Origin of the sequence: Scytonema hofmannii PCC 7110 (assembly GCF_000346485.2) — a bacterium.
Lineage (GTDB): Bacteria > Cyanobacteriota > Cyanobacteriia > Cyanobacteriales > Nostocaceae > Scytonema > Scytonema hofmannii.
In genome coordinates, this window is sequence record NZ_KQ976354.1 from 9,506,341 (window position 1) to 9,564,011 (window position 57,671).

Sequence of the window (57,671 nt, forward strand, 5' to 3'; positions counted from 1 at the left end):
GTCACTGGTCACTGGTCACTGGTCACTGGTCACTGGTCACTGGTCACTGGTCACTGGTCACTGGTCACTGGTCACTGGTCACTGGTCACTGGTCACTGGTCACTGGTCACTGCCAAATAAACTGCCCAAATCGCCATAGCCCGTAAATAGACGCAAGCGCGGAAGGTTCCGACAGCCGTAATAGCTTCAGGAGTGCGGAATTGTAGCCCATTGTTGTAAATTTGGCTAACTACAGCTTGTGTTAGTTGAAATGCTTCATCTTTCATGCCCATTTGTACGAGAAATGCGGCTAGCCCAAAATTGATTCCCGTCCAAACCTCCAGGGGATGAGTGGCTTTAGGATTCTCAGGCGAACCATCAGGACGAAGACCATTGGCAGCACCAAATTGACCATCATGAAACTTGAGGAAGCAGGCTTCGTAAACAATTTTTAAGGCAGATGCAGCACAATCAGGTGGTACGATATCTGGTAAGCCCAACAGGCGAGCATAAAATTGTCCACACAGTTGGTCTGCCATGACGACATCAGAACCACTCTGACTATCTAGCCGATAATATTGCCCGTTCCAAAGTTTTTCTTGGTAAACAGGGCGAGCTTGTTCTAACCAAGCTTCATAGATGGATTTTTGAATCGCAGCGTTGTTTTGACTATCTGCTAAAATTTCACAAATAGCGATCGCCGCTTCTAGTGCTGCCAACCACAATCCACCACAGTAAGCGCTAACTCCTTGCAACCGCCAGTCATCAAAAGTTTGGTCGGGTGCGCCGGAATTCTCAGGAATACCATCTCCATCTTTATCAAAACTCTTAAGATAGTCCAAGGTTTGGACGATAGCATTCCAACACTCCGCTAAGAATTCCACATCATTAGCACCTGTAAGGAGAAAGTCGCGGTATACTTGTACAACAAAATCGCTACCTAAATCCTTCCACAAATTACAATCTTGATAACTTGTGTAATTGGTCTTTTCCCAAACGTGCTCGTTTGGTGCGCCCAAATCGTGAGGTGTTGCACCTTGAACTTTACGGACTGCCATTGGACTTTCTGCTCCAATGGTGTAATAGTATCCAATAACACGGGGAGTACTGTCACTTTTGGGAATTGCTCGTGCAAAAGCCCGCATCACTGCTTTTTCCAGTTCTGGAAACAGTATTAGTAGGGCAAAAGAGCCGTAAAGCCGGACATCTAAACTTTCATACCAGCGATAGTCCAAGCACTCTAGCACGGCAAACTGGCCGATGGGATCGCTTTTTGATGCTGCACTCCAGAGAGTTCCGCCACTTGTGAGATCGTAAAGCTCGTTGAAAAGAGCCATCTTGAACCAATCGGGTAAGTCTTGACGCTCAATAATAGGCGTTTGCCATGCGTGAATTTGAGCTTGCCAGGTTTCATATTCTACTAAGGCTGCTGTTGCGATCGCCCAAGCATTCTCACCGTTGACACCAAAAAAATCCGTATATCTGCGGTAATAGGTAATTCCTTCTGCAAATTCTGTTACAGGGAAATCCCAAGCTAAGACAAAAGGAAGTTTTATAGTTTCCCCTGGTTGAAGAGTGAACCGAAGGGCAAGTGCAACTCCAAGCTGTTCGCCCTCTGTCACTGGGGTTTCATCTGTGTAGTTAGACAAGGAACCATTTTGGGCGAAGCTTTGCCATATTTCCTCACCCGTCCCCGTTGGATTCCATCGAGTGTTGTAATGTGCTTCAACCAACGGATGTTTTTGAGTGGCAATACACCACTGTCCATCACCTTCGGTTAAAGGTTTATCACTTTTCACCCGACTCATCAAACAACCAATATATTCGCCCTTTTCTACAAGCTGGTTAAAGTTACCTTGGCTTTCATTCAAACGCGATCGATACTCGTAAACTGGGCTGCCATCATCCCGCACCCTGACTTCAGGAGATTTGAGGGCATTGGTAAACCAACCTACCATATTTTGCCAAGTCAGCATTATGCTGAGCGTTATAGGTGCATTTGTGGTATTTTGTGCAGTCCAGACGAACACTGCTACCGGATAACTTGTTTCCTTGTAGTTATTAGCCCAAATTGGGGAGAATTGCTCGCTCTTTAGCTGTGCTTGAAATACCCCTTCATAAACAAACCAACTGCGGGGATATAACGCGTGATAGCTTCCCGTTGAGGGTATTTTGGATTTTGGATTTTGGATTTTGGATTTTGGATTATCCCCCTCTCCGCTTTCTCCTTCTTCTCTCCCTCCTCCACTTGCTGGATACCACTGCCAATCTGATAGGGTACCATCCTCTGGTGCTTTTGTACATAGCGCATAAGCTTTTGAGGAAGAATTATCTGACTCAAACAAGCTGAATTGACAGGCGGGAATGTTTTTGAATACGTGTTCGCCACCATCAATGTGCCAGAGATTGAAGTCTCCTCGTGAGGAGCGACCAATACACCCTGCACCAAAGCCGCCAAGAGGCATTCCGTGCCATGGACCATCGTCAATATTACTTGCATAGCGGACTGTATATGGAGTATCCCAGCCTAAACCAATGGGACGGCTCCAAACGCAGGAAGGCATGACGGAGAAAGGCTTGTTACTCATTGCTCAATTATACGGCGGTTGGTGCATAGGAGTGAAACAAAGATTTTTTTGATAGGCAGTAGGGAGTAGGGAGTAGGGAGTAGGGGGTAGGAGTTAGGACATAATGACCAAAATCCAAAATCCAAAATCCAAAATCGAATTAGTCTCATTCCATATCAAAAATTACTTGTAATTCAGCATCTGGCATAAGCCGACGCAAGACTGCTAAGTGACCATCAGCATCACTGCGGCTGCGGAATCGACCTATAATAGTTTGTTGTGTAGGTGAAAGCACGCGGATAACGATCCAAGGTGCTAGTGCTGTGCGGTAACCTTTAGTTTGTCGATTCAACACGTCTAAACCTCCCTTTAATTGCATAAATAAAAACGGTAATTGTTACAACCACGTTGAAAAAAGAATGCGATAGCATAGTTGAGTGAGATTAAGCCCAGGTAAGGTTTTCTCAATCCAAAATCTAAAACTTACTCATTCAAAATGGTATGTTTTTGCCAGAAAATCGCTCTTTATCTCATGTACCAGACACAAAATTATTCCCCATGCCTTGCTTGGTGGAGTTTTTACACACCACAGGTACTAAAGAGTGTTAACACATCTATACGCACACTCTGTTACCAGTAAGACGAAAGCATTTCGTGTCTCTACACTCGAAAAAAGCGATCGCCTGACGTGCAGAGATTCCAGTTTATGTAATTGGAATAACTAGTTCGAGTTGCAGAACATTAGTTCACGGTGAGATGCAATTCGCTGAAATCAAAACTGAAAAAAAGGCAGATATCGACTACAGGCGTGACCTTTTGGTTACTACCTTGTTGTTATTTTGCTTACACTTTACTTGTAAGTGGTTAAGTTCTCGTGAAACACTATAGTTGAATTGCTAAAGTGTTAAGAAAAATGAACTAACTGAAGAACTGAAACTTACCAGGACAAGTTTGAAGTAAAAGCTTGCATTAACTTAAGAAGAGTTACGCTAGAAATTAACTTCAATTTTGCCGACAGCTTTTAAATTCTCCTGCGGTCAACACCACTCATTCAAAGTCCAAAATTCAAAAATGCGATATTTGAATGAATTGTCTTGAATTTTGAGATTTTCCAAGGTGAGTGACGAGTCACTACCCATCAAATCTAAAGGTCTAATCAACCAAAAAATTAAGTATTGGTTGACGATATGCAAACATGAAATACATATAGCAATCTGCAAACTCAGTCGCTCCAGCTAACTTATTAACATCATTCTAGACCGAGATGTTTGCAAAAGGCAGAGGGGTCTCAACCCACATTTGCAAAATATCTGTCGATGATGTCAAATAAGCCAATTGATTCAGAAAGCCAGTAAATCTAGTATTTAGAGCCTGTTGAACAGTCCCAGTTGCAGATATTACAGCCTCAATCTTATTTGTGAAGTCTTGTGTTGCTGATTCCAAGATTTCGCAGTGGAGCCTGCCACTGCCACGTTCATCACTCATATTCATACGATGCTACCCGAGGATTTAAATTTCTCACTTACATTTACATTCGTTAAAAACGAGAACAGGAAAGAAGGAACATTTATAACAAAAAGTTGTGATTGTTGCTAGTGAATTTCCACAAAGTGATAGATGTGGAAAGAAAAACCCCAGGTTCATCACCTGGGGTACGAACAACACAAAGGCGTAGCGGTTGGCACTGGAGTAGTATTAAAACCGATCGCAAACCAAAAAGAGGAGCTTCTAGCCTTGTGTAATGCGTTTGTTGGTGCAAGAACGTATTAACACTCACAATACTAATGCAAAAATTAGTCTGGTTGCCAAAATGCCAAATGAAAATTTACTGAATCAAAGAATAAAATATTGAGTTAGAAATAAAATAAAGGGGAGAAACCCCACACCCCTATATCGGATGGAAGGCTTATAAAATAAGAGAAAGGGTCACGAGTTTTAGCGAGGGAGTGAGGGGATAAACCCCACACTTTCATATCTAATTCCAACTCATTTAATAATAAAAATAAATAGTTTTAGATAGGGTATGGGGGGAGAAACCCCACACTTTTACATTTAAAACAAACTTATTTCAAATCCAGCAAACCATCTTCTTTTAATTTAGGATTAAAACGAATTTGTGCTTGCAAACCACGTGCTTCTAGAAGGGTTGAGATTTCAGCCTCTACTCGCCGTGCCACATTTTTGATAATTTTCGTTTGCGTCAACTCATCATTTACAGGGTTTTCATAATGAGTTTTCTCTTCAGGTGTCATGACTGCTCTTACATCGATTGGCTGTGTCCATTTATCTTTGTTGTCTGTATTGCCCAAGGGGATACTGCCATTTTCCGCAATCCAAGCCTTCTCGATATTTTCCAGCAGAGTTCGGCTCGGACGTTCGATGGTTTGGGCTTTCACCCAATAGCAGTGATGCGGTTGTCTGACCAAATGCTGCCTCAGACTAAGATAAACGTCACGGGAATATCCTACGAATTGCAGCGCATGTTCTTGGTCATAAATCGCATACACTCCGATTTTACTCTGCAACTGTTCGGGTAGTTGACCGCGATCGTCGATATAGGGAAGATATTCCAAGCTCTTTAAAGAAGGAATATTTGTTTCATCTACCATAAGTCAATTTACACAAGGTTGATTCCTAATGCTATTATCTGACACCCCGTTAACCTCTTGAAAATCCTTCTTCCTCACTCCCTACTCCCCACTCCCTACTCCCCACTCCCTATCAAAAAAATTTAGCTACCATGTGGATATATATTTGCATTAATAGCTAATGAACTTTTGTAGTGATAATGTTGTCGGGGTATCTCCAGAAATTATGGCAGCGCTCGTGGAATGCAATCATGGAGTTGCGATGCCTTACGGTAACGACGATCGCACTCTATACTTAAACCATCTGTTTTCCGAATTATTTGAGACAGAGGTATTAGTATTTCCTGTAGCCACTGGTACCGCTGCTAATGCACTTGCTCTATCAGTGATGTCAACTCCTTATGGAGCAATCTACTGCCACCATCAATCTCATATTAACTGTGATGAATGCGGTGCTCCTGAATTTTTTACAGGCGGAGCAAAATTGGTAACCCTGCAAGGAGAGCATGGCAAGATAAACGCCAAAGATTTAGCAGGTGCGATCGCTCGTGCTGGTACTGGTATAGTACATCACGTTCAACCCACTGCTGTCAGCTTGTCTCAAGCGAGTGAAGCCGGTACAGTATACAGTATTCGTGAAGTTGCTCAAATTGCTGAAGTGGCACACTCTCACGGGCTACCACTGCATATGGACGGTGCGCGTTTTGCTAACGCCGTTGTTACCTTGGAATGCACTCCTGCAGACATAACCTGGCGTGCTGGAGTTGATGTGTTGTCCTTTGGTGCAACCAAAAATGGAGCAATGGCAGCAGAAGCCGTTGTATTTTTCAATCCCGATTTAGCACAGACCTTCATCTACCGTCGCAAGCGTAGCGGACATCTATTTTCTAAAATGCAGTTTTTGTCCGTGCAGTTAGAAGCTTACATAAGAAATAATTTGTGGTTGAAGAATGCTACCCATGCTAATCAGATGGCAAAGGATTTAGCCGAAAAGTTAACAAGACTGCCCGGAATTACCCTGTGTCATCCTGTGGAAGCTAACGAGATATTTGTTCAAATGCCAGAACAAGTCATTGTCAATCTTTTCGCTGATGGCTTTAGGTTTTACCGTTGGGATGGCGAAGATTCTACAACAGTAAGGTTGGTCACTGCTTTTAGCACAAAAGAAGACGATATTGCAGCGCTGGTTGATGCGACTCGGAAGTACTGCTTTCAGCATTTATCAGTAACAGATAATTGAACATCAGTTCGATGTTATCTTTTCCTACTTTCTCAGCAAGCCCTACTTAAAAATCATTCAAATGTATCGATAAAAGGTTTTGGTCAGTATGTGACAGTTGTGAGTGCGAAATAAGGATTAGATCCCAGCCTTCACGCTCTCTCAAATGTTTCTACTTAATTAAAAGTATAATTTTATTCTTAAAAAAAAATTGGGTAATTACCGCTTGTGACACTTAGGGTGCGGAATAGGGGATGAATAGCCCTTAGGGAGAGGAAAATGAATTTGATCTCCCTTCTCCCTGGGGGAGAAGGGTTGGGGATGAGGGCTACAACACTTGCAAAAGTTGCTTAACCTTAAGGCTTTGCCGTTGCTCAAATTCCAAGGGGAAATTTAACTCCAGGACGATTCTACCGTTGTCTTCTTGAACTGCAGAAACTTCAACAACAAACTTGCTTGGTGGAAGGTTTCCCATCTGTTGACTCAATAACAAACCAACCATTGGTTTGGTAGCTCTTATCCTGTTCAAGTCTTCGTCTCTAAGTATGCGATCGCCAGTTGTCGCTCGTCTACCTTCTAATTCCAATCGCAAATCCGTGACTCCCAGTTCCGTGGCAACTCCAGGGAAGAAATGACCATCCCAGTAAACCTCGCCAACAGCACTCACTTGCTTGCGGACTTTGTCACGAGTACTGTGTTTGATATCCCGCAAAGAGCGAGTCAAACTCGTTGTCAAGAAACCAAGAGAAACAAATGGCTGGTCTATATTTTGTCGAGTTTGGGAATACCACTCGCGCACATCTGAATACAGCACCAAAATTAAATTATCCATTTGGGCGCGACTTGGGTTAACAAAATCAATTGCCAAATGTGTTTCTGTCGCATTTACAGGAGAAGCTCGAACAACCCTTGCTGTTAGCAAGACACGGGCTGTAAAATCTCCGACAACCTCAACTTCTATTTCATCTGGTAAGTTTGCCCAAGATGCTATGGAAATTAATGCCCCAGTTTCTGAGATGTTAACAGTCTCGCCAACAATTTGTTGATTGTTAGAAGAAATGATAACGGGGAGACGCCGCCCCAAACGGTGAGCAGAACGAACTTGTGGTTGTTCTAGACCAACCAGCAATGCTGCTATCAGTAGGATGAGGTTAAAGCCACACCATAAAGTATTCACAAAAACTGCTTGCCAATCTTCTGGACGAAGTAAAAACCAATAAGGAACGGCAAGTAAAGAGGCAATCACCATGACCATCACCACTACCAAACCCCGCATAGACCGCCAGTCAAAATTGCGTTTGCGGACATTAACTCCTTTGTCAGTCACGTTAAATGAACCTAGTTTGGGATTGATTAGCGCCAGCATCGTCACCCATCCAGCTTGGAAAGACATCACAAATTCAAAAATTTCATTCCAAAAGGAAAACCTGACAGTTTTGTAGATGATGTGGTTGGTAAATAGGGCTAGCAGAACATGTGGGAGAGCATAGGCTACAGTTTCCAAACCCAAACCTTGAATGGGGTTAATCCCAAATAACAAAAACAATGTGGGCACAACTGCGTAAGTAATTCGGGGGTATCCATACAAGAAGTGCGAGGTCGCACTAAAATAACAAATTCTTTGAGGAAGTGTTAGCTTGAGCTTTGGGTTAAACAGGGGATTTTCCAGTCGTAAAATTTGCGCCATACCTCTCGCCCAGCGCACTTGTTGACCCACATAGGACGCATAAGTTTCTGGCGCTAAGCCAGCCACCATAATTTTGTCATAGTAGACAGACTTGTAACCCCGCGAGTGCAACCGCAGTGCCGTGTGACAATCCTCCGTCACGGTTTCAACAGCAATTCCCCCAACTTCTAAAGCATGGGATTTACGAATTACAGCTGCAGAACCGCAGAAAAAGGAAGCGTTCCAAAAATCGTTACCTTTTTGCAGTACCTTATAAAATAGTTCATTAGCAACTGGAATTCTTCCACCCGTTAATAAATTGCGCTCGAAGGGGTCGGGATTATAAAACCAGTGAGGAGTTTGGACAAAGGATACTTTTGGATCGTAGAAAAACCCTACTGTATTGAGTAGAAATTGACGCGATGGAATATGGTCGCAATCGAGAACTAACACCAAATCGCCATCAGTTTGACGAAAAGCATTGTTGATATTACCTGCCTTAGCGTGTTCGTTAGTGTCTCGTGTCATGTGCGTGCAGCCAATTTCGTCGCACATTCTGCGGATTTGTTCCCGTCTGGAACGGAACTTTTCGCGGCGTGGATCGTCCTCTTTATATCTTTCCGGGCGACCATCATCCAAGACATAAATACTTTTTTTCCCTGATGCGTAGTCGCAAGCCATTGCTGCTAATACAGTTTTGCGAACAATTTCAACATCTTCATTAAAAGTAGGGATATAAATATCAACAGTAAACCATTGTTCTTGCGGAATGCTTGAGAGATCGATTGGCTGGCGGTCTTTTAATTTTAAAGTTTGAAAGTATGCGAGTACCAATGTTAAAACAGCGTAAAGTTCTGCACTGTATAGCAGTAGACAAGTAATGCTATTTAGCCAGCCATCAAAATTGAGAGTATAGCTTGTGCGGTAATAAAAATAGCGGAAAGTAGTTACTAAACTTAGCCATACCATGAATAGGTGGTAGTATTGGCTAATTTCTGGGGAAGACTCTTGTTCTTCTGCTTGTACAATTAATTGACCCAGTACAACTAAAAAGATAGCTATAACTGATTGTTGCCATACTTTAAGTTGGGTAACAATCAATGGAATTGAGATGACAAGCAGCAGTAAGACAAGCCATTTAAAATATTTGATGCCTACTCTGTCTAAGGCGCGATCGAAGAATCGAGGTGTACGGTCAATCAGCCATTGACTTAATTGAGGTCGTCTTTGTGGTTGGGGTGAATTGAAGGAAGACATTTGGATTTTGGATTTTGGATTTTGGATTTTGGATTTTGGATTTTAACCGCAGATGAACGCAGACGGACGCAGATATTGGTCTTTATATCCGCGTGTATCCGCGTTCATCTGCGGTTCTAATTAGTTCCTATCGGCAACAGTTAAACGTTTTAAATACAATTGGACAATTCCATAAAGTAGGAACGATATACCTAAAATACCAAGAGGAATTAAGAGCCAGTTTTCTTGTAAAACTCTTGATATTTTGCTTAGTAAAGAGGTGTTTTCTACGCGAGTGTTCTCGTTGGCAGTTTGAAGAAATTTGAGTTGGTAAGCGTTTGAATCATAGGGAGTTAGGTCTTTGCGATCGCTACCTACAAGTGCTGTATCCTGTTGCAGTTGATAGAACCAAGAGTCATTCTTGATAACTTGTCGAACTCTTTCTAAACCATCTTCTGTTTGTGCTGTTAAAGCTAAGATGATTCGCTCTTGACTCCATGGAGAAACGATTTCCTTAATCATTCCTTGAGTATCTTGTGGAGTTTGAATCGCACCTTGTGCTGATACACGAGAAAACGCATTATTTAAGTTTAAACCTGTAGATTTAAAGACTTCAGGTAAAGGAAATTTTTCGCGAGTGCCTATACCTATTAAATGCTCATTTTTGCGAATAGTATCAGGTAATGTTTCTAAGGTAAACACTTTTAATTTCACGGAGTTTGCTTGGCTCAAGCGTCCCAATCTTTCACTTAGAGATAGTAGAGTGAGGATATCTGTATCCGATGGATTTTGCGGCATCACAATTGCCGTTTTAGATAAATCTTGAGGTGCGACAAACGGGAAACCAAATTGTAAGAGTTTTAAATCTGGGAGTTTCACAGAAACTTCTCGCTTCAAATCGAAGCTTGTGTCAGAATGCACTGTGCCTAACAGTTGTTGATCGGCTGCAGTCGTACAATTTTGTTTGTCGAATGCATCTTTAGGATTCATCTGGAAGAATATCTGAATCTTAGAGTTGGAGTGCAGTAAGTTTGCGGGTAAATCGACTTTTAGCTGTTTGCGAGTTTCTCCAGCATCTGAAGATAGACGTGCGCCACCAACGTATTTGTCATCAATTAAAACTTCCACTGCAGAAGTTCTAGGGTTCATTTGAGGACTGTAGCTATAAACTAGGTTCATAGAACTGCCACGCAAAAATCTGTCATCTGGTAAAGCGCGGAAATCGATTTCAATTGGCGGTGCTGCTGAACCACGCACGCTGATATCACTCAATGGATCTCCACTGAGTTGAGATGTCAGGTCACTGAGTTTAAAAGAGTTTGCTTCTGGAAGGTAACGAGACCATTCACGCGGATCTGGTGATGCTAAATCTTTCACTTGGTTAACTAAGATGACCGAACCCGTACCTATCTTTCGCAAGTCTGGCTGTACTAAAAACTGTACTGCCTTCATCACACCTTTCAACCCATTACCAGTGGCAATCAAAACTGGAGCACCACCACCCTTTTCTTTAGCTGTGGTTACAATTAATACTCCAGTATCCTCTGGTATGGGATTTTTATTGCGATCGAGAATTTGACCATTAACAACAGGAACAGTTAATTTCAAAGAAGCTAGAACGGGTTGTTCGCTAGGAGTCCCAATAATCGCTAAACGTTGTTCGGGCTTGACATCAGTGACATCAGTCACCATGCTCGTCTCTAGGGGACGAAAGTCCGCAAGTCTCCCAAAAGTTGCTTGCAAACGCGCAGCCGCCGTTAACCAATACTGACTTGTCTGAGTAGGTTGCAGGTAAACAATATGATTAGTCTCTAAACCAAGCTCATCAAAAAAAGGATAAGGATAGCGGCTGAAGTTAAGAGGAAGTGGTTGCCGTTGAAAATTGAAAATCAATTTAGAATCAGGTAAAACCTCCGTCCATAAATTAGGGTCTTTAGGGTCAGTACATTGAGCAGAAGTATTTTGCTCTGCCACTAACTTCAGTTCGTTGTAATTCTGAAGAAGTTTGGGTGGAATATTGACCAGCATTTGACTAACTTGGGATTGTTTTCGATTCAGAGGAATACTACCCACAGCCGTGTCATTAACCATGACCGTCAAATTAGAACGGTTGCCATATAACGCAGGCGAATGTTGGAACCTTATTAGAGCTTTTACATTATCAATTTTCCAACCACGAGGACGAGTAAAGCCAAGACGACTTTGGGCATAAATCCCTCGCAAACGCAACCGATTACCAACAATTGGACTGCGATTAAACTCAAGGTTATACGTAATCAGTTTTTTTTCTTGACCAGATACAACCTTCTTACCCTGAGCTTCTACTCTAGGTATAGAATTAGGAAATAGTAAAAAGCAAACAGTCAAAAGAATGGCTTTTTTGTTGATTTGAAAATGACGAAACAAGAACTTCATACGATTTTAGATTTTAGATTTTGGATTTTAGATTTAACTTCATTCTGTTTTTTAAGATTACCGCTCTTCTTTTCCTCTTTCTTAGCGGTCTTCGCGTCTTTGCGGTTTATTTAAATAAGTCATCATCAAGCGAGGAAAAAATACTTAAAAAAGACTAAAACATTTACCAAAGTGATTTGTAAAACTCCCTTCTTCCCTCAGCGCCCTCAGCGCCTCTGCGGTTCATTAAAATTTTCATAATTCAAATAAGATTACTTACTCACTTGACCCCTCAACAACTGCTGAGAAATAATCGACGGAGGAAACAATCCCAACCAAGCAAGATTTTGAGTATAGTAAGCAGATTTATCATCCCAAATTCCCTGCTTGTATTGAGGTAGCAATTTCTTCACAAGCAACTCTTTAGCCAGTCGCGGTTCTACTATTTGCCAAGCAGCATAAAGCATGGCATACTGCGCCGTTGCTTCATAATTCACCAATCCTTTTCCTTGTAAATCTATACGTGCTGGTAAACGCGATCGCTCCCGCCAAAGCTTTTGTAAGTATTTAGTAGATGTTTGAAGATAACGCCGTGCTTGCGGAGAATTAAACCACGCAGCATCTAATGACACGCGCCACCAAACTCGATAAGCATCAAAGCCATATATAGTTTGCAGTTCTCCCGACAGTGGTAAAGTTTGGTATTTGCCTGTTGTCGTATCTAAAGCAACCCAGTCACTCGGCAAACCAACTGTAGAAAGTTGTGTTGATTGTTCCAGAACCTCATAACTCGTATCTATCAAACTCAACCAATCTCGTTTGGGATCGACTTGAGCAAACATCCGAAAAGCATAGGGTGCAAGATAAGAAGGATTGAGGTAAAGAGTCGATTGATTACTGACAAATGCACTCGCAGGACCAGGTAACAAATACCACTTTTCTTTTGGCGCAGATGTTACCCCTAAATTCCACAAATCTTGTAATTTGGCTTTTGCTAATTCCAGGTACTCAGGACGATTCCAACGCCGGGAAGCAAAAATCAAGGCAGTAATAGCATCAATATCACCATCACTGGCAAAATTATTATCGATAGTACCCCAGTTACCATCGGTATTTCGCCCCCACTTCCAAGCCCACAAGTTATCCGCACGCTTGCCATTGACTTGTCGTTGAAGATTATTTTCCCCCCACTTTAAAGTGAGAGCAAAAGTCTCAAAGTCATTCATCAGAACTGCTCGCAGCATGGCATAAGCTTGACCTTCACTGGTTGAGCGATCGCCCGCTTCATAATCAATCACCCGTCCATCACCCTGGATAAATCTTTGGCGATAGCTTTCCCAACTTGCAACCAATAACTCTCGATTGGGAGTAGACTGCGGTAAACTCGCCAATAATATTGAGTTATTTTTGTCACTTTTAAACAACGTAGTTGTCGTCATTGGGGTATTCCTATTTGGGGTTTCCGTGACTGGATAACTTGAGACACAAGCATTTAAAACAATTAAGCTCGCAATAGCCATAACTCTTGGAAAAGACTGCATTTTTAGGGAGTAGGGAGTAGGGAGTAGGGAGTAGGGAATCAAGAATAAGAATTTAATTAATACCAACTAATCTCTAACCCCTGGTCACTGGTCACTGGTCACTGGTCACTGGTCACTGGTCACTGGTCACTTCTCCCAGGAAGGTTGGAAACCACGCCGTTGCAGAAAGTCCTGTTGAATTTGCTGTCTTTGACGCAACAGTTCCATATCCGTTGTGCCTTGAGACATTTGTTCGAGTTCTAATTGCTCTAACTGTGCAAGTGCTGACAGGGGTTGGTCTGAAATCACACTCAGTCCAACAAGAGCGCGACGTGCTTCGTTATCTTGGGGTTTTTGTGCTACCACTTGGGAATAAATTTCTCGTGCTGACTCATACCGTCTTTGTTCAAAACGAATTCCTCCCAACGCCGCCAGGGCATCTATATTATTGGGTTGCTGTGCCAGAATATTCTCATAAGCTTTGCTTGCTAAATTTAGATCGCCAGCGGCTCTGGCTAACTCTCCTTGCAATTGGTATGTGGATGGATTGTTGGGAAGGTTGGCAACTAATTGTTTGGCTCGTATTTGTGCTTCGGTTGGATTGCGTTTGGCGATCGCTTGAATTAAGCGCACTTGCACTGGTAGATAACTGGGGTCAACTTGAGCCAAGTAATTATATAGAGGTTCTCTCTGTGCAACAGTCGGTAGCGCACCCACTAAACTAAAAAGTTCTGGGGGTGCATTTGTTGCTGGTTGTGTTGTCAGCCAGTTGTTAAGAACGGCTTCTGCTTCTTGTTGGGAAATTCGTTTCCCCTGATATCCGATACTTGTACGTCCTAACTGTGCAGCTAAATTCTGTGGTTGACGTGCTATCAATTGGTCGTAAATTGTTAAGGCTTCATCAAATCGCCTTTGTTGTACTCGCACGCCTGCGAGTCCGCGCAAAGCACCTGTAACAACTTCTTCATTATTTGGTTGAGTCGCAAGCACAGCTTGAAAGCGTTGAACGCTGGCTTCTAAATTGCCTTCTTGCCGCTCAATTTCTGCAGCTAGCAATTGAGGTAACAAGCTTTTTGTCCCTTCTGGAGTTGCTGCATAAGCTGACAGCGCTTGCTTGGCTGCATTTTTGTCATTTAGTTGTAGGTAAATTTGAGCTAACCGAAAGTATAAAAACGGAACTTGTACTCCCCCAGTATCGGTTTGTGATTCTATAAGTTTTTGATACACGGGTAGAAGTTCTGGATCTGGACTATCGATGTCCGCTACTGCTAACCCTAACTGTTGCAACTCTACAGAATTGGTGGGTAAGGTTTGCAGTTCACTCATCAGACGCTGTTGTAAATTATTTTTAGTTAGCATTCCCAGCCTGTTTTCTAGAGCTAATTGCCGCACGACCAAGCTTTTATCGTTGGGCAATTGGGAAGCTGCTTGTTGATAGAGTTGCAGTGCGGTTTGCTCTCCTTGAGGTAAGCCGGTATAAACATCAGCAATTTCTCGCAGCAGTGCGGGGGTTGGATTGGGAGTATTAGCGAGTGCTTGACGGTAAAGAGTGGCTACTTGCTGTGCTATATTAGGGTCATTGGTTGAAATGCGAATTTCGTTAAGCGATCGCGCTAACGGTAAAACTGCATCCGGACGACCTTGTAATGGTTCTAATACTGATAGGGCTTGTGTAGTTTGTTGATTGGCAACATATGCTTTAGCAAGTTCGGCGCGGGTTTCTATTGCCAGTTTCAGCCCTTTGGTGCGTTGTAACTGTGCTTCTAAAACTGGTATCGCTTCTCTGAGATTGCCAGTTTCTCTTAAAGTGTTAGCGTAAGCGATCGCCGCATAGTCTGTCACGGGTTTACCAGTGGCTCGGTAGCGATTGAACAGATCCAAAGCTTTGCGATAATCCCGGCTGTAACTGTATGCTTGAGCTGCACCGAGAACAACTTCTGGTGTAGGATTGTTCGCCAGAACTATTTGATAATCTGTCAAAGACTCGCTCAATCTTCCTTGATAGGAATAGAGAAGCGCTCGATAAGAACGGGCTTGTGCATCGTTGGGATTCAAATTTAACAAAGTACTGAGACTTTCTATACCCCTTACCTGCCAATTCGGGCGGTATGTACCCATTATCCCCACAATTTTCAGTGTACCTTGATTGTTGGGGTCTTGTGCCAGGACTTGTTGATAGGTATTCCATGCTTCATCAATGCGCCCAGCCCGGTTGTATGAAATTGCTAGCCCTAGTTTTGCATCAAGCGATCGAGGATTGCGCCTGACAGCTTGTTGAAAAGATTTGATAGCATCATTAACCCATCCTTTCTTTAAGAGGTTATATCCTCTTTGAACGGCTGACGAAGATTTTTGAGCCTGCGCTGGAATCATCTCAAAGGTGAGCGCTGCGATTGAACCAGCAACGAGAAAGAATGAAAAACAAAAAGCAGCAGTCAGGCTTTGTATTCTTTTCAAAGAGCTTATATTCATTCGGTATTCCTCCTTCTGGGAGCAACAAGATCTAATTCCGAACGTACCCTGACACCAAGAACAGCTTCTTCAAAATTATCTCGTTCTTGCAAGGTGAATCCCAACCAAAGATTGGGAAGCACGCGAAAATCATAAAACAGTTCCAACACATCTGGTGTATCTCCACGACGAAGGCGATCGTTGGATAAACCACGCCCATAACCCAAGCCCAAGCGATCGTCTGGCGTAAACAAATCCAAAAACGTCACGCCAAAAGAGTAAGTATCAGCACCTTCTCCCAAATCGCGATTTTCGTAACGACCGTAACGTCCGAAAACACCCATCTTTAAGTTAGGTATATAAACTTCAGCATTCAGACCATAAGCTTCTTCGCGATCGTCTTCTTGGGTTCCAAATAGGGTATTTGCTTGATTTCTGGCAATGCCAAAGCTTTCCGGAAAAGTATCGCGGTTACCTGCATCGCGGTCACTGGCATAAGTCCCTCGAATAATTGCATTTCCGTAACGGATGGCAACTTCTCCAGCAAATCCATCCAAGGAAAAGTCACTTATTTTATTTGATGAAGAAAACACGGCGGCTTTTGCTTCAATATTGTCAGTGACACTCCAATTGACTAAAAAACCTGTTCGAGAAGCAATACCTGTTGCTGACAGCGCTGGGTTGGTTTGAAACACGGGGTTAAAAAACTGACTTGCGCCATCCTTAGCAAAGCTATTGCGGTCAAAATAAGATGTTAAATCTATCTGACCCAGAACAACACGTAGATTGGGGACTCCCCCAAATGAAGTAGCAACATAAAGCTCGTTGATATTCAAACCATCTCCACGAGAATCAACAAGCAGGTCTTCACCAGTCACCAAATCCAATGTTGCTCCAATCAAAGCCTGTGAAGAGAGTGGATAAGTCCCACTCAGACGTGCGCGTGCAGCAGAATCATCTCCTTCAGTTATATAGACTCCTTGTAACTTTAAAGAGGAGGCGTTGAAAGCTGCACTGTCAATGGGCGAACGAGGTTGATTCAACGATTGTGAAGTGACTGGTGGCGTGGCTGTTGGCGGCTGACTGGGAACGGGAGTTATGGGGAGTTCTTGCTTTTGGGTTTGCGTGCTGATAGGATAACCAGGTAGTTGCTGTATTCCACCTTGATAGTTAGGGACTGGATAAATACTTGAAGTAGAGGCACCTGTGATTGATTGTGGCGAGACAGGTTGACAATTCAGTAGTATGTTGAAACTTGAACTAGGAGTGTTAGCAACGGATGGCGATGGTACAGCTTGGCAGTTTAGCAGTATGTTGAATGTCGATACAGGAGTTGAGGGACTAGAGGGCGAAGTCAGTTGTACCTGTTGTGCGTTAAAACTTGGTGCAGGAGTTGCTCTAATTGGTGGTAGAGGAACAGATTGTGCTTGGGAGTTAAGTAACTGATGGAAAGTAGGAGTTGATGGTGCAGTAAATTCTTGTGTTGAGGTTGTTGTTGTGTTTGTGCTGGGGAGTGGTAGAAGCGGAGGAGATTGAGCGTGCAGTTGTCCTGTATTTCTCTCCGCATTTTTTCTGATTGTCCGTGTTTGTGCTTGTGGGGCTTTTCCTGTCATTTCCCGATGGAGAAAGCCATTCTCCAACTGCTTAATATCACGCTCTGGTATTTGCTGCGCTTCCAAAGAAATCATGTCTTTGGAAGTTGCCATGTTCGGAATCAAGGATGTGGTACTAGCACGACTATCTTCTGGTGGTGGAGGTAACGTTTGTAAACCCGACTTTGACTGTTCTCGAGATTTCGGAGACTGGGGTACTGGTAATAAATCCCCCAGTTGCAAATCTCCAGACTTTTGGTTTGGGTGTTGTTGAGCAAAACAGATTTCATTGACTGCTAGAAACCAAATTATGGAAGCTTTGGCAAACAACAGCAGACAATCAGACCAATGAAACCGTTTTGGCAACGTAACTTTAAGGCAATCCAATACTGTGAACTTCATCAGTCTACATTTTAGATAACTAATTTTTTTTCGTTGCTAGATGTCGTCACTTTATCAAAAAAATGTGAGTTTTATGAACAAAAAATTGTAAATTTTGCAATCACTAATCAATTTGTTAAAAACCTATGAAGCTTTCTCTTGGATTGTTCATGTATTAGAAAATAGGTAAGAATATAATTTACCTTGTTTTCATTTGGAGTAAATCCTTAATTTTTTTATGCTCAGTCTCTCCTTTCGCTCAATTCGGCAAAAAATGAAAGATTTCGCGGCAAACCATTACCTAGCAGCCATTTCTTTATCTCTAGTTACTATTAGTTATGGTTGCGTTCAAAAGGCACAAGAAAATGTGCAGCTAGAGGTAACAAGCGTGCAACCAATGGGAAATAATAGTATGTACAATGTAGAAGGCAGAAGCAATTTACCTGATTCAAGTTTGGTGTCAGTAGCAGCAGTTCGTTATTTAGTCTCAACAGAAGGACAACAACAGAAATCTTTGGAAGAAGCAACCATCAACCGCTCAATTCTTGCTCGCGAAATTGTGCAGGTTAAACAAGGACAATGGGAAGCAGACTTGAACTTATGGCAAGTAGCACCTGATGGTAAATATCAAGAAGCTTGGCAAGCCAATCAATCGCAAATGAAACTGCGACCCGATAGTAGTAGCGTTAGATTTATCGCTACATTTGAACCAACTGCTCAATTAAAGAAATCAAACAAACAGCTTGAAAGCAAGCAGCTTCGCTTCACAAATGAAGGAGAAGCCTACTTACAAGCAGACCAAACTCTTCAAGTACCATTACCGACTGGTAAAACAGTACCTCCTTTACAAAAAGACTCGAACGATGACTTGGGAAACCAAACCCAACCACCAACACTGATTGCTAATGCACCCCTACTTACATCTGCTAAGTTCAAACAAACTAACGCACCCTTAAAACCTTTAGAATTTATGCGTTGAAACTCAGTGTTCCATTTTTATACACCAAAACAGAAAACGTAGCAACCCACGAACAACAACTTAACTTTACGCGTTAGGCTTTCAGTAAAACTAACTTCATCAGTGTTGGCAAAATAATACCATACATCAAAAAGTTGTGTATTCTAGTGGCTAGAATACACAACTTTTATATTAAAATTTCAAAAAATTAATACGTCCTACTGCCTACTCTCCACTCCCTATTCCCTATTTTCAAGTTAGAGCCTGAAAACGAGAGTACAAGGGTGAATTTAGGGCAAATCCCAAGCGAAATTCCTTAAAAAGCCCCTCTTCCAATGGGAGGAGGGGGTTGGATGTAATTTTATTGTAACTTTTAATACCAAATACTTACACCAATTTCATGATTGCCAATCACTATAAAACTTTGCAAGAATCTATATATATGCCCTCCTTAACCAGAAAGCTGCACACTGCTTTGGTGAAACGAGCGCCCCAAGCAAGAGCTATTTGCCGTACCTTGCAACAAATATTCTCCACTTCAAGCCTAAAGTGCTCAAGCTTACGGTTTACCGAACAATATTTAGTAGTACTAGAGCACTACTTGTTGATATATTGTTATATATAGATGTCCCCTATGCAGCGTGGAGCTACTCTTCCTTAAACCTTTATTGCCAAATTAGAGTAGGTATTTTGCTCTAGCTCGACTGAACTTTGCCATAATGTTGATGGCTTACAAAATTTAGCTCTCCCATTAGGGTTTCTAGTAGAGCCACAACTCTTGCAAAAATGGCAAGAATTGAGAGTCTACAAGATCGGAGAATTTTAAATGAAAAGTTTTTTTAAAAAATTTTTCATTTAGTTCTCAATATTGGCAAAGGAGATGCTATATTAGTAAGCCTAGTAGTGTGTGTAATTATTTAGATATTCTTTCTGGAACTGACTGTGGCGAATACAAAGTCTGCTCTCAAGCGTGCCCAAATCGCAGAACGCAACCGACTGCGTAATAAATCATACAAATCAGCAGTGAAGACGCTGATGAAGAAATATTTTGCTGCTGTTGAAACCTATGCAGCTAATCCGAGTCCGGAACAGAAGCAACTAGTTCTCAAGGAAATGTCGGAAGCCTACAGCAAAATAGATAAAGCTGTAAAGCGTGGTGTTCTCCATCCTAACAATGGAGCTAGAAAAAAATCCAAACTAGCGCAAAGGCTGAAAGCTCATTCACAAAGAGCAGTTGCTGCTGCACAATAGTCATTGGTCATTAGTCATAGGTCATTAGTTATTGGTCTTTACAAAGGACAAATGACAAAGAACAAACGACAAAGGACAAACAATGCAGCTGATTGACACCCACGTTCACATTAACTTTGACATTTTCCAGTCCGATCTAGAAGCAGTGCGCGAACGATGGCAAGCAGCTGGTGTAGTACATCTGATACATTCGTGTGTAGAGCCATCAGAGTTTTCTGGCATTCAAGCCCTAGCTCATCGCTTTCCCGAAGTCAGTTATGCTGTGGGCTTACATCCTCTAGATGCAGAACAATGGAATGACAAAACAGCTGAGGAGATTTTCTCTCTAGCTCGTTCTGATTCCAAAGTGGTAGCGATTGGGGAAACGGGGCTGGATTTTTACAAGGCAACTAACTACGAGAAACAGCTGATAGCTTTCGAGACTCAGTTGGAAATTGCTGCTGAACTCAAATTGCCAGTGATTATCCACTGTCGGGATGCAGTCGGTGAACTCAAAGACGTGCTGCAAAAATGGAAAAACATCAAAGGAGATAGTGTTCGGGGAGTTATGCACTGTTGGGGTGGAAACCCAGAAGAAACACAATGGTTTCTCGATTTGGGTTTCTACATTAGCTTTAGTGGAACTGTGACGTTCAAAAACGCCAAACAGATTCAGGAATCTGCCACAATGGTGAGGAGCGATCGCCTGCTAGTGGAAACAGATTGTCCCTTCCTTGCTCCCGTTCCCAAACGGGGCGAGCGGCGCAATGAGCCAGCTTACGTCCGTTATGTAGCAGAGCAAGTCGCCAAATTACGAGGGGAAACACTTTCAGATATCGCCTCCCTAACCACCCGCAATGCCTGTGAATTATTTGGCTTAACGCTATAAAGGTTACCTTGGCTTTGAATAACTATCGAAAAATGGAAACACAAAAAATGGCGGAAGGAAAAAAATGTGTTAGTATTAATTCCTCCAAAATCACTTTGTGTGCGTCATAATGGTTAAGGAAGTAACAAATCAATTACAATCGCACAAGTTGCTTCATGATTCACTCTTACCATCCTTATATCTCTACAAGCGGATGCTCCGATTCAATGAAAAACCCTTTCTGATAAGACTAACCTAACTTTTTCTGAATAAGCGGCTATAGAAATACCTATTGTTAAATGAAAATTGCATTCTTCGATCGCGCACCCGCCAAAACAACGCCATCCCAATAGCAAGCAGGCTCAGTAGATTCTTATCTTCTGAGCACTAAATGCCATTGTCCCACTGTTGTTGAAGACATTTTGTTTCAGAAAAACATGGAGTGTAAAAACTTGGCATTAGTGAAAACACGCGCTTTTTGGAGGGGGAAGTGAGAAAAGCCAAACAGCTTAAAAAAAATTAGCCATTGGTCAAAAGGTTATTGGTGACTCATCTTTTTACAAATGACCAATGACCAATGTGCTTTTATTGCTCCGTTTGCCCGCATCTACAAGAGTTGCAGGTGGTATAAGGAGAAGTTCCCACACACGTTATTTGAGTAAAACGATTGTTGACAAAGGTAGAGGCATGATTAACGAATCAATGATGGAACCAGCCTTTATGCTACCCGATTTGATAGAAATTCAGCGATCCAGTTTTCGCTGGTTTCTAGAAGAAGGGTTGATAGAAGAACTTAACTCTTTTAGTCCTATTACAGACTATACAGGCAAACTAGAACTGCATTTTTTAGGTCATAACTACAAGCTTAAAGAGCCAAAGTACAGTGTAGAAGAAGCAAAACGGCGGGACAGTACCTACGCAGTACAAATGTACGTACCCACCCGTCTGATTAACAAAGAAACAGGAGAAATCAAAGAGCAAGAGGTCTTTATTGGAGATTTGCCTTTGATGACAGACCGAGGTACGTTCATCATCAACGGTGCTGAGAGGGTGATTGTCAACCAGATCGTGCGAAGCCCAGGGGTTTACTACAAATCAGAAATTGATAAAAACGGAAGACGTACCTACTCAGCTAGCTTAATTCCCAACAGAGGGGCGTGGCTGAAATTTGAAACAGACCGTAACGATCTTGTGTGGGTCAGAATCGACAAAACCCGCAAATTGTCAGCACAAGTCCTTCTCAAAGCTTTGGGATTATCAGACAACGAAATTTTTGACGCCTTGCGTCACCCAGAATATTTCCAAAAAACCATTGAAAAAGAAGGCCAATTCTCAGAAGAAGAAGCCTTGATGGAGTTGTATCGCAAACTGCGACCGGGTGAACCACCCACAGTATTGGGAGGACAACAACTCTTAGATTCGCGCTTCTTCGATGCCAAACGCTATGACCTGGGTCGAGTGGGACGCTATAAGCTCAACAAAAAACTGGGTCTGCAAGTCCCAGAACCCATACGTGTTCTGACACCGCCAGATATTTTGGCCGCAGTGGATTACCTGATTAACCTGGAGTTTGACATTGGTAGTACCGATGATATCGACCACCTGGGTAACCGTCGGGTCAGAAGCGTTGGCGAATTGCTGCAAAACCAAGTGCGGGTGGGTCTGAACCGATTAGAGAGGATTATTCGGGAAAGAATGACCGTATCGGATTCAGAATCGTTGACCCCAGCTTCGTTGGTGAACCCCAAACCCTTGGTGGCGGCGATTAAAGAATTCTTTGGCTCCTCGCAATTGTCGCAGTTCATGGATCAAACCAATCCGCTAGCGGAATTGACCCACAAGCGGCGTTTGTCAGCCCTGGGTCCTGGCGGTTTGACTCGCGAACGGGCGGGCTTTGCGGTGCGAGACATTCACCCAAGTCACTACGGACGGATTTGTCCGGTGGAAACTCCTGAAGGTCCAAACGCTGGTTTGATTGGTTCTTTGGCAACTCATGCTCGCGTAAACTTGTACGGGTTCCTAGAAACTCCCTTCCGTCCTGTGGAGAACGGAAAAGTCCGGTTTGATATGAGCGCTGTATACATGACGGCGGATGAAGAAGATGATTTAAGGGTGGCTGCAGGTGACCTCCCGCTTGACGACGAAGGCAATATTCTAGGACCCACTGTGACAGTGCGCTATCGTCAAGAATTTTCTTCAACTACCCCAGAACAAGTAGACTACGTAGCTGTTTCTCCCGTGCAAATTGTATCGGTTGCTACTAGCATGATTCCGTTCCTAGAGCATGATGACGCGAACCGCGCCCTCATGGGATCGAACATGCAACGCCAAGCAGTACCTTTGCTGAAACCGGAACGTCCTTTGGTGGGAACGGGTTTGGAAGCTCAGGGCGCGAGAGACTCGGGTATGGTGATCGTCTCCCGTACTGATGGCGAAGTGGTTTATGTTGATGCCAATAAAATTCGCGTTCGGGTGAGCGATCCCTCGCAATTGGCAGCTCTTGGTCATCGCCCAAGTAGTAATAACCCTAACAAACCGGTAGAAATTGAGTACACCATTTCTAAGTACCAGCGTTCCAACCAGGATACTTGTCTCAATCAGAAACCCCTAATTTATATGGGGGAACGAGTGGTTGCAGGTCAGGTGTTGGCGGATGGTTCTTCGACTGAAGGTGGTGAATTGGCTCTGGGACAAAATATTGTAGTTGCATATATGCCTTGGGAAGGCTACAACTACGAAGACGCAATTTTGATTTCCGAGCGACTGGTACAGGATGATATTTATACCTCAATTCACATTGAAAAGTACGAAATTGAGGCCAGACAAACCAAACTGGGTCCGGAGGAAATCACTAGAGAAATTCCGAACGTCGGTGAAGATGCCTTGCGTCAGTTGGACGAACAGGGGATCATTCGCATTGGGGCTTGGGTGGAATCTGGAGATATTTTGGTTGGGAAGGTGACTCCGAAAGGGGAATCAGACCAGCCTCCGGAAGAAAAACTCTTGCGGGCGATTTTCGGTGAAAAAGCACGGGATGTGAGAGACAACTCCCTGCGAGTTCCTAACGGTGAAAAGGGACGGGTTGTGGATGTGCGCTTGTTCACTCGCGAACAAGGTGATGAGTTACCACCAGGAGCAAATATGGTAGTCCGGGTGTATGTGGCTCAAAAGCGGAAAATTCAAGTGGGTGACAAGATGGCGGGGCGTCACGGAAATAAAGGGATTATTTCCAAAATTCTGCCAGCAGAAGATATGCCCTACTTGCCAGATGGTTCTCCTGTTGATATTGTTCTCAACCCTCTGGGGGTACCGAGCCGGATGAACGTCGGACAAGTGTTTGAGTGTTTGTTGGGTTGGGCGGGTCACAATTTGGGTGTCCGGTTTAAGCTGACTCCGTTTGATGAAATGTATGGGGAAGAGTCTTCCCGGAGCATCGTTCATGGCAAGTTGCTTGAAGCACGGGATGAAACAGGGAAAACTTGGGTTTATAATCCCTCGGAACCGGGCAAAATTACCGTGTACGATGGTCGGACCGGCGAACCTTTTGACAGACCGATTACCGTGGGTGTGGCTTATATGCTGAAGCTGGTTCACTTGGTAGATGACAAGATTCACGCCCGTTCTACTGGTCCCTACTCCTTGGTGACACAACAGCCTTTGGGTGGTAAAGCACAGCAAGGCGGTCAGCGATTTGGAGAAATGGAGGTGTGGGCATTGGAAGCTTTTGGTGCGGCTTACACCTTGCAAGAATTGCTGACTGTGAAGTCAGATGATATGCAAGGGCGGAATGAAGCCCTCAATGCGATCGTTAAAGGGAAAGCAATTCCCCGACCCGGTACGCCAGAGTCTTTCAAAGTTTTGATGCGAGAACTGCAATCCTTGGGATTGGATATTGCCGTCCATAAGGTAGAAACACAAACAGATGGCAGTTCCTTGGATGTAGAAGTTGACTTAATGGCAGACACTGGAAACCGTCGTACACCCCCACGTCCAACCTACGAATCTCTATCGCGCGATTCAATGGATGATGAAGAGTAAGAGAATTTTGGATTTTAGATGCGTGGATTTTGGATTAACAATCTGAAATCTAAGATCTAATTTCCCGGATTTTGCTAGCAATATTTCAATCTAAAATCTAAAATCCAAAATCTAAAATTGATGAGAGCAGCACAAAACAATCAGTTTGACTATGTCAAAATTGGGTTGGCTTCCCCCGAACGGATTCGAGCTTGGGGTGAAAGAACCCTACCTAACGGTCAAGTCGTAGGTGAAGTGACCAAGCCAGAGACAATCAATTACCGGACTTTAAAGCCAGAGATGGATGGCTTGTTCTGCGAGCGAATTTTTGGTCCGGCAAAAGATTGGGAATGTCACTGCGGAAAATATAAGAGAGTTCGTCACCGTGGAATTGTGTGCGAACGTTGTGGTGTTGAAGTCACCGAATCTCGTGTCCGCCGCCACCGCATGGGCTATATTAAGTTGGCTGCACCAGTGGCTCACGTTTGGTATCTCAAAGGGATTCCCAGTTATATCGCCATCCTGCTCGATATGCCTTTGCGGGATGTGGAACAAATTGTCTATTTCAACTCCTATGTTGTTCTCAATCAAGGGAATGCAGAAACCTTAAGTTACAAACAACTTCTGAGTGAAGACCAGTGGTTGGAAATAGAAGACCAAATTTATGCTGAAGATTCTATCCTTTCTGGGGTAGAGGTGGGAATTGGTGCGGAAGCGCTTTTGCGGTTGCTTGCGGATATTCACTTAGAACAAGAAGCTGAATCTTTGCGAGAAGACATTACTACCGCCAAAGGACAAAAGCGAGCAAAGTTAATTAAGCGCTTAAGGGTGATTGATAACTTTATTGCCACTGGTTCTAAACCAGAGTGGATGGTGATGACAGTGATCCCCGTGATCCCTCCAGACTTACGTCCAATGGTACAGCTTGATGGCGGACGATTTGCAACTAGCGACTTGAATGACCTTTATCGCCGAGTGATTAACCGCAACAACCGTTTGGCTCGTTTGCAAGAAATTTTAGCTCCGGAAATTATTGTTCGGAACGAAAAGCGGATGCTGCAAGAAGCAGTTGATGCTTTGATTGATAACGGTCGTCGGGGACGGACTGTTGTAGGAGCAAATAACAGACCGCTAAAATCTTTATCCGACATTATTGAAGGTAAGCAAGGTCGTTTCCGTCAAAACTTGTTGGGTAAACGGGTTGACTACTCTGGACGTTCGGTGATTGTGGTCGGTCCAAAACTTCATATTCACCAGTGCGGTTTGCCAAGAGAAATGGCAATTGAGTTATTCCAACCGTTTGTGATCCATCGACTGATTAAGAGCGGTATGGTGAATAACATCAAAGCGGCGAAAAAGTTGATTTCTCGTTCCGATCCCAGTGTTTGGGATGTTTTGGAAGAGGTGATTGAAGGACACCCCGTCATGCTCAACCGTGCGCCCACACTCCACCGTTTGGGGATCCAAGCTTTTGAACCCATTTTGGTGGAAGGAAGAGCGATTCAATTGCACCCACTTGTGTGTCCGGCGTTTAACGCTGACTTTGACGGTGACCAAATGGCGGTACACGTACCGTTATCTTTGGAATCTCAAGCGGAAGCGCGGTTACTGATGTTGGCATCCAATAACGTTTTGTCACCCGCGACTGGTAAGCCAATTATTACACCCAGCCAAGATATGGTGTTGGGAGCGTATTACCTAACTGCAGAAAATCCCAATGCCAAAAAAGGTGCAGGACGTTTCTTTGCTTCTTTAGATGATGTCATTATGGCTTACGAGCAAAAAGTAGTAGAACTGCACGCTTATATTTATGTCCGGTTTGATGGCGAAATAGAGTCTGGTGAACCAGATACAGAACCGGTAGAAGTTACAACTAACGAAGATGGGACTCGGACATTGCTGTACAAGTTCCGTCGAGTCAGAGAAGATGCTCAAGGTCAGATGATGTCTCAGTATATTCGCACAACACCAGGTCGCGTTATTTACAATAAAGCGATTCAAGAAGCATTAGCTAGTTAGGGAATTTTAGATTTTAGATTTTGGATTTTGGATTATAAATCTAGAACCCACACATCTAAAATCCCAGGATTATAAATCTAGAATCCACGTATCTAACATCTAAAATCTAGAATCCACGTATCTAAAATCTAAAATCTAAAATCCAAAATCCAAAATCCAAAATCCAAAATTTCTATGACAATGACAGAAAAAATGATTTTCCGGAACCGGGTAGTTGACAAGGGTCAACTGAGAAACCTGATTTCTTGGGCGTTCATACATTACGGTACGGCACGCACGGCAATGATGGCGGACAAATTAAAGGATTTGGGTTTCCGCTACGCGACGAAAGCAGGGGTTTCTATTAGTGTTGATGATTTGATGGTTCCACCTTCTAAAAAAGCGCTTTTGGAAGCTGCGGAAGAGGAAATTCGAGCAACTGAAGAACGCTATCAACGGGGTGAAATTACTGAAGTAGAGCGGTTCCAAAAAGTTATTGATACTTGGAACGGTACGAGTGAAGCTCTCAAAGATGAGGTTGTGACTCACTTTAAGAAAACGAATCCCCTCAACTCTGTATATATGATGGCATTCTCTGGAGCACGGGGTAATATCTCCCAGGTGCGCCAGTTGGTGGGGATGCGGGGACTGATGGCAGATCCGCAAGGGGAAATTATTGACCAGCCTATCAAAACAAATTTCCGTGAAGGGCTGACCGTAACAGAATACATTATTTCTTCTTACGGTGCAAGAAAAGGATTGGTGGATACAGCACTACGGACGGCTGACTCCGGTTATCTTACCCGCCGTCTGGTGGACGTATCTCAGGATGTGATTATTCGGGAAATTGATTGCGGTACTACTAGAGGAATTCCTGTAGTGGCAATGACAGAAGGTGGTAAAACCTTGATTCCCCTGTCAACACGCTTGTTTGGACGAGTTCTCAACGAGGATGTCGTTCATCCCGTGACTGGTGAAGTTATTGCTAAGCGGAATACTTCTATTGCCGATGAATTGGGGCGCAAGATCGAAAAATCTGGCATTAACCAAGTTATGGTGCGATCGCCTCTCACCTGTGAAGCGGCAAGATCTGTTTGCCAACACTGCTATGGTTGGAGTTTGGCTCATGGGGAATGGGTTGATTTGGGTGAAGCGGTAGGTATTATTGCGGCGCAAAGTATCGGTGAACCAGGTACTCAGCTGACAATGCGTACATTCCACACAGGTGGTGTATTCTCAGGCGAAGTCGCAAAACAAGTTCGTGCTGCGAGTGCTGGTACTGTTCGCTACTCCAAAAAATTGCGTCTGCGATCCTACCGCACCCGCCACGGGGAAGACGCCCAGTATGTGGAAATGAATGGCAACATTTCTTTAGACGTAGGGAATGGGGAATCGGGAGTAGGGAATAGAGAAAACTCCTCCACTCCCAACTCCCCACTCCCCACTCCCTCCTCCATAGACATTGCCGTTACCCAAGGTTCAACCTTATACGTTGTTGATGGACAGAAAGTTAAGAAAGGTCAATTGCTAGCAGAAGTTGCACTTGGTGGACGCACAACTCGTGCGAATACTGAAAAAGCTGTGAAAGATGTGGCTTCTGACTTAGCAGGGGAAGTTAAGTTTGCGGATGTTGTCCCAGAACAAAAAACTGACCGTCAAGGTAATACCACCACAACAGCCGCAAGAGGTGGTCTAGTTTGGATTCTGTCAGGGGAAGTTTATAACCTACCACCTGGTGCTGAGTTGGTTGTCAACAACGGCGACACTATAGAAAGCAATGGAGTTTTGGGAGAAACCAAGTTAACCACATTGCATGGAGGTGTGGTACGTTTGCCCGAAGCAACTCCTGGTAAAGGGACGCGGGAAATTGAAATTATCACTGCTTCTGTGGTGTTAGATAACGCAATAGTGACCTCCCAAACGAGCCAAGGTCGCAATAACTATTTAGTGAAAACTGCCAATAACCAGGAATTTCACCTGCGAGCCACCCCAGGGACTAAAGTTCAAAACGGTCAAGTGGTAGCGGAGTTAATTGACGATCGCTATCATACAAAGACTGGTGGATTGCTGAAGTACGCAGGTGTGGAAGTTCAGAAAAAGGGCAAGGCGAAGCTGGGTTACGAAGTGGTACAGGGCGGAACTTTGCTGTGGATTCCGGAAGAAACCCACGAGGTGAACAAAGATATTTCCTTGTTGATGGTAGAAGACGGTCAGTTTGTAGAAGCGGGTACCGAAGTTGTGAAAGACATCTTTTGCCAAAACAGCGGTGTCATTGAAGTGACCCAGAAAAATGACATCTTGAGGGAAGTCGTCATCAAACCAGGAGAATTCCTCATGGTAGACGACCCGGAAGCAGTTATGGGCAAAGACGGCACTTTTGTTCAACCTGGTGAGGAATTGCTAGGACAAGTGAAGACCGAGTTGCGGTACATTGAGTACGTAGAATCACCAGAAGGACCAGCACTTTTAAGCCGCCCTGTGGTAGAATTCCCCGTACCAGACAACCCTGATGTGCCAGCTACGACATCAGTGAGCCAGCAAACAGGACGTTCGATTCAACTGCGGGCAGTGCAGCGTTTGCCTTACAAAGATTCCGAACGTGTCAAGACGGTTGAAGGTGTAGAATTACTCCGAACTCAACTGGTGTTGGAAATCGAGACCGAAGCAGAACAAGACCACAACGCTTCTCCGTTAGCCGCTGACATTGAATTACTGAACGATCCCTCTGACCCAGAAATTCAGCACTTGCAACTGGTGATTCTGGAATCCTTAGTCATCCGTCGCGACATCACGGCGGATGCTACCCAAGGTAGTACCACGACGTCACTTGAGGTGGAAGATGGACAAACCATCGCTCAGGGATCTGTTGTTGCACGTACCCAAATCTTGTGTAAAGAAGGTGGTATGGTGCGGGGCGTACAAAAAGGAACGGAAACAGTTCGTCGTTGTTTGATTCTGCGAACAAGCGACTTGATGAAAATAAATAACATCACGAGTGTGCCAACAGTTAAACCGGGCGACTTAATCGTCGAAGGCACAGAAGTTGCTCCTGGAGTGTTTGCTGAAGAGTCCGGACAAGTTGTACAGGTGAAAAAAGTAGGAAATGGGGAATCGGGAGTCGGGAATCGGGAAAACTCCGGAACCACTCCCCACTCACTACTCCCTACTCCCTCATACACAGTGACTATCCGTATTGGTCGTCCTTACCGAGTCAGTGCTGGTGCAGTGTTGCAGGTGGATGACGGCGGATTGGTACAGCGCGGTGATAACTTGGTGTTATTGGTGTTTGAAAGAGCTAAAACTGGAGACATCATCCAAGGTTTGCCGAGGATTGAGGAACTTCTGGAAGCTCGTAAACCAAAAGAGGCGTGTGTTTTAGCACGTCGTTCTGGAGAACTCAAGGTAGTTTACGGTGATGGCGATGAAGCGATCGCTGTGAAAATTATTGAATCCAATGGTGTTGTGACAGATTATCCCATTGGACCCGGACAAAACCTGATTCTCTCAGATGGACAAACACTGACTGCGGGACAACCAATCACTGACGGTCCGTCAAATCCTCACGAAATTCTGGAAATTTTCTTTAATCTCGGTTCTGAGGATGGAATTTATGCTTGTGCAAGTCTGGCTTTGCAGAAAGTGCAAACGTTCTTGGTGAACGAGGTTCAATCGGTTTATCAATCCCAAGGTATTGACATTGCGGACAAGCACATTGAAGTGATTGTTCGCCAGATGACATCGAAAGTGCGGGTGGATGATGGTGGTGACACCACAATGCTTCCTGGGGAATTGGTGGAATTGCGCCAAATCGAACAGGTCAACGAAGCTATGGCTATCACTGGTGGTGCAAGAGCACAGTATACTCCTGTATTGCTAGGTATTACCAAAGCATCTTTGAACACCGACAGCTTTATCTCCGCCGCGTCCTTCCAAGAAACCACAAGAGTCTTGACTGAGGCTGCTATTGAAGGTAAATCGGACTGGTTGCGCGGTTTGAAGGAAAACGTCATTATCGGACGACTGATTCCAGCCGGTACTGGGTTCAATGCTTATGAGGAAACAGGTACCATTGAAGATTACTCTACTGACATGAGCAGCAGTGTCTTGGATGAAGTTGACGATCCACTTGACATGGTTCTTGACGATCGCACAGCCCGTGCTTATCAATTAGAAACACCATCCACTTTAGCAGGGGATGGATTCCGACGGACTCCAGAGAAGAACATTTTGGATGACGAGGATTTGTTGCTGACAGATGTGACTGCGATCGATCCTGAAGACGACCTTGTGGAAGAGGACGATTACGACGACGGCGATGATGACGAAGAAGATGATGAGGATCTGTATTAGATCCCGTAGGTTGGGTTGAGGAACGAAACCCAACATTCCATGGAATCATCGAATGTCTAGTGTCAATGACAACCAACATTTAATCAAATCATTGGGTGTCTAATGCTGTAGACAACCGCCCAGAATCTAGAGTTACAAAAATAAAGTCCGCGCAAGCGGGCTTTTTTTGTCATCTAGCTGTTTCTACTGATGTAAGTTACAATTGCCTTATAGGTCAAGCATCCTTGCTTATACTAACTTGACTTAATTAAGGTATGTAGGGCTTGCTGAAAAAGTTGAGCCTAGCGACTCTAGAAGCCACACAGCTGACAAAGTGGTAGTTTTATCCCTTAGTTTCTCAATTTACCCAGCGATCGCTGACGAAAATGCAAGGTTTTTGAGACTATAGATATTATAAACTTGCACTTGTTTAGCAAAAAAAGGTCTGAAACCCTTATCTGTTCTAGCCTCCAATTGTGTTCAGCAAGCCCTATGTAAGCAAGACTGTAGTGAATTTTCGGGAATTAGATGATCCTGGATACGATCTTGGCGATCGCGTTGAATATTCTACTATCCTAAAAGGAGAAATTGAATAAGATTTCGTCAGGATTAGTAAGAAATTAATATTTTAAATTCTGACTGACTAATTGTCTTTTGATTGTAAACCCCAACCTTGCTCTTGAATAACTTGTGCAATCTCAACTTCTAAAGCTTGAAAAGCAGGTAAAGTTCTTAATAGAGAAAAATCATTTATAAGTTCTGCTAATCTGTGAACGCGTTCATGAACTGAAAATTGCTTTAGTCTCCGACCTGTTAATCCACTGGCTTCGCATAGAAGTTTATGAAGAATGTCTTTTGGATTGGGTATTTGTTCAAGTGTTGCAATCAATGGTAATTGTAATGACTGATGACCGCGAGGATTTCCTGCAGCGTTCCGTATTGCGGTTTCATCAAATAATAGCCACGCTTCTTGCATACGAACTGGAATAACGCAAACAGTGGGGGGTACTACCACTGATTCTTTCATTGCTTCTTCTATTGCTTCTCGGATCTCAGCCACACGTTTTTCGCGTGGTTCCTTTTCTGCATCACGATGGATAAATAAGAGGTCACAGGGATAGAGATCTAAAGCGTTAATAATTCGTGGCAAGAGAGTTTTGGGTGGTTTGGGTAAGCGTCGTAAATCTGCCCAAGTAGATTGGATAGCACATTCAACTTGATGCTCTCGTAATAACCAGGTCAAGATTGACATTAGTGCTTTGTCCGAACTACCATCTGACAGCAACGTGTAAGAAAGTTCTTTCATACAAGTTTAAAGAGAGGGAAAACCAGGGATTAATGGTTGAAGATCCTCTCTATCAACAACTCGGCGTTTCTTAGAATGCTTTGCTTGCGATTGCTGAAAATTTTCTGTCTTGCCATGACCATCAGCTTCTGTTTCATTAAGTATGACTGGATTCAAGTAGGCAAGTAATTTGTTTTTGGGAACAACATTGACTCCTTCCGGTGCTTTTTGTCGCCAAGTATCAGGCAAACAACCAAAAGATACTCGTTGAAAGCGCTGTTCTGAACGTACCATTTCCTTTAATTCAGCAACTAATAAGCTGTCATCAGGTACTTGCATCACTACAGATGGCGAGTGAGTATTCACAATTACTTGACGCAGTGGATTATCTATACCAATGGGTTCATCAACATCAGTCGCAATATCTTGAAGTAGCTTGAGTATTTTTGGAATCCGTTCTGGGTGAATGCCGTTTTCTGGCTCCTCTAAACATAAAAGCCCTTGTGCTTGGGGGTCTAACTCCAAAACCGCTAATGCCAAAAAGCGCAGAGTTCCATCAGATAAAGCCCTTGCTGGATGAGATGTGCCGTCTGAACCCGTTACTATTAATGTTAAGAGTTCGCGGCGTTCGTCCCGATCTATACCTACTTCACCCACATCATCTATGAGTTCTGCTAAACGATTGGCTACTTGGCTGTAAACCCGTGCTTCTGCTTCATTGTCTGATACTCCATTTGCTAAATGGTTTTTGCTGAACTTTGCCAGATAATAGAGTGTTGCAGCCAAGTGAGAGCCATCCATGTCTAATTTTGTTGGAGATGTAAATGCGTCTGGTTGACGTAATGCTGAAGGTTCTAGTTGAAGTAGACGCCAGGATTGCATTTCTCTTCGTGCTAGCAGCACTGTTGGGCTTTCGGCAGCATTAGCAACAGAAAGTACAGTTCGGGGAAGATTCATTGCTAGTCGATGTAAGGGTTTTCCTTTGATACCATCTTGATGTAGCTTAATGACTGTCTTACCTTTGTCATCCTCAGTTGAAATAAATGACGAAGTTCGTCTTCCCTTAATAGCAGATTTGCGCCATTCAACATTATGAGGAAACAGTAAGTTTTTTTTGGCATCACCAAGGTTTATATGAACTAACTCTTCTCTAAGAATTTCTAGTGATCCAAAAGAACGAAGACTATCATCTGTTCGGTAGGCAAGGATTATGGTGTAGCGAAGAAAAGTAATACTAGCTTCTGCCTTTTGCCCCAAATCGTCGATCCCTTCATAAGGCACAATCATTTCTGCCTCAAAGGACATTTCATTCACATACTCATCGCCAACACGATGAAATAAGCTACGTACATCAGCTGTTCTACCTCCTTCATCGCGTACTGATAAAGCCGCTTCAATCAAAGGACAATCAGCGATCGCACTCAAAAACCGGATAGCATCAAATAAATTAGATTTGCCAACACCATTAGCACCTGCTACACAAGTAAATGGTCCAAAACGAACATCGACATCAACTAAATTCTTAAATCCAGAAACTTTTAATCGAGTTAACATAATTTCCTTCTCTTGAAACTGAAACTGTTGCAAGAGTTAACCTAAATATATATCCGCGAGTTGCTTCAGCACTCTTCATTTGTCGGTTCATTTTGGTGTACGGCATATCCAAAGTAGCACTATTTCTTTTTGGGAGGGAGAGAATTGCGACTTTTTGAGTTGTCTGGATACAGTTGTTGGCGTCCGTTGCGAATGATTCGTAACATTTCTTGAAGTTGCTGCTCGATATTTTCCAAAACATTGTCAGCGTATTCGTCAGCACCTTGTTCAATCGCTTCAGCTTCTGCAACTGCAGCCCGTCGCATTTCCTCAATTTCTTGCTGACAAGCGCGTCGTTTGCGATCGATTTCCTCAAGAGTCTCTTGCATCATCGCCTCACACTCTTGTTGCACTTGTTGCCGCAGTTGTTCAGATTCTCGTTCTGCTTGCCTCAAGATGTCGCTTTCATCCAAAATTTGCGCTCTTTTGGCTTGGGCGGCATCAACAATTTGTTGTCCGTATTCTTCTGCCTGTAGGAGGATTTCCTCCTTTTCTTGGAGGACTCCAGCTGCTTCCTGAAAAGCTTCAGGCAAAGAAAGCCTAATGAAATCGAGCTGATCGAGCAACTTATCTTCATCCACCAACGTGCATCGCGTTAGCGGAATATTGAAACCTGAAAGAATCATTTCTTCCAAGCGGTTAAGTTCCTGCCCAAGATCTACGCTTCCTGTTGGCGTAGTGTCTCCGTCGTAGGAGATTCCATTGGGGTACTCTTCCGAGAGGGGATTGCCTCCGTTGTGATTTGGTTCGATACTTGGTTGTTTTGGGCGTAGCATTGGTAAATATCAAGGGCAACGTGCGGGGGAACAAGATGATTTATAGAGCCGCCAAACCTAGCAATCTCTTTTACAACACTACTACTTAAAAAACTATACTCGTTGGATGTTGCTAGAAAAACTGTCTCTATGTGATGAGAAAGGGTTTTATTAGTATGAGCCATCTGAAGCTCTACCTCAAAGTCAGAAATGGCTCGCAAACCCCGAAGGAGGACTTGAGCTTCTCGCATTTGGGCATATTTGACGGTGAGACCATCAAAAGCATCTACTTCGACGTTAGTTAAATGTTGTGTTGCAAGACGAATCTGTTCCAAGCGTTTTTGGACGGTGAACAAAGGCATTTTGTTAGGATTCCGCAATACAGCTACAACAACCCGTTCAAACAACCGACAACCGCGTTGGATAATGTCAAGATGTCCTAGAGTGACAGGGTCGAAGCTTCCGGGATAGATGGCAATCACGATGACAGCTGCCTCAAAGTTGATGAGGTGATTATATCTGACCTGTTTTGAATTTTGAATTTTTAATTGCTTATGTACCTTTATGAACCCACAGCAATTTAAAATCTACGCTGTAGCTTGCCCAGCAGTTTTCTATGCTCGCATTTTAAATTAAATATAAAATCAAAAAGCATTTCTGTTTTGCGGGTTTCAACAAACGCACTTTTCAACTCACACTTTTATTCTCTTGCCTTTTATGTACTTTTGCATGATACCGGACTTTTTCACTTTACCATTGGCGTTTCAATTTACTTCACCAGGCCCTATTCTGGTGAGGATAGGACCATTGGTTATCCGTTGGTATGGCTTTTTGATTGCTTCAGCCGTTTTGATTGGCGTTAGCCTTTCTCAATACCTGGCAAAGCGCCGCGATGTAAATCCCGATTTACTCAGCGATTTATCAATATGGTTGGTACTTGGGGCTATTCCTGCGGCAAGATTATATTACGTTTTGTTTGAGTGGTCAGAGTATGCCCAGCATCCAGAACGCATCATTGCCATTTGGCAAGGAGGTATCGCCATTCATGGCGCAATTATTGGTGGCGTCATAGCAGCATTAATCTTTGCCAAACTCAAACGAGTTTCTTTTTGGCAACTGGCAGATTTAGTTGCTCCTTCATTGATTCTTGGTCAGGCAATTGGACGCTGGGGAAATTTCTTTAACTCAGAAGCTTTTGGCAGCCCTACTAATTTACCTTGGAAACTGTACATTCCAGAGGGTCGGCGTCCTCCAGAACTAGCCGAATTTAAATACTTCCATCCTACCTTCTTATATGAATCTTTATGGGATTTAGCGGTATTTGCCTTACTGATAACGTTGTTTTTTCGGAGTTTATCAGGCAAACCTTCTCTAAAAATCGGTACGCTATCTTTGATTTATTTAGCAGGATATAGTTTGGGACGTCTTTGGATAGAAGGTCTTCGGACTGATAGTCTGATGTTCGGTCCATTGCGAATAGCACAAATCGTCAGTCTACTCGGAATTATTGTGGGGCTAGCTGGGTTAGCTTGGCTCTATGTAGCTAAACGACATCTACCAGATATCAGTGACCAGTGACCAGTGACCAGTGACCAGTGACCCAAAATAAAAAATGCCCCAGAGTATTCTCTAGGGCTTAACCAGGGTGCATCTACCAATACATTCTTCTGAGCTAGAGGGGTATATCCGGAAAGCTACGGAAAAATGCCAAGATTTTTTTAAGAAGCTCGATCGTGTGCTTGTTTATGCGTGAATCTACTGTCCTTTTAGGCGACGACAAAAAACTTATGCCCGTAGAACCAGCAGTGTATATTGTAGGAGCCGGTCCTGGAGATCCTGAATTACTCACAGTTAAAGCACAAAAATTGCTTGCAGCGGCTGATGTGGTTTTATTTGCTGATTCTTTAGTGCCGCCACAGATGTTGCAGCTTTGCCGAGATGATGCTGAGATTGTTCGTACTGCAAATAAAACTTTAGAAGAAATTTTACCAATCATGGTAGAACGGGTGCGATCGCAAAAATCTGTTGTGCGCCTTCATTCAGGCGATCCCAGTCTCTACAGCGCGATCCACGAACAAATGAACCTTTTGGCAGAAGCGAACATTCCTTTTGAAGTTATACCGGGTATCAGTGCTTTTCAAGCTGCCGCCGCCAAACTCAAATTGGAACTGACTGTTCCCGGTTTAGTTCAAACAATTATACTGACGCGTATCAGTGGACGTACAGAAGTCCCTGCGACAGAAGAACTTGCAACCCTCGCCGCCCATCAAGCTAGCCTTTGCCTGTACCTAAGTGCGCGTCATGTTGAAGAAGCCCAGGCCAAGCTACTGGAACACTATTCAGTAGAAACACCCGTGGCAATTTGCTATCGTTTGGGATGGTCTGATGAGAGAATTTTAGTTGTACCCCTCAATCAAATGGCAGAGTATACTCACAAAGAAAAATTAATCCGCACGACTCTTTATGTCATCAGTCCCGCATTATCACAAACAAAAGGACGTTCTCGTTTATATCATCCCGAACACACTCATTTATTTCGACACTAATGAAATTGGGCAATCTCCAATCCAAAATCTAAAATCCAAAATCCACGCATCCAAAATTTACCTATGCCGCTTATCAAAGTTCAAACTTCTGTATCAACTCCTGCAAAAACTGAAATTGAAACTCTGCTCAAAAATTTATCAGCCAAGTTAGCTAAACACACAGGCAAACCAGAATCCTATGTCATGACAGCTTTTGAAACCGAAATTCCCATGACATTTGGTGGTACAGCAGATCCCGTTTGTTACATAGAAATAAAGAATATTGGAACAATGCTGCCACAGCAAACTAAGGATATGAGTCAAGATTTTTGCCAGGAAATTAATCAAGCATTAGCTGTGCCTCAAAATCGAATATATATAGAGTTTGCTGATTCTAGGGCTACAATGTGGGGTTGGAATGGCATGACCTTTGGTTAAGGAATTTCAATATTACCTAAACACGTAGGGTGGGTACCGCCCACTATTCACTATTGGTGGGTACCGCCCACTATTCACTATTGGTGGGTACCGCCCACTATTCACTATTGGTGGGCAGTGCCCACCCTACAAAAATCGGTAATTTTAGAGCGGAAAGGGAGTAGGAAACTCCTAGTGATGGCAATTTTCAATTGAAGGTAAACAATCGTTCTCTATGCCAAATCTAAAATCCAAAATCCAAAATCCAAAATCTAATCAGTTCTTCCAGACTTCTTCCATAAACTCTGACATCTGTACAGCAATCTCTCGAACTCCTTCAAGAATCCAACTCTTAATCTGTTGCTTATCTTCCAAACCCGTGTAGTAGTGAAGAGCTTGGTTAGCAGATAGTATTCCAGCATCAAAATGCTCAGCTTCTGCAACAATATGGCGACTGAACCAGTAGTAAGCCGGAATCACTTTGCCATCAATCTCCACTTCTGTCTCTTGTAAATATCTTACGATCTCAGGATGCTTAGTACGAAAAAACTCTTCTAAAACACGGTTTTCATCCTCTCCCAAGACTTCAGTTCCCAAATGAAAGCCAATCGCACGGAAAAGATGTGCTTCATCTACAACCATGTTAATACCGCCACTACGGTGAACCTTACGAATAGCATCATTGGTAGGTCTATGTTGAAGTATGAGTTTGCTAAGAGCCAACATATCATAGCCAAAAAATTGTGCCATACCTTTGAGTGTTGCTAGAGCTAAAGCTCGATGTGTATGCGGTTCAGGTGCTTCGCGATCGCCAAACTCATCGATTGCACCAAAAAACATACCTGCTCCTATTTCAACACTTCTATCAGCAAACAATCCTACTTCATTAGAAGTGTTGAACAAATCTTTGCGAACAGCAATATATCCAGCCAAACAAGTTTGACAAGGTGCAAAAGCGGAGGAGTATTGGAAAAAACGACCCATGAGCCGTAGAAGAGCTTCACCACTTGTTGCTTCTTCAAGGAGTTGTTTAAAAGTCAGCGATGTATATTCTTCAGCAATAGTTTTACAAACTTCAGCCCTTTCAATAATGACAGTTGTTGTGGGTTGATTCAGTGTGTTAATCACGATGTTTAAACTCCTTTGATTGACAAAAAACTATGGATGTATTATTTAGATGGTCTTAAGCTTTTGTAACAGATAGAGACAAGGCACCTGTTTCAGCCCTAAAAGTATCTATTGTTTCAACAATGACGTCTTTCTTAAACACTTTTGCTTCTAAGCAACTCAAAGCCTTATGGCGGATGTGGCGATTGATAAATTGCAAGCTTAAAATATCCAAAGAAAGATATCTGGCTCCAGCAACAATTCGCACGCACTGTGGTGAACCGCACATACAGACAAAAGGTTTATCCATCTCCCACTCCGTACTGGGGTAGAAAAAGCTGAGTTCCTCATGAGGTTCAATGTCCCGTGCTGCAACACATTCTAAAGCTGTAGTATTTATAATCAGATTAGGATTGCACGAGTGATTGAGTTTGCCAAGTATTGACTCTTCAATGTGTGTGTCCAAATCAATTTGAACACTTGTATAAGTAGGTTGGTTAACTCTTTTATACTTTGTTATCCTGTGAAAGACTTCACCCTTTCTCACTGCTGAGGTTGTAATTAGTCCAGTTCCTTTAGCAGTAGTATTGACTTCAATTTTTACCATGGTGTACTTGTTTTCTTGTCCTTTCGTTCATTGGAATTTAGTACATCACCTTAATTGATTAAACTGATGCATAAATCATTAGAATTGGAGTAAAACTTGACCACTGTCAAGTCAATTTCTGCTAACTGTTTAGAGTCAACAATTGCAAAATCGTTTTCAACCAATTCGATTAATCTGCAATTCAAAATCTTGATGACTCAGTGTTATCCGATCCAAGTGAAATTACAGTTACATAGTGAATATAAAAAAAATCTAAAATATAAAATCCGTAATGTCAATAGTAATTCAACGTATTCTAGTCTTGAGTAAAAATAGTCATAAATACTGTCTAAAATAGAAAAAAATATGAAGTTAAAGTAAAGCATATGTAATTTTACAGAGAAACTCGAACGTGAAATTTCTACAGACATTAGCTGGTAAGACTTTCATTAAAATTACGCAATAGCACTGAGAAAATTATTGAATTTAGTCAGAAATTTTGGCTTTCAGCATTTTTACTGATAAAAATTATTGAGCAATAAGAAAAAGTCATAGTTTCAGCATTTTTACGGTTATTTAAAAATAGAAAAATAGGTTATTTCAATGATTTAGCTATCACAACAAAGTTATTTACAATGCATATTCAGCCAATTTTGGGTGCGAATAACAATAAATTGTCATACCAACTTCAGCGAAGTTTGAGTGTCTTTGAAACTTGGGGCTTTGGTGTGACTTCTCATATTGGATGGATTACTGTAGCACCAGTTTTGTGTACAGCACTCGGAGCAAATGCTATCTTGCTCTGTTTACCTGGTGTAATTGTAGGTATTCTGCTGAACTTGCAAGTGCAATGCTTGGGTAAGCATTGGACGGATATGTCAGGAGGAACACCCAACTACGCAGCCCGGTTACTTAAGAACTATTCAGGGTTGGGTCGATATGTAGCAATTGGATACTTTGTCGGATGGGCATCAGTTCCAGTGGTGTACGCGATCGCCCTAACCGACTTGATAAAGGCAAATCTCGAACCATTTGGGATCGCTTGTCCAGAGATGGCACTTAAAATTGGTTTCACCTGCATTGTTTTTGTAGTTGCCTTCAGTGGTACACGTGCTTTAGCAATATTGCATTTATTTTTGGTTGTGCCGGCGATCGCGTCTATACTTGCTTTTTGCTTGCAAGGCTTGTGGTGGCTGACTCTCTCAAATACCAGTTCCAGTTTTTTTCATGCTATGGAGACGAGAGAGAGCACGTCTCTACAATTTGTTGATTGGGCAAAGTGGTATTTTATTGCAACTTGGAATATCTACAGCTGTGAAACTACTTCCTCGTTTGTTGCTGAAAGTCAATGCCCCAAAGACACGTTACAGTTTTTGACGGTTGCTTCTTGGCTAATGCCACTCATCTTTTTAGGATGCACTTGGGTACTAGCCCAGCCAGCAACAGCAACAGGGCAGGGCAATACCTATTTGAGCCTTTTAGCAGTATCCCAGGCATTTTGGGGTCAGTCTGCCTCTATATTAGTAACGCTGCTAATGGCTTTTTCGAGCCTTCTCGCTTCTGCTAGCGCTGTTTGCATCCTTCCTCGCATTTTGTATCAACTCTCTCTTGATGGACGGATGTCACCCGTGTTTGCCGTTGTTTCAAAACGAGGCGTTTTGGCACCTGCATTGGTATTTACCTTTTTATGCAGTGTCTTGAATTTAGTTTGGGGAGATTTGACCAGAATTGTCATGATTACAAATACTGGTTATTTAGCATCAATCACATCATTTCATCTGGGATTGTGGCTGTGCCGAGGTAGACCAGAAGTGCGATGGGCTTGGTTATCGCTGTTGTTTTTTATTGTAGAGGTGGTTGTCCTAGTGGTCGGGGGCTTGGCTTGGAGTTGGCAAGATTTTCTCATTGGATTGTTCTTGCCCATCATCATTTTGATTGTTGATGCAGCCATTCGTCACATTCAATTTGCCCCTTTCCATCCGCGCTGGTGGATTGAACGTTGTAATACTCAACCCATTGGGTTATTTCAGGATTTTATTGCCATTCAAGTGATTGTTCTGGTACTGCTGACTTGTACTGCTACTATTATTAGCTGGTGGTTCAGTGCCAGAGTAAACAGCTCCACTGGGGAGATTAAAGCTGATTTATTAATTGTTTTACTCGCTACAGTTGCCTTTGTGGCTGTGGCAATAGCTTGCTGGACAACACTACCACAAATTGCATCCATTGCCGAAGCTCGTCAACTGGCAGAAAGCCGCTTTATCACTGCCCTCGATACCGTTCCCGATACCGTTCTCGTTTTAGATAAAAATGGTGCGATTACTCAAGCTAACCCATCTGCTGAAAATCTCTTAGGAATGAGTATCAACCAACTCACAGGGCATTATCTCAGTGAATTTCTCTCTGATTTGGATGCTCTCCCTACGTATTGGCAAAGCACTAGCGAACATAGCCTACAAAATTTCCCCAATCAAATCGTGGAAACCACTGTTTCGCAACGCACCAATCACCAGAATCAAGAGTATATTGTTTTTTTGCGGGATATTAGCGAGCGCAAACTCTCTGAAGAAACCTTGCGACATTCAGAAGCCACCTTAAGACAGCAAGCCACTGAATTAGAACAAACCCTCCAAGAATTAAAAAGCGCTCAATCGCAATTAATTCAATCTGAAAAAATGTCCAGTCTCGGTCAACTTGTTGCTGGCGTTGCTCACGAAATTAATAACCCTGTGAACTTTATTTATGGTAATTTAATTCATCTAGATAACTATACTCAAGATTTATTAGCTTTAGTCCAACTCTATCAGCAGGAATACCCCAAGAGCACTCCCAATATTCTTAACTTTATCGCCCATATTGATTTAGATTTTCTACAAGAAGATGTACCGAAAAGTCTCAATTCTATGAAAGTTGGAGCACAACGTATTCGTGAGATTGTTCTGACTTTACGCAATTTCTCTCGTTTAGATGAAGCCGATATGAAACCTGTTGATATTCATGAAGGGCTTGAGAGTACTTTGCTCATTTTAAAAAGTTTTTTGAGAAAAAAATCAGAGCAAACAGAAATTGAAGTGATCAAAGAATATGGAAATTTACCACAAGTCGAATGCTATGCAGGACAGTTAAATCAAGTTTTTATGAATATCCTGACAAATGCCATTGATGCTTTACACCAGCAGGAATCAGAATGGCTAAAACAGAAAAGAGAAAAACATCCCAGTCGCATTACTATCCAGACAAAAATAGAACATAATTCCCATGTCGCGATCCTTATCAAAGACAATGGACCGGGAATGTCGCCGGAGGTTAAAGCCCGATTGTTCGATCCCTTTTTCACAACAAAACCAGTTGGTAAAGGAACTGGTTTGGGGTTATCAATTTGCTATCAAATTGTTGTGGAAAAGCATGGCGGTAGATTAGAGTGCATATCTCAACTAGGACAAGGTACAGAATTTTTGATTGAAATTCCCATCAAACAGTGACCAGTGACCAGTAATCAGTGACCAGTGACCAGTGACCAGTGACCAGTGACCAGTGACCAGTTAATAAGATACCGCTTTTCCTCTACTATTGTTTAATATCCAGACACCTAACTTGGATATACTACGTGGTACTAGGTCATCATGGCAAAATCTAAGAAGACCGCTCATCAAATCAATCTCAGAGACCCCCAATACTACCTTAACCGTGAGTTAAGCTGGCTGGAGTTTAATAAAAGGGTGTTACATGAAGCCTGCGACTCACGCACCCCTCTTATAGAACGTCTAAAGTTTTTGGCAATCTTTAGCTCTAATTTGGATGAGTTCTTTATGGTGCGCGTTGCTGCACTAAAGGAACAAGTAGAAGCAAAAATCAGCTTGGTCACTTTTGATGGTCGTACACCTGAGCAGCAGCTTGAAGAGATTAGTGTCGCTTTACGTCCATTGATTGCTCAGCAACACGAACATTTTGAGAAAAGCTTGCGACCCCAACTCGCTGAGCACGGAATTCATATTTTAGATTACATAAATTTATCGGAAAGGCAAAAAAATTATTTAGCCCAGTATTACAAAGAACGAATTTTTCCCGTCATCACTCCCCTGGCTGTCGATCCCAGTCATCCTTTCCCTTATATCTCCAATCTCAGCCTTAATCTGGCTGTTACGCTCAAAAATCCGGAAACAGAAGAGGAGTTGTTCGCTAGAGTTAAAGTCCCTACTGTTTTCCCGCGATTTTTGCCTTTACCACTAGATTTGGGAGTTCAGGATTCAGAAAAACCTGCTATTTGGACTGGTGTACCGTTAGAACAGGCAATTGCCCACAATCTAGAGTCCTTGTTTCATGGGATGAACATTCAGGGATACCATGTGTTCCGCATCACTCGTGATGCAGATTTGGAATTGGAAGAAGATGAAGCTGACGATCTGTTACTAGCAATTGAAAACGAACTGAGAAAGCGGCGTGTTGGTGGTTCTCCTTTAAGGTTAGAAATACATTCTCAGACTCCTGAATCAGTCAGAAAACGACTGCTAGAGGATCTGGAATTAACGGAAAGCGATGTATATCAAGTTGATGGTTTGATGGGGCTAAAGGATTTGATGTATTTTATGTCAATGCCAGTCCCAGAACTAAAAGATGAACCATGGAAGTCTGTAGTCCCTATCCGCTTGCAACGGCTGAAGGAATTTAGTATAAATTCAATAAATTCAAACCTACAGGAGGTAGAGGAAGGAAAAGACTTTTTTTCAGTTATTCAAGAAAAGGATTTGCTCGTACATCATCCATATCAATCCTTTTCATCAACTGTTGTGCGCTTTATTACTAGTGCTGCCTATGACCCTAATGTGCTGGCAATTAAGATGACTCTCTACCGGACATCTTTTGACTCGCCAATCCTGAATGCCTTAAGTGTTGCTGCTGAAAATGGCAAGCAGGTTTCTGTACTGGTAGAACTTAAGGCGCGATTTGATGAAGAGAACAATATTAAGTGGGCAAAGCATCTGGAAAGTGTTGGAGTTCACGTTGTCTATGGTTTGGTAGGTTTGAAGACCCACTGCAAAACGGTTATGGTAGTGCGGCGCGAACACGAGCGCATTCGTCGCTACGTACATATTGGAACTGGTAACTATAATCCAAAAACAGCACGGCTGTATACGGACTTGGGATTATTTAGCTGTCATGAGGATTTGGGCGCTGATGTTACAGATGTTTTCAATTTCTTGACAGGATATTCTCGGCAAAAGTCTTACCGACAGCTGTTGGTAGCTCCCGTGAATATGCGCGATCGCTTTATTTCTTTGATCCATCGAGAAATTGAAAATGTTCAGAATGGTCTGAGCGGGCGCATTGTTGCTAAGATGAACTCTTTGGTCGATCCAGAAATCATTTCGACATTCTACCAAGCTTCTCGTGCAGGCGTACAAATTGACTTGATTGTACGAGGTATATGCTGTTTGCGCCCTGGTTTGAAAGATATTAGTGAAAATATTCGCGTTATCAGTATTGTTGGTCGCTTTCTAGAGCACTCTCGTATGTATTATTTCTACAACAATGGACAGGAAGAGATTTATATTGGTAGTGCCGACTGGATGCCTCGTAACTTAGATCGACGAGTAGAAGTCATTACTCCCATCTTAGATCCAGATATTGCTAAAGATTTGCAGGAAATTTTGGGAATTATGCTCGCAGATAACCGTCAAGCTTGGGAGTTACAGCAAGATGGTAGTTATATTCAAAGACGTCCTGCTGAAGATTCTCCAGAAGCTAGTTCGCAAAAAATTCTCATGTCTATGGCTTCAAGCATAAATGCAAGTACTCCAAATACTGTCAGTACAAATACGAAGAAAAGTTCATCACAACTTGACAGTTAGCTCACAATATTTTGATAATTCACTGCTTATTGTTACTGGTAGAGCTCTCTTTTTTGACATATCACTTTATAGGTCATTGGAACGTAGAAATTATTCAACCATTGGATAGAGTGAGTTCAGCTGTCTGTTCTCATAAACTATAAAAGTTATCCTATATTGTTTCTCGTTCCCTAGGATGTTGATGTTGTTCTGTGAGTCTTCTACCTTAAGAGTTCTCGTGGTCGATGACCACGAATTAACTCGTTTAACCTTGAAATTAGCGTTTTCTTGCCAAGAAAATATACAAGTGGTGGGTTTAGCTAGCAATGGTCAAGAAGCCATAGAATTGGTTGAACGCACTCACCCGGATGTGATCGTTCTAGATTTACAAATGCCAATTATGGATGGTTGGAGTGCATCTAGCCACATTAAAGCCATTTCTCCAAATACCCAGATCATTGCTTATTCCTCCGTCGAGGATGTTAAGTATCAAGATACCAAAGAAGTTGGTAGTCTTGATGCTTTTTGTAAAAAAGATGTACCCACAACGGAATTGATCGCTTTAGTAAGGCAATTAGGCAAGAAATCCGAAAATCGCTCCTTTGCCGATTAAATGATGCTGTATGTGTAACTTGGGAAATCAGCAACTCAATTGGAATTTGGTGTGTCAAAAAATGTTATTGATTGAGTACGTCAGTAGAATTGCAATCTGACAATTTCTACTGACGCTAGTTTTACTTTTAGAATCTATCGTACTCAAATTATTTCGGTTTCGGGAAAAGTGCGTCTAAATTCATCAATTAAGTCATCCATTTCTTCTAACGCTTGATTTACATCTACTCTTAAAGTTCCCAAATTAGGTTTTTCCAAAAGATTCAGCAGGTACTCACGTTTAGCTCTGACTAGGGTTACTCTTTCTTTGAGTGTTTGTGCATCCATTGTTGTGTTTTTATCTTCAAATACTATTCTTACTTTTAAAGTTAGCGCAAAAATCTGTAAATAGGGAGTAGGGAGTGGGGAGTAGGGAGTAGGGGTTCTCCCCGTTGAAGCGCTTGCTCATGGGCATAGAGCTTGTGAATAGGCACTAAATAGTAGTACAAAAGAAATACTGGGAATTTGTACTATACACAAATCATGTTACGCCAATTTTCTTTGGGAACGCTTGGGTTAACTGTCGGTGGGATTTTAACGATAATCGGCTTTGTGGCTTATGCTACAGAGAATGCTACACTCAATCTTGTCGGATTTTTTTATGGGATTCCTCTTCTTTTGGGAGGACTCGCTCTCAAAGCTAACGAAATGCCACCTCTGCCTTTTAGTCAACCGACAACGCCACAAGTCTTGGCATTACGAGAGAAACAGGCAACTCCTACTCTAACTAAAATTCGCAAAGACTTGACGCGATATTGGTACGGTCAAGATGCTCATTTCGATAAATCTCTGGAATTTTTGGGTCTTGGTTCTTCAGATGGAGATAGACCGGAAATATCAGGACTGAGAGAAACGGAAATTAATGGAGCTTACGCCCTCATTTTGGAATTTGATTCGCCTTCCGTACCAATTGATTTATGGCAAAAAAAACAGGAAAAAATGACAAATTATTTTGGCCCCGGTATCGAGGTTGCAGTCACACAAACCGATTCAACTCAAATTGAGTTAGCTTTGGTTGTGAATTCAAAGGGTTAGTAGTTAGTTGTTAGTTGTTAGTTGTTAGTTGTAAATAATCATTAACCACAGGAGCATCCCATTTTGGCACTCTTACCATTCTGCCCTCACCCCCAACCCCTCTCCCAGTTTGGGAGAGGGGAGTAAGCCATACTCTTATTCCCCTTCTCCCGTGGGGAGAAGGGGTTAGGGGATGAGGGTAAGTAAGGTTTTTGCACATTTGGGATGCTCTCACTAACCACTAACCACTAACAAAATTTATTTTTCTAATCGAACTGCATACCATTGTAAATATTGACCAGGTCCAATATCTAATTCACAGCTTGTATCTATCAAATATTTTGCTTGTTCTTCGGGTAAATTGAACGCTCGCAAATCGGGCATTAGCTCTTCAGGTTCAATGTTTTGTAAAATACCTTGTAGCTTTTCAAGTAATTCTAACGCTGTCAAAAACTGCTCTGGTTGATTAGTTTCTAAAACCACAAAATAATCTTGACTATACATTAATGGGTCTGGCATATAAACTAATATTGTAGGGCTTATTATAATTTTACATTCTATCAACACGCTCTTGCGGTTCGCATAACATGTGAAGCGATCATCTTTACAATTCCATTATAAAAAATAAAAGCACGATACCTTAGTAATTGGACATCCGTGGTTGGGAACTATAAAAGAAACCGCTTTTAACTTCAGTTTGTCAGTCAAGGCATGGTGTAGCGGTAGAGTGTAATTACCACTGTGTTACAGCGTGTTATCTATTTTACAGAACGCTTTATGGAATGTAACTCATGTCCGGCATAAGCCAATTTTCTATCTCCAACGACCCTCCTTTGATTCTTGTTGCTGACGATGATAAGACCATTCGGATGCTGTTGCGTGAAGTGATGGAAAAAGAAGGTTATCGTGTGGTGGATGTCTCTAATGGCAAACAGTGTCTGGAGACATTCACAACCGTCAAGCCAGACCTCATTTTGTTAGATGCTGTTATGCCAGTTATGGATGGCTTTACTTGTTGCAAGCAACTGACTCAGTTGTCCAGAACTCTTTTTGCTTCAAGTCTTGTTCACTCTATGCCCGGTTTCTCTTTTGGTAATAGTACGATTTCAAGACTGTGCGATCGCATTCCTATTTTAATGATTACAGGTTTAGAAGATTCTGAATCAGTAGACCGGGCTTTTGAGGCAGGAGCAAGCGATTATGTAACCAAACCAATTAATTGGGCAGTGTTACGCCAACGGGTTAAAAGACTGCTACAGCAAGCACAACTTTACAAACAGTTAGAGGCAGTGACCCAAGCTTTACAAGAACTCGCTAATGTTGATGGCTTAACTGGGGTTGCAAATCGCCGTCGTTTCGACCAATATTTAAACGCTCAGTGGTTGAACTCGGTAGAGGAACAATTGCCGTTATCTTTAATATTATGCGATATAGATTATTTTAAACTTTACAATGATAGGTACGGTCACATAACAGGAGACTCCTGTTTGCGAAAAGTTGCAACCGTCCTCAGTCGTACATCTGAGAAAAATCAGGATTTGGTAGCGCGTTACGGTGGTGAAGAATTTGCTGTGATTATGCCTAACACCCATGTAACTCGCGCAGTTCACGTTGCAGCTGCCATGCAAGCGGGCGTTAGGGAGCTTGAAATTGAGCATACTGAATCTACTGTCAGCCACTTCATTACCCTAAGTATAGGAGTGGCAATGACGGTTCCCAAGTTTGAATCTTCTCCAACCACTTTAATTATGGCGGCAGATAAGGCTCTTTACCAAGCGAAAGCAGAGGGGCGCAATCGGATTATTCTCAAGCAATTGAATTGTTGAGGGATTTTCAACCAAACAGTATCTCAAAATATTTTGTGGTGCGGGCATCCTGCCCGCCATTGAAACAGAACAGGCAGGATGCCCGTTCCACATTCCGGTAGATTAATTTAGGATTTGCAGGAGTAGGTAAAGCTCAAGTCCACCAACTTAAACACGTTCAGCCCCTGGTTGCCTGTTTTGAACAACAAAGGTCGCTAAAGTGCTAATGGCTGCGTTTTGTTCCCGAATTGTGGAAACGACTCGGTAGTCCGCCAGCCAAGTATCTTGTGTGAGAGAACAACGAACGTAACCTCGATTTTTGCCGTCGAAGAATTTAGTGTGGGGATTGGCAGGTAATGCTGCTACAACTGGGGGAATAAAGGCATCGGGGAAGTCAGAGGAGATTGAAGTACCTACAAACTCAGTCCCAACAGTAGCTGAGTGTGGGTTGTTGAAATCAGCTTTTAGATCGTGTACCCAACTGGAATGGATATCACCAGTTATGACAATTGGGTTACGGATATGTTCTTTTTGGAAAAATTCTAATAGCCTATTACGTGCAGCTACGTAACCATCCCACTGATCCAAGTTAAACAATTCTTGACTTGGAGTCGGGTCGAAGTCAAACTGTGCCAACATGGTTTGTTGAGCAATGACGTTCCAGCGAGATTGGGACTCACGCAAACCGCGTAAAAGCCACTCTTCTTGTTCTGTACCTGTCATAGTCGCATTTGAAGCGAAAGCCTCAGAACAACGGGGTTTTAATCCGTCATCGCAGGGCTGATCTGTACGGTACTGACGGGTATCTAGTACGTTAAACTCGGCAATGTTTCCAAAGGTGAAGCGCCGATAAAGCTGTAAATTTGAACTTTTTGGCAGTGATGACCGACGCAGGGGCATATGCTCGTAGTAAGCTTGATAAGCATTAGCTCTGCGAGTCACAAATGCTTCTGGATCTTGATTTTCTTCCGGAATCAAATTAGCGTAGTTGTTTTCTACTTCGTGGTCATCCCAGGTGACTATCCAGGGAAAAGCAGCATGAGCCGCTTGTAAGTTGGGATCGGTTTTGTAAAGGGCGTGGCGGTTTCGGTAGTCGGCAAGAGTGACAATTTCTGGACTGTTATGTTGACGCAGTCCCCCTGGTTGAGGACCGTACTCATAAATGTAGTCACCTAAATGAACGACTAAATCCAAGTCTTCTTTGGCTAGGTGCTGGTAAGCTGTGTAATAACCGTTTTGCCAATCCTGACAGTTAGCAAAGGCAAAGCGCAACTTATCAACACGAGCATTATATGCTGGGGCTGTACGGGTACGACCAATAGGGCTAACTTCATTACTTACCTTGAATTGATACCAGTACCAACGGTCAGGCTGTAACCCGCGTACATCCACATGAACTGAGTGTGCAAAGTTGGGGGTTGCCAGCACCGTGCCTTTTCGCACGACTTCTTTCATATTTTCATCTAGGGCAACTTGCCATTGCACTGGCATATTAACAGATGGTATTCCACCTCCATTTAACGGATCGCTTGCCAATCGAGTCCACAGCACTACACTATCTGGTAGGGGATCGCCGGAAGCTATACCCAGACTGAAGGGGTAGGCAGAAAAACTAGGTCGTGCTAAAACACTCTGATTCCACTGAGTTGCGATCGCGCCTGCGGTTATTGCACCAGCACCAACTAACAAGCTCCGTCGCTTGACTCTACTAGATAGCAAGCGATCGAAATGAAAACGCTCCATATGTATTTTTTATTATGAATTTTGAAGAGACGGAATAAGCGGTTACAGACGCGGATTTGATATAAAACCCAGCTGAATGTTGCAAGATTAAATTACCAACTAAGTATTAAGTCACTATTAAGAGGTTATTAATCTTGTAATAAATACTGTTTGTGTATTCGTAGTAAAAAACTTAAGAGATTTCCAAAGAATAAATTATTTCTTGTGGGATGGGCGTCCTCGCCCGTCCTCTAAAATTGTCAAGCCCACAAAATTATTTACAATCCCTACCCTTAAAGCCGATGACGGGATTTGAACCCGTGACCTGCTGATTACGAATCAGCTGCTCTACCGCTGAGCCACATCGGCATACATAATACAAGATTATAGCAGTATTTACATCATGGTAGACCCCAACAGCAAAAATCGCATGAAATCCGAGCAATACGCCCGCTTAAAAGCAGAGGCTGCAGCTCCCTATCGAGGTTTGCGGATGTTTATTTACATCGCTTGTGGTGCCTCTGGTTTTATTGGCTTGTTTATCTTCCTAACACAGTTATTAGCTGGACGGGATGTTGAAAGCGCTTTACCTAATTTAGCGCTTCAAATAGGAATAGTTGCCTTGATGGTTTTTCTTTGGCGCTGGGAGCAACGCCGCCAAAAGTAGGACGTGGAAAACACTTTCTAACTGTCTTGACGCCTCCCCTGCCTGAAGGCGAGGGGATTCTTTTCGCTCAAGCCGTCTTTGGCAGAGGCTGCTTACTCGCAACGTGCCAAAGATGTAGCCTGACTGGAGCCGTCAAAGTCTCCCTACACACTCCGTCAAGGTTTATACCCAACATCGTGTTTACTTTACGCAGAATATTAGCAGCACCGTTACAATCTGCGTTGATATACCAATTTTTATTTCCAGTACGGTACAATCCCCGCTTCACTCTTTTCCCAGATGGTTTATAGCCTATGGGTTTCTCACCATGTTTCGGCAATTCGTCACCATCAAAGAATGAAGATTTTGAAGTGTACGCTTCTTCAGTTTCTACAAAATCAATACCGTGCAGTTTGCACAGCTGTTCAATCCGATCTTTCAATTTAGCCGTGGGTATTTGGACAAAAGACTGATTGCCTTTCTTGCCCATATCAACTCTCTGTTTTTGTCCTGGGTTCCACCCAAATACAATTGTCCCAATGCTTTGTTTTAAGCAATGGTCAATCACAATACGAGATGCTTTGTTAACCGCATCTCGCATTTGTCGGTTGCGTTTCTCGGTGATGCTCGCAAGATGTTTACTCCAAAAACCTTGAGGTTTACCTTCTTTCAAAGTTGCAACCTGTTTATTAAACCATTGATTAAGCGATTTGATATGCAACCCGTCAACAATGAACGAAGTCCCAATATTAGACACACAGGTTAGCCAGTTATTTTTACCGTGGTCAATACCCAGCGCTTTCATTTTGTCGAGCTTAACGGCATCTGGAGACTTTGCCGCATAGGAGTAGGCAGCGTAGAACTCCCCGTTTCTGGGAACAATAGTTAGTTCTCTAATTTGTTCTGGGTCAATGTTTGTCGGAGTAGGAAGAAACAGTTCGCTTATTCCTTCCAAGGTTTTCAATTCAGCCCCTAAAGGAATACGAACAAACGAAATTCCTAAATCAAAAGTAAGTGCTTGCTTTGGGTATGAGACTTGAAACAGCCCTCCTTTTTTCCTATAGCTAGGCGGTTTTGGCTCTGAATTTAAATGCGGCAATTCCCCTCTACGCCACATAGGAAGCAGTTCTTTGAAGCTTTTAAATCCTTCAGCGACAGATTTTAATGTTTGTTGTGCTGACTGAGAATAGAGCAGTTTATAGTTAAGCTCTTCCTTCAAATCATGCGCCATTTGCTCATAAGGCACGCTTGGTAAGTTGCCAGGATGAGTTAGCTTGTGGTTCTGATTAATGTAATAGATAGCTTGATTCCAGAGACTGTTGGAACGCTTACAGATAAATTCCAGAATGTTTGTCTCAAACTGGGGTAGTTTAATGCGAATGAGTTGAGTTTGTATGAGTTCTGCCAAAAATTAAATCTCCTTTATTGTTGGCACAATTGTTTTATTATACAATAGCTGTATACAACAACGCAACCTTGAATTCCGGATATATGGCTAAATTTTCTCCTGACGAGTACAGACACGAAGGGAATGCAGTCTCACTACTCAACTACCATTTCGTTTTCATTCCTAAGCGTAGAAAAAAAGTATTAGTTGGTCGTATAGCTGAAAGACTACAAGAAATTATTTGTGATGTTTGCAACGAAAACCGATGGAAGATTGTGGCAATGGAAATTATGCCTGACCACGTGCATCTATTTATTAATGCTAAACCTACCGACAACCCGTCCTTGATTATGAATCGTGTTAAAGGAAGAGCATCTCATTTCTTGCGTAAAGAGTTTCCTGAATTACTTAAACTCCCTACTTTATGGACTCCCAGCTATTTTGTTTCAACTGCTGGTAATATTTGTACGGAAACCGTGAAGCGGTATATTGCACAACAGAGAGAATAGCGAAAGTACCTGCACCCTAAAGGGTGCTTGCGGCTTTCATCCGGGAGACCAAGCTCTTAAAAAATGGGGAAACCCTCAAACCCCTTAACTGTCTAGAGGTAGTGCAGGATATCCATAAATAGGGTTTCCCCATTTTTCTTGCCCAATTCCAGCCCTTGTCTAAAGCACAGATGTATCTCTCCGCCACGCTCCGAGCTACATCTTCAAGGGTTTTCAGCCGTTTTCCTTATAAAGGTTAATTTTTGAACTTTTTTCTTCTTTTTGAGTCTGAGTTTACACTGCTATTTCACAAGCAGCTTAACAATAGTATACATTGGACAACAAAAAGACAGAAAAAATTAAAAAAATATTAGGAAATCTGGAAATCGAAAAAATTCTGAGAAACTAGTATTTAATCAAACGGGGTCAGCTTATATAAAGACCTTGAATATAAATGCAAAGTAAGAAGAGGGTCATTCAAAATTTTCAAGACCCTAATGTTAAGAAAAAATAATAAATGCTAAGTGCCAGAACCAACAATTTGTTAGTTCTGGCATTTTTTACAATAGTTAGTGGATATTTGTTAGTGGATAGTTGTTAGTAGATAGTAGATAGTAGTTAACGACTAACAACTAACGACTAACAACTAACAACTAACCCTAATCTATGGAGTTCTAACCAAATACGGAGAAGGTATTGCTTGCAGGCTACCTCGACTAACAAGTGCCTGGTAAACAAAAGCTGCAACTTCTGCTCTAGTTGCTTGACGGTTAGGGTTGAGTTCCTTCACTGAAGGGTAATTAACGACTAGTTGTTTTGTAGTTGCGGCTGCTATGGGACCTGCGGCATAATTGGGAATTTGGGAAGCATCACTGTACACAGATAAAACATTTTGGCTATCTACAGATAATCCCAATCCATTAGCTAAAGACACTAGCGCTTGTACTCGCGGAATTTGTTGTTCTGGTTTAAAAGTTTTGTCAGGATAGCCAGATACAAAACCGCCTTGGTAAGCAGATTGAATTACTTGGTAAGCCCAAAAATTGCGGCTTACATCGTTGAAACTAGAGATTTCGCGTTTGGCGCTTGGTGCAAATGCTTTACTAATAATGGCAGCAAATTGGGCGCGAGTGACTGGTTCATTGGGTTTAAAAGAACCATCGGGGAAACCAGCAATAATATTTTTAGCGGCTAGTGCTTCAATATATGTTTTTGCCCAATAACCTGCTGACACATCTCTGAAAGTTGTTGCAATACCGCCACCTGAGGGTGCTTCAACAGTGGCTGCAACAAAGTCAACTTTGCCAGAAATTCGCTTGACATCGATATCATTACCAACAGCAATTATTGTGTTGCCCGTGGTTGCATTTAGTACGTCAAAGAACTTTTTAAGGTCTTTTCGACCGTTATTACGGATTATGTTCTTACCAGGATTTTCTGCTGTTCCTAAATCTGGTTGTGCATTTTGAATGACAACTAGACCGTGATCTCGGTTATCTTGAATAACATTATTACGCAGTACTGGTTTAGAAGACCCGTTAACTACGACACCGCCATTATTTTGAATAATCTGGTTATCAGTAATTAAAGGTGATGCTAAATCGCTAACTGCAACACCAAAACCAGTATTCTGGAATAAGTTATTGCGAACCTCTCCTTGAGCAGATTTAGCTACAGAAATTCCGTTGCCTTTGTTTTGAATAAAGACGTTATTTTCGATTTTTGGATTAGCTTTACCGGTAACAAAAACGCCTTCACGCACGCTGTTGGTAAAAGTAGAATTGGTGACTGTTGCATTGGATGTTTCAATCCACACTCCAGTACCACGGCTTTCTGGATTAGTTAAGGTTATTCCACTGATAGTACTATCGTTTTGGGCCAGGATTGCTACATTCTGACGGGCAAAAGTGGGACTGATAAAATTACCACTACCTGCAATTAATATTCCTTGACCTTTGGTGGATTCGTCACCGCGCAGTGTTACGCCCGGTGCGATCGCCAGTGGAAAGACTTCTCCACTTTCTTGACTGTATGTACCGGGAGCTAGTTGAATAACTGTCCCTGCTTTAGCTTGCTTGAGAGCATAGGCGATCGTTTTGTAAGCCTTTGCTTCTGAACTCCCAGCATCAGAACTATCTTGACCCGTTTCTGGATTAACGTAAAGAATGGTTGAGCCAACAGGTACTTGTGCTGTTGTCATGGTCGCATTCACTTTTTGAGGCACTTCCCCTGCATTTACCTCTTTTTCTGGCAGGATAAATCCACCAGTGACTGCTAACAAAGCACTTAGTCCTACTGGTAAAGCACGAATGTGAAAGGTTTTTGATTGCGGAATGTTAAATCCCTGGTGTGTCATTTTGATTTGTGGCTTTAAATGTACAAAATTAGGCTTAACTGAAGGATTAAGTGTGAAGGATAAAGTTTGAAGTGAAATATAGAATGCTTTATCCTTCCTCTTTCATCCTCATCCTTCATCTTTCTTTAAACTCAATCCGGTTATTTACAAGCTTTTTAGCTGTGAAACTTATGCAAAACTATAGCCGAAGACATATGCCTTGGCAGCTGGGTTCCCTGGAAAAAAAAAGGATTTTTATCGTTAAGTTTTGTACAATCAAGGTTACGTGTAACTACTTGTGGTAGTTGTTTAAGTAATCTTGGGCAAACTGCCTATACTGGGGTGGATTAAGAAGGGATTGGCTATTGAGTTACAAGATCCCCGACAACTTCTGCGAAGTCTGGGATCTCACTGAAAAAGCTGCAACTTATTTTACTGAAATGGCGTCAAAAAAATAGGGTGTGTTTGAAAATTTGGGTTCATGATTTACCAACTATTTTTTATTTTTGTTGTCAGCTTCTATCTTTTACTGCATGGCATTCCTGCTTTTGCTGCTGAAAGCGTGATACTGAAGTATCGTATCTTTCGCGAATCACTTTCTGTGGCGGAACTGTCAACATTTGCCCAAACGGGAAAACTGTCTGGTTCACTCTCATCTAATCTGGCTTCTGCAGGACAAGATCCCCAGCAAGTTCGCAAGTATTTGACGGAACCTGTCAAAGTTAACTTATTAATTCTTGATAATATACTCAATAGTCGAGTTGGTAATGCAGTGCTCGACCAACTTAGTCAAGTGATTCACACACCTTCTGGTAAAGCTGACAGACAAGCTTTGCGCTCTGCTTTGATTCTTTCTGCAAGTAAAGATGAAAAGATTACGATAATGGAAATTCTTCAAAATTACCCAACTTCGCAAGTTGAAGTTGATGGCGAGCGCCTTGCACTTGCCCATCGCCAACTTCAAATTTTACAGGGGAATCTCCCAGATTTTCTCAAGTTTTAACTGGCAAACAGTAAATAGTAACCAGTTATCAGATAACTGTGAATAAAAAATTAATATATAAATGTAACTGATAACTGATAACTGCCTCAATACGCTAGTGTTTCTAGAGTTTCACGTAAATAACGCTGTACCTGTTCTTCTAGCCGAAGTTTTTGCACTTGAGTACCACGCTCTAGCAACCAGCGTTGGAAACCAGAACTAGCTGCGATCGCGCTCTTGAGACTGTTCCAGATATTCGCGTCGCCAGAAAATTGGCGATCGCTTGTTGCGTGAATCCGAATCATAGTTCCTCATCCTCATTATTAATCGTATAGTAACAGGGGTAGTCTCTACAAGAGATCGCCCTGAAACCTTATAATTCTACTGCTTAATTTTTAAAGATAATCTTTTCCAACAGTTAATTCTGTTTCATTAGTTACTAAAACTTACACCATCTTCACGGAACTTTTATGATTTTATAATTTGGATTGATAAAAACTGAACGTTAGGGCTCTCAAGAATTTATTTCAGAGTATTTATTACTAAAACCATGACATAAATATAGAGTTAAGAGTTTTTTAATAGATAACTCCTAACTCTAAACTTTGTACCCACTATCTTGTTTTAGAAAGGGTACGACGTTTGGTCACCATCTGGTAGGCTTCGATGATATCACCTTCCGCCCAATCAGTATATTTATCTATACCGACACCACATTCGTAACCAGAATTGACTTCGCGAGCATCTTCTTTCATCCGCTTGAGGGAGTCAAGAGTGTCGTCATGGATCACCTTGCTATTACGACGTACACGCACCTTGCAGTTCCGAATCAGTTTGCCTGACTGTACGTAACAACCAGCAACAGCACCGCGTCCGACAGGGAAGACAGCACGCACTTCGGCTTGACCGAGGTGTTCTTCTACCAACTCTGGTTCCAAGAGACCTTCTAAAGCACCTTGGATATCTTCCAACAGTTTGTAGATAATGTCATATTCGCGTACATCTACACCTGCTTCATCAGCAGCATGTCTTGCACCGCTCGCGTAAGTTGTGTTGAAACCCACAATAACGGCTCCACTGGCTGCTGCCAAGTCGATATCCGTTTGAGTGATTTCACCTGCAGACGCTAACAACAAACGAATTTGCACTTCGTTTTGTGGAATTTGCCTGAGCGATCCCACAATAGCTTCCACTGAACCCTGTACGTCGCCCTTCAAAATCAAGTTGAGTTCTTTTAACTCGCCCTCTTGAGCTTGAGCCGACAGACTTGTGAGGGTAACACGTCCCTGCATGAGGCGGGATTGACGTTGTTTTTCGGCGCGTTTGGCAGCAATAGAACGTGCTTCTTTTTCGCCGCTGAAGACCTCGAACTCGTCACCTGCTGCAGGTACTTCACTTAAGCCCAGTACCTCAACAGCAAAGGATGGATTAGCTGCTTCTACTCTTGCTCCTCTGTCATCCACCATTGCTCGGACTTTACCGAAGACAGAACCTGCTACTAACAGGTCGCCCACGTGTAATGTCCCGTTTTGAATCAGCAGGGTAGCAACCG

Annotated in this window: 40 protein-coding genes and 1 tRNA gene (1 of these 41 running past the window's edge); 19 read left to right on the forward strand and 22 right to left on the reverse strand. The window is 42.6% G+C overall.

Translation table 11 applies throughout. The annotated features are described in order from the left end of the window. Nucleotides 1-92 precede the first annotated feature (92 nt). Nucleotides 93-2,567, reverse strand: coding sequence for a GH116 family glycosyl hydrolase (locus WA1_RS40090; RefSeq protein ID WP_026135226.1), 2,475 nt, complete (start codon nucleotides 2,565-2,567; stop codon nucleotides 93-95). A 145-nt stretch (nucleotides 2,568-2,712) separates the two neighbouring features. Then, on the reverse strand, nucleotides 2,713-2,925 hold the full coding sequence (locus WA1_RS40095) for a hypothetical protein (protein WP_017748621.1): 213 nt from the start codon (nucleotides 2,923-2,925) through the stop codon (nucleotides 2,713-2,715). Nucleotides 2,926-4,163: 1,238 nt separating this feature from the next. Between WA1_RS40095 and WA1_RS57655 the strand changes: the two genes are divergently transcribed. Beyond that, nucleotides 4,164-4,316: a hypothetical protein gene (locus WA1_RS57655; protein WP_017748623.1), complete on the forward strand. Its 153-nt coding sequence runs from the start codon at nucleotides 4,164-4,166 to the stop codon at nucleotides 4,314-4,316. A 293-nt stretch (nucleotides 4,317-4,609) separates the two neighbouring features. Here WA1_RS57655 and WA1_RS40105 read toward each other — a convergent pair whose 3' ends face one another. Then, nucleotides 4,610-5,155, reverse strand: coding sequence for a GIY-YIG nuclease family protein (locus tag WA1_RS40105; RefSeq protein ID WP_017748624.1), 546 nt, complete (start codon nucleotides 5,153-5,155; stop codon nucleotides 4,610-4,612). A gap of 160 nt (nucleotides 5,156-5,315) precedes the next feature. Between WA1_RS40105 and WA1_RS40110 the strand changes: the two genes are divergently transcribed. After that, on the forward strand, nucleotides 5,316-6,374 hold the full coding sequence (locus tag WA1_RS40110) for a threonine aldolase family protein (RefSeq protein ID WP_017748625.1): 1,059 nt from the start codon (nucleotides 5,316-5,318) through the stop codon (nucleotides 6,372-6,374). A gap of 307 nt (nucleotides 6,375-6,681) precedes the next feature. On the opposite strand, the gene bcsA is transcribed toward WA1_RS40110, so the two are convergent. From bcsA to WA1_RS40135, 5 genes are all read right to left on the reverse strand, one after another. Continuing rightward, nucleotides 6,682-9,276: a UDP-forming cellulose synthase catalytic subunit gene (gene bcsA / locus WA1_RS40115; protein WP_017748626.1), complete on the reverse strand. Its 2,595-nt coding sequence runs from the start codon at nucleotides 9,274-9,276 to the stop codon at nucleotides 6,682-6,684. A 120-nt stretch (nucleotides 9,277-9,396) separates the two neighbouring features. Further along, nucleotides 9,397-11,670 (reverse strand): cellulose biosynthesis cyclic di-GMP-binding regulatory protein BcsB, encoded by a 2,274-nt coding sequence (locus WA1_RS40120; protein ID WP_017748627.1) that lies wholly within the window; start codon nucleotides 11,668-11,670, stop codon nucleotides 9,397-9,399. Between the two features lie 251 nt (nucleotides 11,671-11,921). Beyond that, entirely contained in the window at nucleotides 11,922-13,169 is a 1,248-nt protein-coding gene (locus WA1_RS40125) for a family 8 glycosyl hydrolase (RefSeq protein ID WP_017748628.1), read from the reverse strand. A gap of 147 nt (nucleotides 13,170-13,316) precedes the next feature. Next, nucleotides 13,317-15,641: a tetratricopeptide repeat protein gene (locus tag WA1_RS40130; protein ID WP_017748629.1), complete on the reverse strand. Its 2,325-nt coding sequence runs from the start codon at nucleotides 15,639-15,641 to the stop codon at nucleotides 13,317-13,319. Next, nucleotides 15,638-17,614, reverse strand: coding sequence for a carbohydrate porin (locus tag WA1_RS40135; protein WP_017748630.1), 1,977 nt, complete (start codon nucleotides 17,612-17,614; stop codon nucleotides 15,638-15,640). Before WA1_RS40135 ends, WA1_RS40130 begins: the two co-directional genes overlap by 4 nt. Before the next feature lie 253 nt (nucleotides 17,615-17,867). On the opposite strand from WA1_RS40135, the gene WA1_RS40140 reads away from it, so the two are divergent. From WA1_RS40140 to WA1_RS40165, 6 genes are all read left to right on the forward strand, one after another. Continuing rightward, nucleotides 17,868-18,572 carry a hypothetical protein gene (locus tag WA1_RS40140; RefSeq protein WP_272819329.1) on the forward strand — a complete coding sequence of 235 codons (705 nt, stop codon included), beginning with the start codon at nucleotides 17,868-17,870 and terminating at the stop codon, nucleotides 18,570-18,572. 921 nt (nucleotides 18,573-19,493) lie between these two features. Continuing rightward, a complete protein-coding gene (gene rpsT / locus WA1_RS40145; protein WP_017748632.1) occupies nucleotides 19,494-19,802 on the forward strand; it encodes a 30S ribosomal protein S20 in 309 nt (102 codons plus the stop codon). Nucleotides 19,803-19,884: 82 nt separating this feature from the next. Further along, nucleotides 19,885-20,670, forward strand: coding sequence for a TatD family hydrolase (locus tag WA1_RS40150; RefSeq protein ID WP_017748633.1), 786 nt, complete (start codon nucleotides 19,885-19,887; stop codon nucleotides 20,668-20,670). 666 nt (nucleotides 20,671-21,336) lie between these two features. Further along, complete coding sequence (gene rpoB / locus WA1_RS40155) at nucleotides 21,337-24,687, forward strand: DNA-directed RNA polymerase subunit beta (protein ID WP_026135228.1); 3,351 nt, start codon at nucleotides 21,337-21,339, stop codon at nucleotides 24,685-24,687. 120 nt (nucleotides 24,688-24,807) lie between these two features. Continuing rightward, complete coding sequence (locus tag WA1_RS40160; protein WP_017748635.1) at nucleotides 24,808-26,685, forward strand: DNA-directed RNA polymerase subunit gamma; 1,878 nt, start codon at nucleotides 24,808-24,810, stop codon at nucleotides 26,683-26,685. Nucleotides 26,686-26,859: 174 nt separating this feature from the next. Then, nucleotides 26,860-31,014: a DNA-directed RNA polymerase subunit beta'' gene (locus WA1_RS40165; protein ID WP_017748636.1), complete on the forward strand. Its 4,155-nt coding sequence runs from the start codon at nucleotides 26,860-26,862 to the stop codon at nucleotides 31,012-31,014. 622 nt (nucleotides 31,015-31,636) lie between these two features. Here the strand turns inward: WA1_RS40165 and WA1_RS40170 are convergent. From WA1_RS40170 to coaD, 4 genes are all read right to left on the reverse strand, one after another. Then, nucleotides 31,637-32,299 carry a DUF4276 family protein gene (locus WA1_RS40170; RefSeq protein WP_033336608.1) on the reverse strand — a complete coding sequence of 221 codons (663 nt, stop codon included), beginning with the start codon at nucleotides 32,297-32,299 and terminating at the stop codon, nucleotides 31,637-31,639. 6 nt (nucleotides 32,300-32,305) lie between these two features. Further along, nucleotides 32,306-33,832 carry an AAA family ATPase gene (locus WA1_RS40175; protein ID WP_017748638.1) on the reverse strand — a complete coding sequence of 509 codons (1,527 nt, stop codon included), beginning with the start codon at nucleotides 33,830-33,832 and terminating at the stop codon, nucleotides 32,306-32,308. Between the two features lie 119 nt (nucleotides 33,833-33,951). After that, nucleotides 33,952-34,647: an ATP synthase F0 subunit B gene (locus WA1_RS40180; RefSeq protein WP_201789156.1), complete on the reverse strand. Its 696-nt coding sequence runs from the start codon at nucleotides 34,645-34,647 to the stop codon at nucleotides 33,952-33,954. Beyond that, a complete protein-coding gene (gene coaD / locus WA1_RS40185; RefSeq protein WP_017748640.1) occupies nucleotides 34,530-35,108 on the reverse strand; it encodes a pantetheine-phosphate adenylyltransferase in 579 nt (192 codons plus the stop codon). The genes WA1_RS40180 and coaD overlap by 118 nt, the downstream gene beginning before the upstream one ends. A gap of 247 nt (nucleotides 35,109-35,355) precedes the next feature. Here coaD and lgt point away from each other — a divergent pair, with 247 nt between their 5' ends. The 3 genes from lgt to WA1_RS40200 all read left to right on the forward strand — a co-directional run bounded on the left by lgt (nucleotide 35,356) and on the right by WA1_RS40200 (nucleotide 37,589). After that, entirely contained in the window at nucleotides 35,356-36,204 is an 849-nt protein-coding gene (gene lgt / locus WA1_RS40190) for a prolipoprotein diacylglyceryl transferase (RefSeq protein WP_017748641.1), read from the forward strand. A 167-nt stretch (nucleotides 36,205-36,371) separates the two neighbouring features. After that, on the forward strand, nucleotides 36,372-37,172 hold the full coding sequence (gene cobM, locus WA1_RS40195; protein ID WP_017748642.1) for a precorrin-4 C(11)-methyltransferase: 801 nt from the start codon (nucleotides 36,372-36,374) through the stop codon (nucleotides 37,170-37,172). 63 nt (nucleotides 37,173-37,235) lie between these two features. After that, nucleotides 37,236-37,589: a phenylpyruvate tautomerase MIF-related protein gene (locus WA1_RS40200; protein WP_017748643.1), complete on the forward strand. Its 354-nt coding sequence runs from the start codon at nucleotides 37,236-37,238 to the stop codon at nucleotides 37,587-37,589. A 255-nt stretch (nucleotides 37,590-37,844) separates the two neighbouring features. Here WA1_RS40200 and WA1_RS40205 read toward each other — a convergent pair whose 3' ends face one another. Together WA1_RS40205 and WA1_RS40210 are read right to left on the reverse strand one after the other, a co-directional pair. Continuing rightward, nucleotides 37,845-38,696, reverse strand: a complete 852-nt coding sequence (locus tag WA1_RS40205) for a hypothetical protein (protein WP_017748644.1) — start codon at nucleotides 38,694-38,696, stop codon at nucleotides 37,845-37,847. Nucleotides 38,697-38,751: 55 nt separating this feature from the next. Further along, on the reverse strand, nucleotides 38,752-39,282 hold the full coding sequence (locus WA1_RS40210) for an SET domain-containing protein-lysine N-methyltransferase (RefSeq protein ID WP_017748645.1): 531 nt from the start codon (nucleotides 39,280-39,282) through the stop codon (nucleotides 38,752-38,754). 614 nt (nucleotides 39,283-39,896) lie between these two features. On the opposite strand from WA1_RS40210, the gene WA1_RS40215 reads away from it, so the two are divergent. The 3 genes from WA1_RS40215 to WA1_RS40225 all read left to right on the forward strand — a co-directional run bounded on the left by WA1_RS40215 (nucleotide 39,897) and on the right by WA1_RS40225 (nucleotide 45,702). Next, nucleotides 39,897-42,743 (forward strand): ATP-binding protein, encoded by a 2,847-nt coding sequence (locus tag WA1_RS40215; protein ID WP_017748647.1) that lies wholly within the window; start codon nucleotides 39,897-39,899, stop codon nucleotides 42,741-42,743. A 141-nt stretch (nucleotides 42,744-42,884) separates the two neighbouring features. Next, the gene (gene ppk1, locus WA1_RS40220) at nucleotides 42,885-45,110 is read left to right on the forward strand and encodes a polyphosphate kinase 1 (RefSeq protein WP_017748648.1); all 2,226 of its coding nucleotides are present in this window, start codon (nucleotides 42,885-42,887) and stop codon (nucleotides 45,108-45,110) included. A gap of 175 nt (nucleotides 45,111-45,285) precedes the next feature. After that, nucleotides 45,286-45,702, forward strand: a complete 417-nt coding sequence (locus WA1_RS40225) for a response regulator (RefSeq protein ID WP_026135230.1) — start codon at nucleotides 45,286-45,288, stop codon at nucleotides 45,700-45,702. Nucleotides 45,703-45,845: 143 nt separating this feature from the next. On the opposite strand, the gene WA1_RS40230 is transcribed toward WA1_RS40225, so the two are convergent. After that, nucleotides 45,846-46,028: a hypothetical protein gene (locus WA1_RS40230; RefSeq protein WP_017748650.1), complete on the reverse strand. Its 183-nt coding sequence runs from the start codon at nucleotides 46,026-46,028 to the stop codon at nucleotides 45,846-45,848. A gap of 195 nt (nucleotides 46,029-46,223) precedes the next feature. On the opposite strand from WA1_RS40230, the gene WA1_RS40235 reads away from it, so the two are divergent. After that, nucleotides 46,224-46,775 carry a DUF2854 domain-containing protein gene (locus WA1_RS40235; protein WP_017748651.1) on the forward strand — a complete coding sequence of 184 codons (552 nt, stop codon included), beginning with the start codon at nucleotides 46,224-46,226 and terminating at the stop codon, nucleotides 46,773-46,775. A 237-nt stretch (nucleotides 46,776-47,012) separates the two neighbouring features. Here the strand turns inward: WA1_RS40235 and WA1_RS40240 are convergent, their stop codons facing one another. After that, entirely contained in the window at nucleotides 47,013-47,273 is a 261-nt protein-coding gene (locus tag WA1_RS40240) for a CRR7 family NDH-1 assembly protein (protein ID WP_017748652.1), read from the reverse strand. A 272-nt stretch (nucleotides 47,274-47,545) separates the two neighbouring features. Between WA1_RS40240 and WA1_RS40245 the strand changes: the two genes are divergently transcribed. Further along, nucleotides 47,546-48,580, forward strand: coding sequence for a GGDEF domain-containing response regulator (locus WA1_RS40245; protein ID WP_017748653.1), 1,035 nt, complete (start codon nucleotides 47,546-47,548; stop codon nucleotides 48,578-48,580). A gap of 147 nt (nucleotides 48,581-48,727) precedes the next feature. Here WA1_RS40245 and WA1_RS40250 read toward each other — a convergent pair whose 3' ends face one another. Both WA1_RS40250 and WA1_RS40255 read right to left on the reverse strand, forming a co-directional pair. Continuing rightward, entirely contained in the window at nucleotides 48,728-50,302 is a 1,575-nt protein-coding gene (locus WA1_RS40250) for an alkaline phosphatase D family protein (RefSeq protein ID WP_017748654.1), read from the reverse strand. Nucleotides 50,303-50,578: 276 nt separating this feature from the next. Beyond that, nucleotides 50,579-50,650: transfer RNA gene (locus WA1_RS40255), tRNA-Thr, on the reverse strand. A 34-nt stretch (nucleotides 50,651-50,684) separates the two neighbouring features. Between WA1_RS40255 and WA1_RS40260 the strand changes: the two genes are divergently transcribed. Further along, nucleotides 50,685-50,948: a DUF3493 domain-containing protein gene (locus WA1_RS40260; RefSeq protein ID WP_017748655.1), complete on the forward strand. Its 264-nt coding sequence runs from the start codon at nucleotides 50,685-50,687 to the stop codon at nucleotides 50,946-50,948. A 67-nt stretch (nucleotides 50,949-51,015) separates the two neighbouring features. Here WA1_RS40260 and WA1_RS40265 read toward each other — a convergent pair whose 3' ends face one another. After that, a complete protein-coding gene (locus WA1_RS40265) occupies nucleotides 51,016-52,335 on the reverse strand; it encodes an RNA-guided endonuclease InsQ/TnpB family protein (RefSeq protein WP_017750191.1) in 1,320 nt (439 codons plus the stop codon). Between the two features lie 83 nt (nucleotides 52,336-52,418). Between WA1_RS40265 and tnpA the strand changes: the two genes are divergently transcribed. Beyond that, nucleotides 52,419-52,823 (forward strand): IS200/IS605 family transposase, encoded by a 405-nt coding sequence (tnpA, locus tag WA1_RS40270; protein WP_017750192.1) that lies wholly within the window; start codon nucleotides 52,419-52,421, stop codon nucleotides 52,821-52,823. Nucleotides 52,824-53,466: 643 nt separating this feature from the next. On the opposite strand, the gene WA1_RS40275 is transcribed toward tnpA, so the two are convergent. After that, nucleotides 53,467-55,158 (reverse strand): DUF1565 domain-containing protein, encoded by a 1,692-nt coding sequence (locus WA1_RS40275; protein WP_017742684.1) that lies wholly within the window; start codon nucleotides 55,156-55,158, stop codon nucleotides 53,467-53,469. A 460-nt stretch (nucleotides 55,159-55,618) separates the two neighbouring features. Between WA1_RS40275 and WA1_RS40280 the strand changes: the two genes are divergently transcribed. Further along, nucleotides 55,619-56,140: an alpha/beta hydrolase gene (locus WA1_RS40280; protein WP_017742685.1), complete on the forward strand. Its 522-nt coding sequence runs from the start codon at nucleotides 55,619-55,621 to the stop codon at nucleotides 56,138-56,140. A gap of 86 nt (nucleotides 56,141-56,226) precedes the next feature. Here WA1_RS40280 and WA1_RS40285 read toward each other — a convergent pair whose 3' ends face one another. Together WA1_RS40285 and infB are read right to left on the reverse strand one after the other, a co-directional pair. After that, the gene (locus tag WA1_RS40285; protein WP_017742686.1) at nucleotides 56,227-56,424 is read right to left on the reverse strand and encodes a hypothetical protein; all 198 of its coding nucleotides are present in this window, start codon (nucleotides 56,422-56,424) and stop codon (nucleotides 56,227-56,229) included. A 309-nt stretch (nucleotides 56,425-56,733) separates the two neighbouring features. Continuing rightward, nucleotides 56,734-57,671: the end of a translation initiation factor IF-2 gene (gene infB, locus WA1_RS40290; RefSeq protein WP_017742687.1), read on the reverse strand. 2,302 nt of this gene lie beyond the right edge of the window; only the last 938 of its 3,240 coding nucleotides appear in the window; the start codon falls outside the window, past its right edge; its stop codon occupies nucleotides 56,734-56,736.

Excerpts from the sequence above, each read along its gene's own strand:
- WA1_RS40090 (WP_026135226.1), bottom strand. The coding sequence starts at position 2,567 with ATGAGTAACAAGCCTTTCTCCGTCATGCCTTCCTGCGTTTGGAGCCGT.
- WA1_RS40095 (WP_017748621.1), bottom strand. The coding sequence starts at position 2,925 with ATGCAATTAAAGGGAGGTTTAGACGTGTTGAATCGACAAACTAAAGGT.
- WA1_RS57655 (WP_017748623.1), top strand. The coding sequence starts at position 4,164 with ATGTGGAAAGAAAAACCCCAGGTTCATCACCTGGGGTACGAACAACAC.
- WA1_RS40105 (WP_017748624.1), bottom strand. The coding sequence starts at position 5,155 with ATGGTAGATGAAACAAATATTCCTTCTTTAAAGAGCTTGGAATATCTT.
- WA1_RS40110 (WP_017748625.1), top strand. The coding sequence starts at position 5,316 with ATGAACTTTTGTAGTGATAATGTTGTCGGGGTATCTCCAGAAATTATG.
- bcsA (WP_017748626.1), bottom strand. The coding sequence starts at position 9,276 with ATGTCTTCCTTCAATTCACCCCAACCACAAAGACGACCTCAATTAAGT.
- WA1_RS40120 (WP_017748627.1), bottom strand. The coding sequence starts at position 11,670 with ATGAAGTTCTTGTTTCGTCATTTTCAAATCAACAAAAAAGCCATTCTT.
- WA1_RS40125 (WP_017748628.1), bottom strand. The coding sequence starts at position 13,169 with ATGGCTATTGCGAGCTTAATTGTTTTAAATGCTTGTGTCTCAAGTTAT.
- WA1_RS40130 (WP_017748629.1), bottom strand. The coding sequence starts at position 15,641 with ATGAATATAAGCTCTTTGAAAAGAATACAAAGCCTGACTGCTGCTTTT.
- WA1_RS40135 (WP_017748630.1), bottom strand. The coding sequence starts at position 17,614 with ATGAAGTTCACAGTATTGGATTGCCTTAAAGTTACGTTGCCAAAACGG.
- WA1_RS40140 (WP_272819329.1), top strand. The coding sequence starts at position 17,868 with ATGAAAGATTTCGCGGCAAACCATTACCTAGCAGCCATTTCTTTATCT.
- WA1_RS40150 (WP_017748633.1), top strand. The coding sequence starts at position 19,885 with ATGCAGCTGATTGACACCCACGTTCACATTAACTTTGACATTTTCCAG.
- rpoB (WP_026135228.1), top strand. The coding sequence starts at position 21,337 with ATGATTAACGAATCAATGATGGAACCAGCCTTTATGCTACCCGATTTG.
- WA1_RS40160 (WP_017748635.1), top strand. The coding sequence starts at position 24,808 with ATGAGAGCAGCACAAAACAATCAGTTTGACTATGTCAAAATTGGGTTG.
- WA1_RS40165 (WP_017748636.1), top strand. The coding sequence starts at position 26,860 with ATGACAATGACAGAAAAAATGATTTTCCGGAACCGGGTAGTTGACAAG.
- WA1_RS40170 (WP_033336608.1), bottom strand. The coding sequence starts at position 32,299 with ATGAAAGAACTTTCTTACACGTTGCTGTCAGATGGTAGTTCGGACAAA.
- WA1_RS40175 (WP_017748638.1), bottom strand. The coding sequence starts at position 33,832 with ATGTTAACTCGATTAAAAGTTTCTGGATTTAAGAATTTAGTTGATGTC.
- WA1_RS40180 (WP_201789156.1), bottom strand. The coding sequence starts at position 34,647 with ATGCTACGCCCAAAACAACCAAGTATCGAACCAAATCACAACGGAGGC.
- lgt (WP_017748641.1), top strand. The coding sequence starts at position 35,356 with ATGATACCGGACTTTTTCACTTTACCATTGGCGTTTCAATTTACTTCA.
- cobM (WP_017748642.1), top strand. The coding sequence starts at position 36,372 with ATGCGTGAATCTACTGTCCTTTTAGGCGACGACAAAAAACTTATGCCC.
- WA1_RS40200 (WP_017748643.1), top strand. The coding sequence starts at position 37,236 with ATGCCGCTTATCAAAGTTCAAACTTCTGTATCAACTCCTGCAAAAACT.
- WA1_RS40210 (WP_017748645.1), bottom strand. The coding sequence starts at position 39,282 with ATGGTAAAAATTGAAGTCAATACTACTGCTAAAGGAACTGGACTAATT.
- WA1_RS40215 (WP_017748647.1), top strand. The coding sequence starts at position 39,897 with ATGCATATTCAGCCAATTTTGGGTGCGAATAACAATAAATTGTCATAC.
- ppk1 (WP_017748648.1), top strand. The coding sequence starts at position 42,885 with ATGGCAAAATCTAAGAAGACCGCTCATCAAATCAATCTCAGAGACCCC.
- WA1_RS40225 (WP_026135230.1), top strand. The coding sequence starts at position 45,286 with ATGTTGATGTTGTTCTGTGAGTCTTCTACCTTAAGAGTTCTCGTGGTC.
- WA1_RS40230 (WP_017748650.1), bottom strand. The coding sequence starts at position 46,028 with ATGGATGCACAAACACTCAAAGAAAGAGTAACCCTAGTCAGAGCTAAA.
- WA1_RS40235 (WP_017748651.1), top strand. The coding sequence starts at position 46,224 with ATGTTACGCCAATTTTCTTTGGGAACGCTTGGGTTAACTGTCGGTGGG.
- WA1_RS40240 (WP_017748652.1), bottom strand. The coding sequence starts at position 47,273 with ATGCCAGACCCATTAATGTATAGTCAAGATTATTTTGTGGTTTTAGAA.
- WA1_RS40245 (WP_017748653.1), top strand. The coding sequence starts at position 47,546 with ATGTCCGGCATAAGCCAATTTTCTATCTCCAACGACCCTCCTTTGATT.
- WA1_RS40250 (WP_017748654.1), bottom strand. The coding sequence starts at position 50,302 with ATGGAGCGTTTTCATTTCGATCGCTTGCTATCTAGTAGAGTCAAGCGA.
- WA1_RS40260 (WP_017748655.1), top strand. The coding sequence starts at position 50,685 with ATGGTAGACCCCAACAGCAAAAATCGCATGAAATCCGAGCAATACGCC.
- tnpA (WP_017750192.1), top strand. The coding sequence starts at position 52,419 with ATGGCTAAATTTTCTCCTGACGAGTACAGACACGAAGGGAATGCAGTC.
- WA1_RS40275 (WP_017742684.1), bottom strand. The coding sequence starts at position 55,158 with ATGACACACCAGGGATTTAACATTCCGCAATCAAAAACCTTTCACATT.
- WA1_RS40280 (WP_017742685.1), top strand. The coding sequence starts at position 55,619 with ATGATTTACCAACTATTTTTTATTTTTGTTGTCAGCTTCTATCTTTTA.
- WA1_RS40285 (WP_017742686.1), bottom strand. The coding sequence starts at position 56,424 with ATGATTCGGATTCACGCAACAAGCGATCGCCAATTTTCTGGCGACGCG.